This is a genomic window from Streptomyces sp. NPDC001822 (genome assembly GCF_042892135.1).
Taxonomy (GTDB): domain Bacteria; phylum Actinomycetota; class Actinomycetes; order Streptomycetales; family Streptomycetaceae; genus Streptomyces.
In genome coordinates, this window is the sequence record NZ_JBIATW010000008.1 from 57,672 (window position 1) to 115,342 (window position 57,671).

Here is a 57,671-nt window from a genome sequence, read left to right on the forward strand (position 1 = left end):
GAGGGACAGGTTCACTCGTCCAGCCGTTACGCTGGACCCGTGGCAGTCGTCGATATTTCCGAAGAGCTGAAGTCCCTCTCCTCGACCATGGGGTCGATCGAGGCCGTCCTGGACCTCGATGCGCTGAGGGCCGACATCGCCGCGCTCGAGGAGCAGGCGGCGGCCCCGTCCCTCTGGGACGACCCGGAGGCGGCACAGAAGATCACCAGCAAGCTTTCGCACCTCCAGGCCGAGGTGCGCAAGGCCGAGGCACTGCGGGGTCGCATCGACGACCTCGAAGTGCTCTTCGAGCTGGCCGAGGACGAGGGGGACGCGGACACCCTCGCGGAGGCCGAGTCGGAGCTGCAGTCGGTCCGCAAGGCGCTGGACGAGATGGAGGTCCGCACGCTCCTCTCCGGCGAGTACGACGCCCGGGAGGCCCTGGTCACCATCCGGGCCGAGGCCGGCGGCGTCGACGCCGCGGACTTCGCGGAGAAGCTCCAGCGCATGTACCTCCGCTGGGCCGAGCGGCACAACTACAAGACCGAGGTCTACGAGACGGCGTACGCCGAGGAGGCCGGCATCAAGTCGACCACCTTCGCTGTCGAGGTCCCGTACGCCTACGGCACGCTCTCCGTCGAGCAGGGCACCCACCGGCTCGTCCGCATCTCGCCCTTCGACAACCAGGGCCGTCGCCAGACCTCCTTCGCGGGCGTCGAGGTGCTGCCCGTGGTCGAGCAGACGGACCACGTGGAGATCGACGAGTCCGAGCTCCGCGTGGACGTGTACCGCTCCTCGGGCCCCGGCGGCCAGGGCGTCAACACCACGGACTCCGCGGTGCGCCTCACCCACCTGCCGACCGGCATCGTCGTCTCCTGCCAGAACGAGCGCTCGCAGATCCAGAACAAGGCGTCCGCGATGAACGTCCTCCAGGCGAAGCTCCTGGAGCGCCGCCGTCAGGAGGAGCAGGCCAAGATGAACGCCCTCAAGGGCGACGGCGGCAATTCCTGGGGCAACCAGATGCGGTCGTACGTCCTGCACCCGTACCAGATGGTCAAGGACCTGCGTACGGAGTTCGAGATGGGCAACCCCGAAGCGGTCTTCAACGGTGAGATCGACGGCTTCGTGGAGGCCGGTATCCGCTGGCGCAAGCAGAGCGAGAAGTAGCCGCATCCGTACGGTGGTTGAGCCCGGGCAGGGAATGCCCGGGCTCTTCGCGCATGCGGGGGTTGTATCCCGGAGTGAGGGAATGTCGTGGTGAATGGGTCACAGTCGTACCCCTGAATAGCAGTCAAGGGCCCCTATAACACCGCGAATACCACCGGAACCACCTTGACGTAGTCCTTGTCTCTGGACAGGGTGCTAGGGCAGCACGCGTATGTCCGGGACAGGCGTGATCGGGGGAGGGCGGGATGACCACGGTACGGCGTGGCCCCGCGGAGAGCGTGACCCCGCAGAGCCGAGGACCGCATATGGCTGCTCCATCGACGAGATCAGCTACTGGGGGTAATAACAGATGACGAAGAAGACGCGAATCCGCGTCGCGCGTATAGCCGCGGGCGCGGTCATCGCGGCGGGCGCGTCGCTCACCGCAGCGGGCGCGGCCCAGGCCGTCGGCATCGGTATCGGTGTGGACGCCGACGAGACCGGTATCAGCGCGCAGGTGAACGTGGCGGCCGACGGTGGCACCACGGACGGTGGCACCACGGACGGTGGGACGACCGACGGCGGCACCGTGGCCGGTGGTGTCGACAACGGCGGCACCAGCGACGGCGGGACCACGGACGGTGGGACGACCGACGGTGGCACCACCGACGGTGGGACCACGGACGGTGGGACGACCGACGGTGGCACCACCGACGGTGGGACCACGGACGGTGGGACGACCGACGGCGGGACCACCGATGGTGGCACCACGGACGGTGGGACGACCGACGGCGGGACCACGGACGGTGGCACCACCGACGGTGGCACCACGGACGGCGGGACGACCGACGGCGGGACGACCGACGGCGGGACGACCGACGGTGGCACCACGGACGGTGGCACCACGGACGGTGGGACGACCGACGGTGGCACCACCGACGGTGGGACCACGGACGGTGGCACCACGGACGGCGGGACCACCGGTTCCGTGACCGGTGGCTCGGACGGCGGCTCCGACGGTGGCGCCGGCACCTGCACCGTCGACCTCGACGGCGCGGCGTGCGCCGACAACACCGACACGGACAGTGTCGGCAACCAGCCGGTCGAGCAGGGCAAGGGCAAGGACGAGCTCGCCGAGACCGGTGCGGCCGAGACCACCTTCCTGCTGGTCGGTGCCGCGACGATGATCGCCGGCGGCATCGGCTTCCGCTTCCTGCCGCGCCTGGCCGGCAGCGGTCGTACGGCCGCCTGACGTCCGCACACGCACGGTGAAGGGCCCGGGAGCGCCGACACGGCCTCCCGGGCCCTTTCGTGTTGCGGACGGCCTCCAGCGGCCGTAGGCGCCCGTCAGCGGCGCTCCGGCCCGCCGGGGCCGCTTCCGGTCGTCAGACGGCCTGGTGCGCCAGCAGCGCCAGAGCGGCCACCAGGATCACCATCAGGGCGATCAGCATCGCCGGGTTGAGGCCCGCGAACAGACCTGGTTCCTGCATGCGCTCCCGGCTCGCCCGGCAGACGGGGCAACGCCCCTCGGCCACGGGCGACGCGCAGTTCGCGCACACCAGTCGGTCATAGGTCATGCGCAGTCCTCCTCCCGCGCGGCGGAGCCGCATGTACGTGCTCTCCGCACAACGCTCCGGGAAACGCAACTGTTCCCCTACCACTGTGCCAGCTCGGGACGGTTTCGGCGCGGCCCGCCGGACAAGGTCCGGCACGCCCCGTTTCGTTCCAGGCCGCTTTCCGTCACAAATCACCCATTGACGGACGCCGACTGCACGCCCGAGCCTGGTTCGCGTATGGTCACGCTCACCTACCCCCGGCCGACCGTGGTGCATTCGTGATCCGATTCGACAGCGTCTCCAAGACCTACCCGAAGCAGAGCCGTCCAGCTCTCCGGGACGTCTCACTCGACATCGAGAAGGGCGAGTTCGTCTTCCTGGTGGGCTCCTCAGGCTCCGGCAAGTCCACCTTCATGCGCCTCATCCTCCGGGAGGAGCGCGCCAGTCAGGGCATGGTCCACGTGCTCGGCAAGGACCTCGCGCGGCTGTCCAACTGGAAGGTGCCGCAGATGCGCCGCCAGCTGGGCACGGTCTTCCAGGACTTCCGGCTCCTGCCCAACAAGACCGTCGCCGAGAACGTCGCCTTCGCGCAGGAGGTCATCGGCAAGCCCCGCGGCGAGATCCGCAAGGCCGTGCCCCAGGTCCTCGACCTCGTCGGTCTCGGGGGCAAGGAGGACCGGATGCCCGGCGAGCTCTCCGGTGGTGAGCAGCAACGTGTGGCGATCGCCCGGGCCTTCGTCAACCGTCCGATGCTGCTGATCGCGGACGAGCCCACGGGCAACCTCGACCCGCAGACCTCCGTGGGCATCATGAAGCTGCTGGACCGGATCAACCGGACCGGCACGACCGTGATCATGGCGACCCACGACCAGAACATCGTCGACCAGATGCGCAAGCGCGTCATCGAGCTCGAGCAGGGCCGCCTCGTACGCGACCAGGCGCGTGGCGTCTACGGCTACCAGCACTGAGAGGGAACACCCTCCGGTCGTCGGCCCCACCGGGCACCCGCACGAGCATCGAGTACTGAAAGGACGCCATGCGCGCCCAGTTCGTCCTGTCGGAGATCGGCGTCGGTCTTCGTCGCAACCTCACGATGACCTTCGCCGTCGTGGTCTCCGTCGCCCTCTCGCTGGCCCTGTTCGGCGGCGCGCTCCTCATGCGCGAGCAGGTCAGCTCGATGAAGACCTACTGGTACGACAAGGTCAACGTCTCGATCTTCCTCTGCAACAAGAACGACGCCAAGGACGTGCCCAAGTGCGCCAAGGGCGCCGTCACGGCGGAGCAGAAGAGCGAGATCAAGGCCGATCTCGAGAAGATGGACGTCGTCGAGAAGCCCGTCCAGTTCGAGACGGTCGACGAGGCGTACAAGCACTACCAGGAGCAGTTCGGCGACTCGCCGATGGCCGGCAACATCACGCCGGACCAGATGCAGGAGTCGTTCCGGGTCAAGCTCAAGGACCCGCAGAAGTACAAGGTGGTCGCGACCGCCTTCGCCGGCCGTGACGGGGTGCAGTCCGTACAGGACCAGCGCAGCATCCTGGACAACCTCTTCGGGCTGATGAACGGCATGAACGTGGCCGCCGTCTTCCTGATGGCGCTGATGCTGGTCATCGCGCTGATGCTCATCGTGAACACCGTCCGCGTCTCGGCGTTCAGCCGGAGACGTGAGACGGGCATCATGCGGCTGGTGGGGGCTTCGGGCTTCTACATCCAGATGCCGTTCATCATGGAGGCCGCCTTCGCCGGTCTCATCGGCGGACTGCTCGCCTGCGTCATCCTGCTGGCCGCCCGCTACTTCCTGATCGACGGCGGTCTCGCGCTGCAGGAGAAGCTGAACCTGATCGAGTTCATAGGGTGGGACGCGGTGCTGACCAAGCTGCCTCTGGTCATCGCCATCGGGCTGCTGATGCCCGCCGTCGCGGCTCTCTTCGCTCTGCGCAAGTACCTCAAGGTGTGACGATCGCCCCGTACGGCATGCGGCCAACGAGCCGTGTGCCGACGGGGCGTTGTCCTAGACTCGGCCACATGCCGGGCCCTGAGCACCATGTGAAACCCCGAGGTCTCCACCGCGGGGCGGCCCTGACGTTGGTCTTCGCGAGCGTGCTGGCGACGGCCGCGGCCACCGGGTCGCTGCCCCGTGAGAGCGAGACGGGTACGGAGATAAAGGCCCGCGCGGTCTCCTCCACCGTCGGGCCCGTGGACCGCGAGGAGATCGCCGAGGCGGTCGCCGACGCCGAGGCCGACGGGAAGTCGGGCAAGGACGCGGCCGAGGAGGTCGTCAGCCGCAGCGGCGACCGCTGGGGCGCCGTGTACGACGAGCGGGAGTACGAGGACTTCGAGCGGTCCCTGGACGGTACCTACACGGGCGTGGGCGTCTCCGCCCGCCGGTCGGTCCACGGGGACGTCACCGTCACGAGCGTCCAGCCGGGCGGTCCCGCGGACCGGGCGGGCGTGCGCAAGGGCGACGTGCTGCGCACGGTCGACGGCCGCCCGGTCGGGAAGCGCCCCGTCGCCGAGGTGGTGGCGCTGCTGCGCGGGGACCGCACGGGAGCCGCCGAGGGGACCTCGGTGGTCCTCGGGCTGAGCCGCGGGGGGCGTGCCTGGAGCGCGCCGCTGCGCCGGGCCCGGCTCACCACGCACCCGGTCAGCGTGCGCAGGCTGGGCGCGAGCCCGTCCGCCGCCGTGCTGATCAAGGTCGCGGCCTTCACCAAGGGCGCGGGCACGGCGGTCCGCGACGCGGTGGACGACGCCCCTGGGGACGCCGGGATCCTGCTCGACCTCCGCGCCAATTCCGGCGGTCTGGTCACCGAGGCCGTGACCGCCTCCTCCGCCTTCCTGGACGGCGGACTCGTCGCCACCTACGACGTGCACGGGGAGCAGCGCGCGCTGTACGCCGAGCCGGGCGGGGACACCGAGCGGCCGGTCGTCGTCCTCGTGGACGGCGGGACGATGAGCGCCGCCGAACTGCTGACCGGTGCGCTGCAGGACCGGGGGCGGGCGGTGACCGTCGGGTCGCGCACCTTCGGCAAGGGCTCCGTGCAGATGCCCAGCAAGCTGCCGGGAGGTTCGGTGGCCGAGCTGACCGTCGGCCACTACCGCACCCCCGCCGGCCGGAGCGTCGAGGGGAGCGGCATCACGCCGGACGTCGGGGCGGGCCCCGAGGCCCAGGAGCGGGGCGAGACGGTATTGAGTGGCCTCGGGGGTGGGTCGTAGTGCGAAAATGACCGCACTATGGCCAAGGAAAAAGACACCGGGCGCAAGATGATCGCGCAGAACAAGAAGGCGCGGCACGACTACCACGTCCTCGACACCTACGAGTGCGGTCTCGTGCTCATGGGCACGGAGGTCAAGTCGCTGCGGATGGGCAGGGCGTCGCTGGTCGACGGCTTCGTCCAGATCGACAACCACGAGGCGTGGCTCCACAACATCCACGTCCCCGAGTACGTGCAGGGCACCTGGACCAACCACGCGGCCAAGCGCAAGCGCAAGCTGCTGCTGCACCGGGCCGAGATCGACAAGCTGGAGTCCAAGTCGCAGGAGACGGGCCACACGATCGTGCCGCTCGCCCTGTACTTCAAGGACGGCAGGGTCAAGGTCGAGATCGCGCTCGCGAAGGGCAAGAAGGAGTTCGACAAGCGCCAGACGCTGCGCGAGAAGCAGGACACGCGGGAGACGAACCGCGCGATCGCGGCGGCCCGCCGGCGGCAGCGCCAGGGGTAGCCGGGGCGGTGGCCCCGGGGGCCGCCGGAATACGGTGGCATCCGTGCGCGTTGGTCACGTACGATGGGCCGTGCACCTCAGCGAAGGTGCGCGATTTGAAAAATCAACATGGGGATGATCGGTTTCGACAGCGGATGTCGAGGCAGGGGAAGCGAGTCGAGGAAGCGACAATGATCTCGTAAACCATATGTCGCAAACAATAATCGCCACTTCTAAGCGCGATTCCTCCGCCTTCGCCCTCGCTGCCTAATTAGCAGCTAAGCGAAGACTCTGCGGAGTGTCAGCCCGGGGGTGATCCCGACCCGGATCCTGGCATCAACTAGGGATCTAAACTTCTGAGCCCGGTCACGGGGCTCTGAAGGAAATCTAACAGTGACTGGGCCTGTCGGAGGCTTGTTCGCGTGACCTCCGGGGCCGAGAAAAGCGCAGCGGACTGCACTCGGAGAAGCCCTGGTTCTGCACCGTTGGACGCGGGTTCGATTCCCGCCATCTCCACAATTCCCATGTGAACGAGGACCCCGTCGCCATTCGGTGACGGGGTCCTCGTTTTTCGTGTTTCGTGTGTTCAGACGGTCCTGCGGGTGCCGGCCACCGCGATGACCAGGGCCAGGGCCGCCGCGCACACCGGGACCGCGTAGCCCGTCGCCGTACCCGCGTGCTCCACCGTCCAGCCGCCCGTCGCCGAGCCGGCCGCTATGCCGCCCAGCAGCGCGGTGACGGCGAGCGTCATTCCCTCGTTGAGCCGATCCGGCGGCGTGAGCCGCTGGACCAGGGTCATGCCGGTGACCATGGTGGGCGCGGTGGCGGCTCCGGCCGCGAGCAGGCCGCAGGCCAGGACGGGCAGGGAGTCCGTGGCCGTCGCGGCGACGAGGGGCAGGGACATCAAGGCGGTCATGCCCGCCAGGCAGAGCAGCAGTCTGCGGCGGATCGGACCGGTGGGGCGCAGCGCGCCGTACAGCAGTCCGGCGACGCAGGAACCGCCCGCCTGGAGAGCGAGGATCGCGCCTCCCGCGTGAGCGATGGAGACGACCTCCATGGCACCGAACACCGCCCCCGTCGCGAGGAAGACGGCCATCAGGGCGGGTATCCCCGGGGTGCGCAGCGGGGAGGCGGCCCTGGCGCGGGGTGCCACCGGGGGCTCCGTCGCACGCTGCGCCGCGAAGACGAGGACGCCGGTCATCAGGAGGACCGCCCCGGTGAGCGTGCCGGCCTCCGGGAAGAGCGTCCCGCACAGGGAGGCGGCGAGCACCGGGCCGAGCATGAAGCACAGCTCGTCGACGGCCTGTTCGAAGGAGTTCGCGGTGTGCAGGGCCGCGGGATCGCCCCGGTGCAGATGCGCCCAGCGGGCCCGCGACATGCCGCCGGTGTTGGGGGTGGTCGCCGTTGCGGCGTACGCGGCGAAGAGCGTCCAGACCGGCGCGTCGTAGTGCACGCAGAGCAGCAGGGCGACGGAGCCGAGCGTGGCGAACGCGGTGGCGGGCACGGCGACCCTGGCCTGGCCGTGGCGGTCGACGAGCCGTGCCGTCCACGGGGCGACGACGGCCGTCGCGGCCAGGCCCGTCGCGGTGACCGCTCCGGCCAGGGCGTACGAACCGTGGGCCGCGGCGATCATGATGACGGCGCTGACGCTGAACATCCCCATGGGGAGCCGGGCGATGAGGTTGCCGGCGGTGAAGGCCCGAGCGCCGGGGGTGGAGAGCAGGCGGACGTAGGGGTTGCCCGCTCCGGCGGAGAAGGGGGCGGGGGCCGTCGCGGTGGACGGGGCGGCGGTTTCGTGGGGCACCCGTCCACCCTCGGGTCGGGCGGTCCGCACCGTCCAACACCTGCTCGGGGCGCATTCACGCACTTCTGTTGTAAGTTGGCCCGCGTGCCCGCCCACGACACCGACCCCCGGCTCCTGCGCGCTTTCGTCGCCGTGGCCGAGGAGTTGCACTTCACCCGTGCCGCCGCGCGTCTCTATGTGGCGCAGCAGGCCCTGAGCCGGGACATCCGCCGGCTGGAGCGCGAACTGGGCCGTGAGTTCTTCGTGCGCACCACCCGGCAGGTGTCGCTCACCGAGGACGGGGAACGTCTGCTTCCGCTCGCCCGGCGGGTGCTCGGCGCCCACGCCGGACTGACGGCCGCCTTCGCGGGCCCGGGGAACCGGCCGCTGCTCGTCGACCTGAACACCGACGGGATGACCGCGGCCCGGGTTCTGGCCCGCGCGCGGGAGCTCGCGCCGGAGTGCGAGCTGATGGCGCGCTTCGAGAGCGGGCTCACCTGGGCGGCCGGTGAAGTGCTCGCCGGCCGGCTCGACGTGTCCTTCGGCCGGGCCGCCGGGCTGAGCCCCGCGGTGCTCGCCGGACTCGGCGTACAGCCCGTGCGGTACGAGCCGATGGCCGTTCTCCTGCCCGACGATCACCCGCTCGCCGGGCGCGAGGCGGTCGCCATGAGCGATCTGGCCGGCGAAACCGTCTATGCGGGGGCGGGCAATACGCGCACGCTGGAGTGGACGGACCTCGCGGCGCTGCTCTTCGCGGAGTGGGGCGTCGTCCTCGCCCCGCCCGCGCCGCTCGCCGTGGGAGTGGCTGAATTTCAACGGGTCATGGCGAAGTCCGGCAACCCCGTACTGGCCGTGTCCGGCTTTCCGCCCCTGCCTGGAACGGTTCTGCGCCCCCTCGTGCGTCCCGTGCCGCTGTCCCCGCTCCTTATGGTGTGGCGCAAGGGCGTCGACCACCCCGGGCTGACCGCGCTGCGCGCCGCAGTGGCCGAACTGGCTGCGGCGGAAGGATGGATGGTGCGGCCACCGAAGTCATGGCTACCCGGAACCGATGCGTCACTCATGCGTCACCGTTCATGAACAACAGGTGGGATCCGGCATTTCGAAGGTCGGCGTGCGCTACATTCGGTGCTTCGGGTGCACGGTGACAAGTGATGCGCGGACGGGGTGGGGGCCCTGTTCGTTGGCAAGATTCCAGTCATTCCCGCGCACCTGCTTCATTGAGTGGGGGAAGTGGCAACACCTGTGGAAAATTGGCGTGAAGGTACCCGAACCGGGCATACGCACGAGCCGAACGACGTCACCGTCCAACTCGACGGACTGGGACGTCAGCTCTCCGAACTGCCCGTCGAACCCGGCCCGCCGGCTCCCGCTGACGGCCCGGTGTTCGTCGACGAGAGCGGCCGCCGCAGCAAGACCTACCGGCGGGTGGGCTGGGTCCTCGCCGCGGTCTGTGCCGTGTACGCGGTGACGCTGGTCGTCGCCGTCCTCGGCGGGAATTCCAGTGCTCCCTGGCTGCCGCTCTCCGGACAGGACGAGAAGCGGGCGGAGAAGGCCGAGGTCAGGCCGGCGCCGAGCGAGAAGGCCGTCTCGGCGGTCCCGGGGGCCACGCCGCCCGAAGCGTCCGCCACGGTCTCCGGCGCCCCCGGCGCGGCTCCGTCGCAGGGTGCGTCCGCCTCGGGGAGGACGGCCGCGCCCGGCGCGAGCGCCTCCGCGTCCGCGTCCGTGAAGCCGCCGCGGAACAACTCCTCTTCGGCTCCCGCCCCCGGCAACTCGGCCTCCGTGCCGCCTGCCGCTGAGACGTCCGCGCCGGCCACCGTCGCCCCGCCCGTCGAGGAGAGCCCGCCGACGTCCCCGGATCCCACGGAATCCCCGGTGCAACCACAAGAAGGCGCTCAGTAGATGACAACCCCCGCCCCGCGGGGCAGGCACAACCGGAAGAAGAAGCGGACCGTCCGGCGCAGGCTTCCCATGCGCTATCTGCTTCCGTCGCTCCTTCTCGTGGCCCTGCTCGCCATGCTCATGCTGCGCGGATACGTGCACAGCGAGATCCTCGCCGACCACCGCATCCAGGCACCGGCTCCCACCTCCCAGGTCCCCGACGACGTGCTGGAGGGCGGTCCGGTCATCGACGCCCGGACGAAGGGCGCACCCGCCCAGACGCTGCGCATACCCGACCACAAGATCGTCCTGACCTTCGACGACGGCCCCGACCCGGTCTGGACCCCGCGGGTCCTGGACGAGCTCAAGAGGCAGCACGCGCACGGCGTCTTCTTCGTCACCGGCACCATGGCCTCGCGCTACCCCGGTCTGGTCAGGCGGATGGTCGACGAGGGCCACGAGGTCGGGCTGCACACCTTCAACCACCCCGACCTCTCCTTCCAGTCCACCAGCCGCATCGACTGGGAGCTGTCCCAGAACCAGCTGGTGCTGGCGGGGGCGGCCGGAATCCGGACCTCCCTGTTCCGGCCGCCGTACTCCTCGTTCGCCGACGCCATGGACAACAAGTCCTGGCCGGTGACGCAGTACATCGGCAGCCGCGGCTACCTCACCGTCGTGAACAACACGGACAGCGAGGACTGGAAGCGCCCCGGCGTCGACGCGATCATCGAGCGCGCCACTCCCAAGCACGGCAAGGGCGCCGTCATCCTCATGCACGACTCCGGCGGCAACCGGTCCCAGACCGTCACCGCCCTGGCGAAGTTCCTCCCGCAGATGCAGGCGCGCGGCTACGACTTCACGAACCTCACGACGGCGCTCGGCGCCCCCAGCGCACACACCCCGGTCACCGGGCTCGCGCTCTGGAAGGGCAAGGCGTTCGTCGGAGCCGTCGAGATCTCCGAGAACGTCACCGGTGTCCTGGTGGTCGGGCTCGCCGTCATCGGCGTCCTGGTCATGGTCCGCTTCGGGCTGATGCTGCTGCTCTCCTTCCTGCACGCCAGGAAGGTGCGCCGCAAGGACTTCAGCTGGGGCGAGCCGTTCACCCGGCCCGTGTCGGTGCTGGTCCCCGCCTACAACGAGCGGGAGTGCATCGAGGCCACGGTGAGATCGCTGGTGGCCAGTGACTACCCGATCGAGGTCATCGTCATCGACGACGGCTCGACGGACGGTACGGCCGACCTGGTCGAGGCGATGTGGATCCCCAACGTCCGCGTCGTCCGCCAGCGCAACTCCGGCAAGCCCGCGGCGCTCAACAACGGCATCGCACACGCCCGTTACGACATCGTCGTGATGATGGACGGCGACACGGTGTTCGAGCCCTCCACGGTGCGCGAGCTCGTGCAGCCGTTCGCCGACTCCCGGGTCGGCGCCGTCGCCGGCAACGCCAAGGTCGGCAACCGCGACTCGCTGATCGGCGCCTGGCAGCACATCGAGTACGTCATGGGCTTCAACCTCGACCGCCGCATGTACGACCTCCTGGGCTGCATGCCCACCATCCCCGGCGCGGTCGGAGCCTTCCGCAGGACCGCGCTCGACCGCGTCGGCGGCATGAGCGAGGACACCCTCGCCGAGGACACCGACGTCACCATGGCCCTGCACCGCGACGGCTGGCGCGTCGTCTACGCCGAGAACGCCCGCGCGTGGACCGAGGCCCCGGAGTCCGTGCAGCAGCTGTGGTCGCAGCGCTACCGGTGGTCGTACGGCACGATGCAGGCCATCTGGAAGCACCGCCGCGCCGTCGTCGAGCGGGGCCCCTCGGGCCGCTTCGGGCGCGTGGGGCTGCCGTTCGTCTCCCTGTTCATGGTCGTCGCCCCGCTGCTCGCGCCCCTGATCGACGTCTTCCTCCTGTACGGAGTGGTCTTCGGACCCACCGGGAAGACGGTCGCGGCCTGGTTCGGGGTCCTTCTGGTGCAGGCCGTCTGCGCCGCGTACGCCTTCCGGCTCGACAAGGAACGCATGACCCACCTGATCTCCCTGCCCCTCCAGCAGGTCCTCTACCGGCAGCTGATGTACGTCGTGCTGCTCCAGTCCTGGATCACCGCTCTGACCGGAGGCCGGCTGCGCTGGCAGAAGCTGCGCCGGACCGGTGTGGTGGAAGCGCCCGGGGGCACGCAGGTGCGTCGCACGGAGTCCGACAGGGACCGGAGGCCGGTGGCATGACCCATCCGGACCGACCTCGGCAGGACGCCCACGACGACGGCTCCTGGCCGCCGCCCGACGACCGGTGGGCACCGTCGCAGCAGGTCAGCACCCACCCGGTGCACGCCGGTGCCGTGTACACCGCCCCGCTGCCCGCGCCGCCCGCTCCCCGGGCCGGCTCCGTCTCCGCCCCGGCGGTGTCACCGGAGCGGCCGCCGGAGGCTCCGGACGCCGCCGAGGGGACCGCCGCCACCCGGGCCAAGCCCGGCCGTGACCGGTACCTCGACCTGCTCAGGGCCGTCGCCCTCGTCCGCGTCGTGGTCTTCCACCTTTTCGGCTGGGCCTGGCTGACCGTCCTCTTCCCGTCCATGGGCGTGATGTTCGCCCTGGCCGGATCACTGATGGCACGCTCGCTGGCCCGGCCGGCGGCGGGCGTCGTCCGCGGCCGTCTGCGCCGGCTGCTCCCCCCGATGTGGGCGTTCTCGCTCGTCGTCGTGCCGGTGATGTTCGCGCTGAGCTGGAAGCCCGTCCGGGAGGAGGGGCTGTGGTGGTTCATCAAGCTCGGCAGCTACGTCCTCCCGCTCACCGCACCCCCGTATCCGGAGGAGAACGGCTCGGCCGGCGGCTGGCTGGAGCTGAGCTGGGCCGACCAGGCGGCGGGCCCGCTCTGGTACATCCGGGCCTACCTCCTGTTCGTGCTCGCCTCGCCCCTGCTGCTCAAGGCGTTCCGCAGGCTGCCGTGGGTCACGCTGCTCGCCCCGGTCGCCCTCACCGCCGTGATCGGCACCGGTCTCGTGACCGTGCCCGGCGCCTTCGGCGAGGGGCTGCTCGACTTCGCGGTGTTCGGCTCCTGCTGGATCCTGGGCTTCGCCCACAACGACGGTCTGCTGAAGGAGGTCCCGCGCTACATCGCGGTGTCTTCCGCGGCGATCGTGATGGGCTTCGGCCTCTGGTGGGCCTCCGGCCATCTCACCGAGGAGGGCTGGAACCTCGACGAGATCCCGCTCGCCCAGGCGACCTGGTCCCTCGGGTTCTGCGCGATCCTCCTGGTCTACGCGCCGTCGTGGCAGAAGCTCCCCGGCAGGCTCGCCGGGTACGACGGCCTGGTGACGCTGGCCAACAACAGGGCCGTGACGATCTATCTCTGGCACAACCTGCTGCTGATCCCCGCGGCGCACCTGGTGGACGAGCTCTGGGCCGTCCCGTGGTTCGGCGACACCTTCGGCACGTATCTGGAGCGGTCGTACGAGGTGCTGGTGCTGATCGCCGTCTGGCCCCTGATCGGGCTGGTGATCGTCGCCTTCGGCTGGGTCGAGGACGTCGCCGCGAAGCGCCGGCCCCGGCTGTGGCCGAGCGGGGCGGGGCGGGCCCGCAGATCCTGAGTGCCCGAGGCGGTGCGGTGGGCCCGGCCACGGGGCTCACCGCACGCCCGGTGCCCGAGTGAGAGCAAGGTTGCGCACCGGTCACCTCACGGCACCGCCCCGAAACGCGCGCTCCCTAGCGTCGGACGCACAGCACCCCGACCCTGTGGAGGCACGTGATGGCCGGTCGTTGGATCGAGAAGTGGGAGCCGGAGGACGAGACGTTCTGGCGGGAGACCGGCGAGCGGACCGCCCGCCGCAACCTGTGGTTCTCCGTGCTCTCGGAGCACATCGGGTTCTCGGTCTGGTCCCTGTGGTCCGTCATGGTCCTGTTCATGGGTCCGGAGTACGGCGTCGATCCCGCCGGTAAGTTCTTCCTGATCTCCACGGCCACCCTGGTCGGCGCGATCGTCAGGGTGCCGTACACCTTCGCGGTCGCGATCTTCGGCGGGCGCAACTGGACCGTCTTCAGCGCCCTGTCGCTCCTCGCCCCGACCGTCGCCGCCTTCCTGGTGATGGAGCCCGGCACCTCCTACACCACCTTCCTCCTGGTCGCCGCGCTCACCGGCATCGGGGGCGGCAACTTCGCCTCCTCCATGACGAACATCAACGCCTTCTTCCCGCTGCGGAAGAAGGGCTGGGCCCTCGGCCTCAACGCGGGCGGCGGCAACATCGGCGTGCCCGTCGTCCAGCTGACCGGCCTGCTGGTGATCGGCACGGCCGGTGCGGCGCACCCCCGGATCGTGCTCGGCGTGTACCTGCCGCTGATCGTCGTCGCCGCGCTCGGCGCCGCCCTGCGGATGGACAACCTCAGGCCCGTGCGCAACGACACCGGGGCCGCGCTCCAGGCCGTGCGCGAGCCGCACACCTGGATCATGTCGGTGCTCTACATCGGCACCTTCGGTTCCTTCATCGGCTACAGCTTCGCCTTCGGCCTGGTCCTGCAGACGCAGTTCGGCCGGACCCCGCTGCAGGCCGCCTCGCTCACCTTCATCGGCCCGCTGCTCGGCTCCCTGATCCGGCCCGCCGGCGGCCTGCTCGCGGACCGGTACGGCGGCGCCCGGATCACGCTCTGGAACTTCGCGGCCATGGCCGCGGCGACCGGCGTCGTCGTCTACGCCTCCGGCATCGAGTCGCTGCCGGTGTTCCTCGTCGGCTTCATCGCGCTGTTCGTCCTGACGGGGCTCGGCAACGGCTCGACCTTCAAGATGATCCCGGGCATCTTCCATGCGCAGGGAATCGCCAAGGGGCTGCGGGGCGAGGAGGCGGCGGCCCACGGCCGGCGGCTCTCCGGTGCCGCCATGGGGCTCATCGGGGCGGTCGGGGCGCTGGGCGGCCTCGCGATCAACCTGGCCTTCCGTCAGTCCTTCCAGACCTCGGGCAGCGGAACGGCCGCCTTCACCGCCTTCCTCGTCTTCTACGCGGTCTGCTTCACCCTCACGTGGGCGGTATACCTTCGGCGGACGGCGGCGGTGGCCGCGAAGCCCCAGCTCAGCTACGCCGAGGTGTGAGGATGGCCACCAGGCGTCGCACGACGTAACGGGCGGGAAATACAGGAGAACCGAGACCGTCACGCGGTGTTGACAGTCTCGGTCCTCCGCACGACCGAGCAACAGCGGGACGAGAGCCGGGTATCACGCCATGCAGGACGACGACGCACAGCACGGGCCCCTCGCGGGCTTCACGGTCGGGGTGACCGCAGCCCGTCGCGCCGAGGAGCTCGGGACGCTCCTCAGGCGCAGGGGCGCGTCGGTCCTGCACGCGCCGGCCCTGCGGATCGTGCCGCTGGCCGACGACAGCGAACTCCTGGCCGCCACCGAGCAGCTGATCGACGACGCACCCGACGTCGTCGTCGCCACCACCGCCATCGGCTTCCGGGGCTGGGTGGAGGCCGCCGACGGCTGGGGCGTCGGTGAGCGGCTGCTCGACCTGCTGCGGGGCGTCGAACTGCTCGCACGCGGCCCCAAGGTCAAGGGCGCCATCCGTGCGGCCGGGCTCACCGAGGCGTGGTCGCCGCTGTCGGAGTCGATGGCCGAGGTCCTGGACAGGCTCCTGGAGGAGGGGGTCTCCGGGCGCCGGGTCGCGCTCCAGCTGCACGGCGAACCGCTGCCCGGCTTCGTGGAGGCGCTCCGGGCGGCGGGCGCCGAGGTCGTGGGCGTGCCCGTGTACCGGTGGATGCCCCCGGAGGACATCGCCCCGCTCGACCGCATGCTCGACGTCACCGTCGCCCGCGGTCTGGACGCGCTGACCTTCACCAGCGCCCCCGCCGCCGCCTCGTACCTGAACAGGGCCGAGGCCCGCGGCATGCTCCCCGAGGTCCTGGACGCCCTGCGCCATGACGTGCTGGCGGCCTGCGTCGGACCGGTCACGGCGCTGCCCCTGCAGGCGAAGGGCGTCGACACCGTCCAGCCGGAACGCTTCCGCCTGGGGCCGCTCGTCCAGGTGCTCTGCGGCAGGCTGCCCGCCCGCGCCCGCACCCTGCCCGTCGCCGGGCACACGGTCGGGATCCGGGGCCACGCCGTGCTGGTCGACGGCGTCCTGCGCCCGGTCCCGCCGGCCGGCATGGCGCTGCTGAACAGCCTGGCCCGCAGGCCGGGCTGGGTCGTCTCGCGCGCCGACCTGCTGCGCGCGCTACCCGGCAGCGGCAGCGACGAGCACGCGGTCGAGACGGCGATGGCCCGGCTGCGTACGGCACTCGGGGTGCCGCGGCTCATCCAGACGGTCGTCAAACGCGGCTACCGGCTGGCGCTGGACCCCGCCGCCGACGGCAAGTACGACGGCTCCTGACCGCGTACTACCGTGCGGGCATGATCGATGACACCCACCCGCTGACCGACGACGTCCGGATGCGGCCCGCGGCCCTCGGTGACGCGGCCTCCTTCGCCGAGACCCTGACCCGGAGCCGTGCCTACATGCGGCGCTGGGATCCCGTCCGCCCCGACGCCTTCTACACCCCCGAGGGCCAGGAGCAGCGGCTGACCGCGCTGCTCGCGGACCGCGACGCGGGGCGCGCGATGCCCTGGGTGCTGGCCGACGGGGACGACCGCGTCGTCGGGGCGATGACGCTCGTGTCGATCGAGCGCGGGGCGTTCCGCAACGCCAGGCTCGGCTACTGGATCGACGTCGACCACGCCGGACGGGGTCTGGCCACGGCCGCCGTGTCGCGGGTCTGTGAGCTGGCGCGGGACGGGCTCGGACTGCACCGCGTCGCGGCGGGCACGGTCCTGGACAACGTCGCCTCGCAGCGCGTGCTGGACAAGTGCGGATTCGAGCTCTACGGCACCGCGCCGCGCTACCTCCACATCAACGGTGCGTGGCAGGACCACCGGATGTTCCAGCGGATCCTGCACGACGGCCCGCCGCAGGGCTGAGCACCGCCGCGCGGGAGTGCCGGTGGCCGCCCAGGAGATACCGCGGCGGCCGGGCCGGCACAGCCTCGGCCATCGGGAAGCCGGACTTCTCGGCGACGCGGCAGGACGCCTCGTTGCCCACCTCGTGGAAGAGGTCCAGGCGCCGGAGACCGTCCTCGGCGAAGGTGGCGAACGCCCAGTCGGTGAGCGCCCCCAGCGCACGCGGGGCCACGCCCCGGCCGCGCGCGGACGCCGCCGTCCAGTAGCCGGCCACGGCGGTCTCCGCGCCGGGCACGGGGCGGTTCAGCGCGAGGTTGCCGACGATCTCGCCGCCCCGGTCCGTGTCGGTCACGGCGAAGCTGAACCGGGTGCCGGCTGCCCAGCCGTCCCGCTGGACCGCCATCCAGCGCGCGGCCTCCCCGGCGTCGGGGACCTGGGTCCTGAGCCACCGCCGCATCGCGGGGTCGTCGTACGCCGACAGCAGCTGCGGCACGTCGTCCGGATGCCAGGGCCGCAGCAGCAGCGCACCGGCCGTCAGTATGACCGCGTCCTCGTTCATGCGGACACGGTACGGCGGTGCCGGGAGGGGTTACGGGCCGGGCCGGATGGGGGCACTCTGGGGACGGCTCTCCTCGACAGGTGACCCCGAGGCGGTGGCAGGCTCATGGCGGCGGGTACGGGCGTTCACGACCGGTGGTTCACATCCGGGCGCGTCTGCCTGGACCTGGTGGCGACGGGGGCGGGGTCCGGTGGCCGTGAGCGGCTCGACCGCCCCGCGCGCCTCGCCGAGTGGCTGGCGGCCTCGGGGCTCGTCCCGTACGGGACGCCGCTGGCGGCCGTGGACGAGACCTGGGTGGCCCGCTTCCGGCAGTTGCGTGCGGTCCTCGACCGTCTGATGGCGTCCCAACTCGGCGGCGAGCGGGCGGAGACGGCTCTGGACCAGGTCAATGCGCTGGCCGCGGGACCTCCTCCGGGGCTGCGCGCGGTGCGCGATCGGGACGGTGCGCTCGTCCGGGTGCTGCCCGCGGCCCCGGCGTGCGGTGAACTGCTCGCGGCGGTCGCCCGCGACGCCGTGGACCTGCTGACCGACCCGGTGGCGCGGGCGGGGCTGCGCCGGTGCGAGGGCGACGCCTGCGCGCGGCTCTACCTGGACACGTCCAGGGGGCTGCGGCGCCGCTGGTGCTCCAGTGAGGTCTGCGGGAACAGGGAGCGGGTGGCGCGGCACAGACGACGCGTGCGCGCCCTTCCGTGACACGCCGTCACGAACACGTCGTCCTCCCCCATATTCCCCTGTCCGAAAGAAAGTTGGGCCGAGTCTGAATGAACCCGGTCCCGTTCCCGTATCGATGGGGACAGAGCTCGACAGGGTCTCGACCGGGAGGTTCGTGTGCGCAAGGATGCGGCCGTGGCCGATGACCGTCCGCGCAGGGCCCGGCATCGTGGTGCACCGACCCCCTCCTCCTCCGAGGTCCCCGACGAGGAGCTGATGCGGGCGTTGTACCGCGAGCACGCCGGACCCCTGCTCGCCTATGTCCTCCGTCTCGTGGCGGGTGACCGCCAGCGGGCGGAGGACGTGGTGCAGGAAACGCTCATCCGTGCCTGGAAGAACGCCGGTTCGCTCAACCGGGCCACCGGCTCAGTCCGCCCCTGGCTGGTGACGGTCGCCCGACGCATCGTCATCGACGGCCACCGCAGCCGGCAGGCCCGGCCGCGCGAGGTCGATCCGTCGCCGCTGGAGGTCATTCCCGCGGAGGACGAGATCGACAAGGCGTTGTGGCTGATGACGCTGTCGGACGCGCTCGACGATTTGACCCCGGCACACCGGGAAGCATTGGTCGAGACCTACTTCAGGGGCCGTACGGTCAACGAGGCCGCCGAAGTGCTGGGAATCCCCAGCGGGACCGTGCGGTCCCGGGTGTTCTACGCACTCCGCTCCATGAAGCTCGCACTCGAAGAAAGGGGGATCACGGCATGAGCGACGACGGATGGCAGCCGTTCGGGCCTCCTCGGTCCGGTCCCCGCGGGCCGGCGGGCTCCTCCGGGCCTCCGCGCGCGTCCGGCCCCTTCGGCTTCCCCGAGGAGGGCGCGGGCCACGACGCCGCCGGTGCCTACGTGCTGGGAATCCTCGACGACGCCGAGACGAGCGCCTTCGAGGCCCACCTGGCCGGCTGCGCGCTGTGCGCCGCGCACCTCGACGAGTTCGCCGGGATGGAGCCCATGCTGGCCATGCTGGCCGAGGCGCCGTCGGCCGACCCGGGAGCGCGGCCCGTCCCGCACGTGCCGGTGCCTCCCGCGCCCCGGCTGCTGGACGGCCTCGTCGACGAGGTCGCGCGGAAGCGCTCCCAGCGGCGGCGGCGCGCCGGGTATCTGATCGCGGCGGCCGCGGTCCTCGTGATCGGCGGCCCGGTGATCGCCGTCACCGCGACGGCGGGCGAGGACTCCGGGAAACGGGTCGAAGCGGCGGGCCCGCATCCCACGAGCCCCGCCGAGGACGCCTTCTTCAACCACATGCCGGAGAAGAAGTCGGCCACCGACCCCGTGACGAAGGTCGACGCCACGGTCGGCATGGAGCCCAAGGCCTGGGGCACGCACACGGTCCTGGAGCTCAAGAACGTCAAGGGACCGCAGAAGTGCAGTCTGATCGCCGTGTCGAGGAACGGCGACGAGGAGGTCGTCACCTCCTGGTCCGTGCCGAAGTGGGGGTACGGCATCGAGGGCTCCTCCCACGAGAGCGCCGCGCACCCGCTCTACGTGCACGGCGGCGCCGCGATGGCCCGGGAGGACATCGACCACTTCGAGGTGCGGACCTTCGACGGGGACCGGCTGGTGGAGATCGGCGCGTGAGCGGTTTCGTCCGGATCAGGCCCGGTCCGGATGAAACGCACAAAACGCAACACGGGCGGCAGGTGCGCTCGGGGCCCCCTTTCGCGTACGGTTGACGGCTGCCCGATGCACGTCAGAAGGGGGCCTCGGTGGCCGCGCAGGATGCCGCTGTCGATTCGTTGCGGGACCGGGAAATCGGTGTCGAACAAGAACATCTGGACCGGGTCTACCACCGTCTCGAAGAGAAGATCGACGAGGCGGAATTTCTCATGCGGGACGCCAGCCGGCGGGGCCAGGTCGGCACCCCCGGGGCACTCGCCGAACGGGACGCCCAGGTCTTCCGCGCCGGAGTCCATCTCAATCGGCTGAACAGCGAGTTCGAGGACTTCCTGTTCGGGCGCATCGACCTGCTCCGCGGCAAGGACGGCGAACGCGGTCCGGACGGCGCCTTCACCTCCGTGGAGGCGGCCGACGACGCCGTGCGGGAGGACGGCACCGCCGAAATCGCGGAGACCCTCCACATCGGCCGCATAGGAGTCCTGGACTCGGACTACGCGCCGCTGGTCATCGACTGGCGCGCACCGGCCGCCGCGCCGTTCTACCGGTCGACGCCCAAGGACCCCGGCCGGGTCGTACGCCGCCGGGTCATCCGCTCCAAGGGCCGCAGGGTCCTGGGCGTGGAGGACGACCTCATGCGCCCGGAGCTGACCGCGCACCTGGGCGGCGACAAGCTGCCCGTGGTCGGCGACGGCGCCCTGATGGCCGCCCTGGGCCAGGCCCGCAGCCATACGATGCGGGACATCGTCTCGTCGATCCAGGCCGAGCAGGACATGGTCATCCGCGCTCCCGCGGCGTCCGTCACCGAGGTGTCCGGCGGGCCCGGCACCGGCAAGACGGCCGTGGCCCTGCACCGGGCCGCCTACCTGCTCTACCAGGACAGGCGGCGGTACTCGGGCGGCATCCTCGTCGTCTCGCCGACCCCGCTCCTGGTCGCCTACACCGAAGGGGTGCTGCCCTCGCTCGGCGAGGAGGGCCAGGTAGCGATCCGCGCCGTCGGGTCACTGTCCGACGAGGCCGCCGGCGTCGAGGGCGCGACCACGTACGACGAGCCCGCCGTCGCCCGGATCAAGGGCTCCTCGCGGATGCTCCACGTGCTGCGCAAGGCGGCCCGCGGGGCGCTGGAGCAGCCGGCTCCCCGCTCCGCGGCCCAGGAGGGGCAGCTGGAGTTCGGTGACGCCGCCCCGGCGGAGGCGGGGACCCCCACCCGGCTTCGGGTGGTGGCCTTCGGCGCCCGGGTCGAGCTCGACGCCGAGGAGCTCCGGCGCATCCGGCACAACGTCCTCGGCGGCACCGCCCCGGTCAACCTGCTGCGCCCGCGCGCCCGCAAACTGCTCCTGGACGCCCTGTGGAGCAAGTCGTCGGGCCGGGGCCGCTACACCGATCCCGAACTGGCGGCGGAGCTGCGGTCCACGTTCGACGACGACGTGTCGACCGAGACCCCGTTCCTCGCGTTCCTGAACGCCTGGTGGCCGGAACTCACCCCCCGCCGGGTCCTGGCCGCGATGGCCGACGAGCGGCGGCTGAACCGGTGGGCGCGCCGGATCCTCAACCAGGGTGAGGTCCGCCGTCTGGCCCGCTCGCTGAAGCGGCTGGACGAGGACGGAAAGGGCCCGCTCTCCGTCCACGACGTGGCGCTGCTGGACGAGCTGCAGACGCTGCTGGGCACCCCGGCACGCCCCAAGCGCAAGCGCGAGCTCGACCCGCTGGACCAGCTCACCGGGCTGGAGGAACTGATGCCCCGGCGCGAGGAGACCCAGCGCGAGCGCGCCGAGCGGCTGGCGGCGGAACGCACGGAGTACGCCCACGTCATCGTCGACGAGGCGCAGGACCTGACGCCGATGCAGTGGCGGATGGTCGGCCGCCGGGGGCGGCACGCCACATGGACGATCGTCGGCGATGCGGCCCAGTCGTCCTGGTCGGATCCGGACGAGGCGTCCGCGGCCCGCGACGAGGCGCTCGGCAGGCGCCCGCGGCGCCAGTTCACGCTCACCGTCAACTACCGCAACCCGGCGGAGATCGCCGAACTCGCGGCGAAGGTGCTGGCACTGGCCATGCCGGGGATGGAGTCCCCGGCCGCGGTCCGCTCCACGGGTGTCGAGCCGCGCTTCGAGACGGTGCGGGACGGCGACCTCGCCTCGACCGTCCGGGAGGAGGCGCGCAGGCTCCTCGCGGCGGTGGACGGCACCGTCGGTGTGGTCGTGGCGATGAACCGCCGTGCGGAGGCCCGTGCCTGGCTGGAGGAGCTCGGCGAACGCGTGGTCGCGCTCGGCAGCCTGGAGGCCAAGGGCCTGGAGTACGACGCCACGGTGGTCGTCTCGCCGGCGGAGATCGCCGACGAGTCGCCTGCCGGACTGAGGGTGCTCTACGTGGCCCTCACCCGTGCGACGCAGCAGCTGACCGTCGTCTCGGGGGAGCGTGACATGCCCGACGAGGACGGTGTTCCGGACCTGCTGAGGGACTGAGGCGGCCCTGTGCGGAGCGGCTCCCGAAGTCAACCCGCCGTACGGGAATCACTTTTCCGGGGTCTTTGTTAGCCTGGAGTCGGCACCGGCTCGATCCAAGCCCCCGGGCCCAACCTTCGTCGCTACGAGCGACCACTTGCCGCGAGGCGAGCATGGCGGGCCGGTGTCGTTCGACTGCTGGAAGACAGACCCGCGTCACCTGCTGGTGACGCGGGTCTGTTTGCGTTTCCGGCAGCGGCAGCGGCAGCGGCAGCGGCAGCGGCAGCGGCAGCGGCAGCGGTTGCCGGCCGGCCGGGGTTACGCGCGTCGGCCACTTCTCGTATGGTGGAAACAACTTTCCGAAATGTGGCAGTCATTACCGGCTACCGGCCAGTAGGTGCGACGATCGGAACGCGCGTACGGGGCCCGGCCCCGCCCGCGCGAGGCAACGAAGCTCAGGAAAGCGAAGGACTCGGCCATGGCAACGGCGCCCAGCGTCTCGTACTCGATGACGGTCAGGCTGGAGGTGCCCGCGAGCGGCACCGCGGTCTCCCAGCTCACCACGGCCGTGGAGTCCTCCGGCGGCTCGGTCACCGGCCTCGACGTGACCGCTTCCGGCCACGAGAAGCTGCGGATCGACGTCACGATCGCGGCTTCCTCCACCTCGCACGCGGACGAGATCGTCGAGGGCCTGCGCGGCATCGAGGGCGTCCTCCTCGGCAAGGTCTCCGACCGTACGTTCCTGATGCACCTCGGCGGCAAGATCGAGATGGCGTCCAAGCACCCCATCCGCAACCGTGACGACCTGTCGATGATCTACACCCCGGGTGTGGCGCGGGTCTGCATGGCGATCGCCGAGAACCCCGAGGACGCCCGCCGTCTGACCATCAAGCGGAACTCCGTCGCCGTCGTCACCGACGGCTCCGCCGTGCTCGGCCTCGGCAACATCGGCCCCATGGCCTCGCTGCCCGTGATGGAGGGCAAGGCCGCCCTCTTCAAGCGCTTCGCCGGCATCGACGCCTGGCCGATCTGCCTGGACACCCAGGACACCGACGAGATCGTCGCCATCGTCAAGGCGATCGCCCCCGGCTTCGCCGGGATCAACCTGGAGGACATCTCCGCCCCCCGCTGCTTCGAGATCGAGGCACGGCTGCGCGAGGCCCTCGACATCCCCGTCTTCCACGACGACCAGCACGGCACGGCGATCGTCGTCCTGGCCGCGCTGACCAACGCGCTGCGCGTGGTGGGCAAGGCGATCGGTGACGTACGGGTCGTCATGTCCGGTGCGGGTGCCGCCGGTACGGCCATCCTCAAGCTGCTCATCGCCGCGGGCGTCAAGCACACGGTCGTCGCCGACATCCACGGTGTGGTGCACGCGGGCCGCGAGGACCTGGTGGACGCCACCCCGGACTCGCCGCTGCGCTGGATCGCCGACAACACCAACCCCGAGGGCGTAACGGGCACGCTCAAGGAGGCCGTGGTCGGCTCGGACGTCTTCATCGGAGTCTCGGCCCCCAACGTGCTGGACGGCGCCGACGTCGCGGCGATGGCCGACGGCGCGATCGTGTTCGCGCTCGCGAACCCGGACCCCGAGGTGGACCCCGCCGTCGCGCGCGAGACGGCCGCGGTCGTCGCGACCGGGCGTTCCGACTTCCCGAACCAGATCAACAACGTGCTGGTCTTCCCGGGCGTGTTCCGCGGCCTGCTTGACGCCCAGTCCCGCACCGTCGACACGGGCATGATGCTGGCCGCCGCGCGGGCCCTGGCCGACGTCGTGGCCGAGGACGAGGTCAACGCCAACTACATCATCCCGTCCGTCTTCAACGACAAGGTCGCGGGCGCCGTGGCCGGCGCCGTCCGGGACGCCGCCAGGGCGGCCGGGGTGGCGGAGGCCACGACCGACCCCGCGTAGGGCCGTTGGGCCGTACGGCCCAGTCACACCCCGTCCCCGGGGGCCGTCACCGGCTCCCGGGGACGGTGCCGTACCTCACGTCCGGGCGCTCCGTACGGCGCGTCGCGGGTCGCGGCGTCCCAAACGCCCCTTTAGGGTGGGCGGGCAGCGAGCCCCACAGGCCCTGCAACCGCTGCGGACCGCTCCAACAAGTCGACGGAACGTCATCACAGGCAATCGGTGGTGCTTTTCGTGTGACGTCGAGGGGTTCCGGATTGGCGTTAGCGCCGCAGGTGGGGGCAGGATGCGTATTCGGGCGCGAGGGTCTGACATCAGACCCGGGTCCGGGGACTGTCAGAGGGCCCTGGCAGCATCGGCTTCGATCTCACGCCTCACAGGCAAGAAGAACACGGGAGTACAAACATGAACCGCAGTGAGCTGGTGGCCGCCCTGGCCGACCGTGCCGAGGTGACCCGCAAGGACGCCGACGCCGTTCTGGCCGCGCTCGCCGAGACCGTCGGCGAGATCGTCGCCAAGGGCGACGAGAAGGTCACCATCCCCGGCTTCCTGACCTTCGAGCGCACCCACCGTGCCGCTCGCACCGCTCGTAACCCGCAGACCGGCGACCCGATCAACATCCCGGCCGGCTACAGCGTGAAGGTCTCCGCGGGCTCCAAGCTCAAGGAAGCCGCCAAGGGCAAGTAAGGCCCCCAAGGCATCAAGAAGGGCGGCCGTCCCGACCGGGGCGGCCGCCCTTCGGCGTACCCGGGGCCAGTGGCCGTCGGGTTCCGCCGGAGCGGACACCGTCCCTGCGGGCCCTGGGGGCCTCCTGCGGCGCCCCGGCGGCCGCGGGCGGCCCGGGGGAGGGCCGCCGCGCTCGTCCGGCCCTGTGGCGGCCCCCAGTGGCACCGGGCCCGCGTGCGGTGCGCGGGACCGGCGGGACGGCCGCCCGGGTGCACGCAGAAGCCGTGCCCACAGAAGCCGGTGCACAGAGCGGATGCGCGCAGAAACGGGTGCACGCAGAAGTCCGCCGCCCCGGTCCCTCGCGGGGCCGGGGCGGCGGACTGTGGTGCGCGGGGCGCAATGCTGTGTGCGGCAGCACTGTGCGCGCGCCGGAGCGCGCCCGGAACGGCGTCAGACGAGCGAGCCGCCCGGCAGTTCGACCTTGGCGCCGAGCTTCTCCAGCTTGTCCATGAAGTTCTCGTAGCCGCGGTTGATCAGGTCGATGCCGTGCACCCGGGACGTGCCCTGGGCCGCCAGTGCGGCGATCAGGTACGAGAAACCGCCGCGCAGGTCGGGGATGACCAGATCCGCGCCCTGGAGTTTCGTGGGGCCGGACACGACCGCCGAATGGAGGAAGTTCCGCTGCCCGAAGCGGCAGTCGGAGCCCCCGAGGCACTCGCGGTAGAGCTGGATGTGAGCACCCATCTGGTTGAGCGCCGAGGTGAAGCCCAGCCGGGACTCGTACACCGTCTCGTGGACGATGGACAGGCCGGCGGCCTGGGTGAGGGCGACCACGAGCGGCTGCTGCCAGTCGGTCTGGAAGCCCGGGTGCACGTCCGTCTCCAGGGCGATGGCGTTCAGAGCGCCGCCGGGGTGCCAGAAGCGGATGCCCTCGTCGTCGATCTGGAAGGCGCCGCCGACCTTGCGGTAGGTGTTCAGGAACGTCATCATCGAGCGCTGCTGGGCGCCGCGCACGTAGATGTTGCCCTCGGTCGCGAGCGCGGCGGACGCCCAGGAAGCCGCTTCCAGGCGGTCCGGGATCGCGCGGTGGGTGTATCCGTCGAGCCGGTCGACACCCGTGATCCGGATGGTCCGGTCGGTGTCCATGGAGATGATCGCGCCCATCTTCTGCAGAACGCAGATGAGGTCCTCGATCTCCGGTTCGACGGCCGCGTTGGACAGCTCGGTGACGCCCTCGGCGAGCACGGCGGTCAGCAGCACCTGTTCGGTGGAGCCCACCGACGGGTACGGCAGCCGGATCTTCGTGCCGCGCAGCCGCTGCGGGGCCTCCAGGTACTGGCCGTCGGCCCGCTTCTCGATGGTCGCGCCGAACTGACGGAGCACCTCGAAGTGGAAGTCGATCGGCCGGCCGCCGATGTCGCAGCCGCCGAGGCCCGGGATGAAGGCGTGCCCCAGCCGGTGCAGCAGCGGGCCGCAGAAGAGGATCGGGATGCGCGACGAGCCCGCGTGCGCGTCGATGTCGGCGACGTTCGCGCTCTCGACGTGCGACGGGTCGAGGATGAGTTCGCCCGGTTCGTCGCCGGGGCGGACGGTCACGCCGTGCAGCTGCAGCAGCCCTCGGACCACCCGCACGTCGCGGATGTCGGGCACGTTGCGCAGCCGGCTGGGCCCGCTGCCGAGCAGCGCGGCGACCATTGCCTTCGGCACCAGGTTCTTGGCGCCTCGGACGCGGATCTCGCCCTCCAGCGGGGTGCCGCCGTGGACAAGCAGGACATCGTCTGTGCCGGTCATGTATCTCGCGTTCCGGAGTGGTCGGGCAAGGGGCAAACAAAAGGGTAATGGCCGCAGACCCCCCTTCAGTAAGGCCCCGGGGGGCTCGACCCCGTCAGGAATCCGCCACACCACGTTCTGCTGCCCCCTCCTCGCGGAGGGTCACCGTCCGGCTCCCGTGTCCGGGCATCCCACGATCGTGCGCTCCCCGTGCGCCCGTGCGGCGCTCGTGCGCCCTGAGCTGCGGACGGACTGCCGCCGCCGCCGGGAGTGCCGCACGGTCCCCGCCGGGCGCGAAGATGCGGGATCATCTGAGCCATGACGGAGGTGTCCTCGCTCACAGGCCGGCTGCTCGTGGCGGCTCCCGCCCTGGCGGACCCGAATTTCGACCGCGCGGTGGTGCTGCTCCTCGACCACGACGAGGAGGGCTCGCTCGGCGTGGTCCTCAACCGGCCGACCCCGGTGGGTGTCGGCGACATCCTCGCGCCCTGGGCCGGCCTGGCCGGTGAGCCGGACGTGGTCTTCCAGGGCGGCCCGGTCTCGCTCGACTCCGCGCTGGGCGTCGCGGTCATCCCCGGGGACGAGGGTCCCGTCGGCTGGCGGCGGGTGCACGGGGCGATCGGCCTGGTGGACCTGGAGACGCCCCCGGAGCTGCTCGCGGCGGCGCTCGGCTCCCTGCGGATCTTCGCCGGATACGCCGGCTGGGGACCCGGCCAGCTGGAGCGGGAACTGAAGGACGGCGCCTGGTACGTCGTCGAGTCGGAGCCCGGTGACGTCTCCTCGCCGCGCCCGGAGAGCCTCTGGCGGGCTGTGCTCCGCCGCCAGCGAAGCGAACTGGCCATGATCGCGACGTATCCGGACGACCCTTCGCTCAACTGATGCCCGGAGCTTTCAGTACGCTTGGCAGTTATGAGCACTCTTGAGCCCGAGCGCGGGGCAGGTACGGGGACCCTCGTGGAGCCGACACCTCAGGTGTCGAACGGCGACGGTGACCACGAGCGCTACGCGCATTACGTCCAGAAGGACAAGATCATGGCGAGCGCCCTGGAGGGCACTCCCGTGGTGGCACTGTGCGGCAAGGTCTGGGTCCCGGGGCGCGACCCCAAGAAGTACCCGGTCTGTCCGATGTGCAAGGAGATCTACGAGTCCATGGGCGCCGGTGGCGACAAGGACAAGGGCGGCAAGGACAACAGCGGCAAGAAGTAGTCCGCGGCCCTCAGGCCTCCTTCCGGACGTCCGTCCGGATCCTCTCCGGGCCCCCGCCCGGTTCCCTCCGGATTTCAGCCCGGTCCCCGGACCGGTCACGGCCCCCGGGGCACGCGTCGCCGCGTGCCCCCGGGGGCCGTCCGCATGTCCAGGGCCCGCGGGGGGCGGGGGGTATCGCTTTCCCCCGGACCGGACCCGACCGGACCGCGGGCGCGCGTCGCGTGGGCCGCGTCGGCTGGTCACAGAGTGGTGGAGACCACTTGTCGGCGTACCGCCACGCCCTTAGTCTCCTGCCAGTTGTGCAGAACGAAACGCGCGTTGCACAGGATGCAACGCATGACCGGTTGGGGTCCCGGATGAAGTTCTCTGCCCGAATCGCCGCTCCCGCAGCGGCTCTTGTGCTTGCGGGAGTCACCGCCACCGGCTGCGCGCCACAGACCTCCGACACCGGCGCCAAGGGGGACGAGAAGTCCGGGACCCTGCGCGTCTGGCTCTTCCAGGAGGTCGGCAACAAGCCCAAGGAGAAGGTCGTCGACGCCGCGGTGGCGGGCTTCGAGAAGTCCCACGCGGGGGCCGAGGTCGAGATCGAGTACATACCCGTCGACACCCGGGCCCAGCGCATCAAGGCGGCCTTCAACGACCCGAAGAGCGCGCCCGACCTCATCGAGTACGGCAACACCGACACCGCCGGCTACGTGAAGGACGGCGGACTCGCCGACGTCAGCAGCGAGTTCGCGGCCTGGGACGAGGCCGAGGACACCGACCCGACCGCCAAGCAGTCCGTGACGGTGGACGGCAGGATCTACGGAGCGCCCCTCTTCGTCGGCGTACGCGCCCTGTACTACCGCACCGACGTCCTCGCCGGCCTCGGGATCGAACCGCCGAAGTCGCAGGACGAACTGATCGCCACCGCGAAGAAGATCCACAAGGCGGAGCCCGGCCTGTACGGCCTCGTGGTCGGCGGCGCGTACACCTACGGCGCCATGCCCTTCATCTGGGCGCAGGGCGGCGAACTGGCCGAGGAGACGGGGGTGACCTACAAGTCCTCCATCAACAGCGAGAAGGCCCGGAAGGGCATCGAGGCCTACACCTCGCTCTTCGGCGACGACAACTGCCCGGCGGCCAAGTGCGCGGCCATGGGCGGCAACGCCACGGTCACCGCGTTCGCGGCCGGCAAGGCGGCCATGGCGATCGGCGGCGACTTCAGCCACGCCGCCGTAGAGGCCGGCGCCGTGAAGGGCAAGTACGCCGTCGTGCCGCTCCCCGGCGTGAAGGAGGGCTCGATCGCCCCCGCCTTCGCTGGCGGCAACAACATCGGTGTGCTCAGGAGCAGTTCGCACCGCACACTCGCCGTCGACCTGATGAAGGCACTGACCGGCAAGAAGACGCAGGCCGAGATGTTCGACGCGATGGGCTTCCTGCCGACCTACTCGGACGTGCGGGACACCGTCGCGCAGAAGGAGCCCTTCGTCGGGCCCTTCGTCAACTCGCTCGAATCGGGTGCCAAGTTCGTGCCGGCCTCCCCGGCCTGGGGCCGGATCGACGCCTCCCTGGTCCTGCCGACCATGTTCCAGGAGATCGTCAGCGGCCGTAAGGACGTGGCCGCCGCCTCGGACGACGCGGCGAAGAAGATGGACGCGGCGTTCGCCGAAGCGGGCTGACGATGACCGCGAACACCACGGTGCGCAAGGCCACCACGGTGCCCGGGGCGGGCACGGCACCCGTCCGCGCGCCCGGGAACCGCCCCGGGTCGTCCGCGCGGCGACCCGGCTGGACCCCGTGGCTGTACCTGCTGCCCGCCCTCGTCCTGCTCGGCGGCCTGCTCGTCTACCCGATCTACCAGCTGGGCCTGATCTCCTTCCTCGAGTACACCCAGGCCCAGGTCAGCGGCGGCGAACCGACCACCTTCCAGGGCTTCGGCAACTACGCGACGCTCTTCCGGGACAGCCAGTTCTGGCAGGTGCTCCTCGCGACCGTGCTCTTCGCGGCCGCCTGTGTCCTCGCCACCCTGCTCGCCGGCTGCGCCCTGGCGGTCCTGCTGACCCGCGTCCGCGCCCTGCCCCGGCTCGCGCTCATGCTGGCCGCCCTGGGGGCGTGGGCCACGCCCGCGATCACCGGCTCGACCGTCTGGGTCTTCCTCTTCGACCCGGACTTCGGACCGGTCAACAGGGTGCTGGGGCTCGGTGACTTCTCCTGGACCTACGGGCGCTACAGCGCCTTCGCGCTGGTGCTCCTCGAAGTCCTCTGGTGCTCGTTCCCCTTCGTGATGGTCACCGTGTACGCCGGCATCCGCGCCATCCCCGGCGAGGTGCTGGAGGCCGCCGCGCTGGACGGCGCCTCCCAGTGGCGGACCTGGCGGTCGGTCACGGCGCCGATGCTCCGGCCGATCCTCCTCGTCGTCACCATCCAGTCGGTCATCTGGGACTTCAAGGTCTTCACGCAGATCTACGTCATGACCAACGGAGGCGGTATCGCGGGCCAGAACCTGGTACTCAACGTCTACGCCTACCAGAAGGCGTTCGCCTCCTCCCAGTACAGCCTCGGATCGGCGATCGGCGTCGTGATGCTGGTGATCCTGCTGGCCGTGACACTCGTCCACCTGCGCCTCGTGCGTCGCCAAGGGGAGGAACTGTGAGCGCACGCACACTTCTGCGCGTCCGCCGGCCCGGAAGGCTCGCGGCGGAGACCGCGGCCCTGCTCATCGCCGCGGCCGTCGCCTTCCCGCTGTACTGGATGGTGCTGTCCGCCTTCAAACCGGCCGGGGAGATCCAGTCCACGCAGGCGCGCCCCTGGACCCTCGCGCCGTCCCTCGACTCGTTCCGCAGGGTCTTCGAACAGCAGGATTTCGGCCGCTACTTCCTCAACAGCCTGCTCGTGGCCGGCACGGTCGTCGTGCTCTCCGCACTGACCGCGTTCCTCGCCGCGACGGCGGTGACCCGGTTCCGCTTCCGGTTCCGCACCACCCTGCTGATCATGTTTCTCGTGGCGCAGATGGTGCCGGTCGAGGCACTGACCATTCCGCTGTTCTTCCTGATGCGGGACTTCGGGCAGCTGAACACCCTGGGATCACTGATCCTGCCGCATCTGGCCTTCTCGCTGCCCTTCGCGATCTGGATGCTGCGCGGCTTCGTGAAGGCCGTCCCGGAGGCCCTGGAGGAGGCCGCCGCCATCGACGGGGCGAGCCGCACCCGCTTCCTGTGGCAGATCCTCTTCCCGCTGGTCTTCCCCGGCCTCGTGGCGACCAGCGTCTTCTCGTTCATCTCGACCTGGAACGACTTCCTGTTCGCGAAATCGTTCATCATCAGCGACACCTCCCAGTCGACGCTGCCCATGGCGCTGCTGGTCTTCTTCAAACCCGACGAGAACGACTGGGGAGGGATCATGGCCGCTTCCACGGTGATGACCATTCCCGTGCTGGTCTTCTTCGTCCTCGTACAGCGACGCCTCGTCTCCGGACTCGGCGGAGCGGTGAAGGACTGACATGGACAATCTGATTCCGGCGCCGGTGCGCACACGCGGCGGCGACAGCGGCGCATTCGTCCTCGACGGCGCCACGACACTGACCGCGGGACCCGGTACCGAGAACACCGAACGCTGGCTGCGCGGCACCCTCGGGGCCGCCTTCGGCCTTCCCCTCGCCCCCGCGGCCAAGGGCGCGCCGAGCAGCGTGAACACCGTCGAGCTGCAGGTCGATCCCGCACTGGGACCCGAGGACTACCGGCTCGGCGTGGACGCCGTCCGGGGCGTCAGGATCACCGGTGGCGGCGCCGCCGGGGTCTTCTGGGGGGCGCAGACCCTGCGCCAGCTCCTCGGCCCCGAGGCATTCCGGCGGGCCCCGGTGAGTCCCGGTGCTGCAAGGCGCATTCCCCTCACCGAGATCGAGGACGGCCCGCGCTTCGGGTGGCGCGGTCTGATGCTCGACGTGGCCCGCCACTTCATGCCGAAGGACGGCGTGCTGCGCATGCTCGACCTGCTGGCCGCCCACAAACTCAACGTCTTCCATTTCCACCTCACCGACGACCAGGGCTGGCGGATCGAGATCAAGCGCCACCCCCGGCTCACGGAGGCCGGCGCGTGGCGGGCCCGCACCAAATACGGGCACCGCGCGTCCGAGCTGTGGGACGAGACACCGCACGGCGGTTACTACACGCAGGACGACATCCGGGAAATCGTCGCGTACGCCGCCGAGCGGCATATCCGCGTCGTCCCCGAAATCGACATCCCCGGCCACTCGCAGGCAGCCATCAGCGCGTATCCGGAGCTCGGCAACACCGATGTCGTCGACACGTCCGTCCTTTCCGTCTGGGACACCTGGGGCATCAACCCGAACGTACTCGCCCCCACCGACAACACCCTGCGCTTCTTCGAGGGCGTCTTCGAGGAAGTGCTCGACCTGTTCCCGGCCGAGACCTCGCCGTTCATCCACGTCGGCGGCGACGAATGCCTCAAGGACCAGTGGAAGGAGTCACCGGCCGCGCAGGCCCGCATGACCGGACTCGGCCTGACGGACGAGGACGGGCTGCAGTCCTGGTTCATCCGCCACTTCGACCGCTGGCTCGGCGAGAGGGGCCGCCGCCTCATCGGCTGGGACGAGATCCTGGAGGGCGGGCTCGCCGACGGCGCGGCAGTGTCGTCGTGGCGCGGTTACGCGGGCGGCGTCACCGCCGCCGAAGCCGGCCACGACGTCGTGATGTGCCCCGAGCAGCAGGTCTACCTGGACCACCGTCAGGACGGCGGTGCCGACGAGCCGATGCCCATCGGCTTCGTGCGGACCCTGGAGGACGTCTACCGCTTCGAACCGGTCCCTCCGGGCCTCTCCGACGAGGCCGCGGGACACATCCTGGGTGCCCAGGCCAACGTCTGGACCGAGGTCATGCAGGACGCGGCCCGCGTCGACTACCAGGTGTTTCCCCGGCTCGCGGCCTTCGCCGAGGTCGTCTGGTCGCCCCTCCCGGCCCCCGGCGAAAGGGACTTCGCCGGCTTCGACCGCCGTATGCGCGCCCACTACGCCCGGCTCGACGCCCTGGGCGTCGGCTACCGGCCGCCCGCCGGCCCGCTGCCGTGGCAACGCCGGCCCGGTGTCCTCGGTCGCCCGATCGAGGGACCGCCCCCGACCGTGTGACCGCTGTCCCGCCCTCCGGCCAGGGGAACCGCATAAGTCGTACGAACTCGCTGAAGAGTAGCAATTCGTGCGCGGGGCAGAACACCTGCCAAACGGGATTTATCCCCTGGCCGGGGACGGAAACGCCCTTCGCGGACCCTCGCGTCGGACCGCCCGGAAGATGTGCCAGAGTTGCCACGTCCCGGCCGTGAGCACGTACCGTACGGCGGACAGGCGGGACTGCCGGGACACCGGGAAGGGGCAGCTGGGTTGACCACGCACGCACCGCAGGCGATGCGGTCGGTAACGCTGCCGGCCTCGCTCGACGAGGCCGTGGCGGCTCTCGGCGCCATGCCCGCCGCCGTCCCCGTGGCAGGCGGCACGGACCTCATGGCCGCCGTCAACAAGGGACAGCTGCGGCCCTCGGGACTCGTCGGCCTGGGCCGCATCAGCGAGCTGCGCGGCTGGCACTACCAGGACGGCCACGCCCTCCTCGGGGCCGGCCTCACCCACGCACGCATGGGGCGGCCCGACTTCGCCGCCCTCATCCCCGCACTGGCGGCCTCGGCGCGCGCCGCGGGCCCGCCCCAGATCCGTAACGCCGGAACCCTCGGCGGCAACATCGCCACCGCGGCCCCGACCGGCGACGCGCTGCCGGTCCTGGCGGCCCTGGAGGCCGAACTGGTCATCGCGGGCCCCGACGGCTCCCGCCGTGAGATCCCCGTCTCGCACCTGCTGGCGGGCCGCGAGATGCTCGAACCCGCCGAGCTGATCGGCTTCGTCCGCGTGCCGCTGCTGCACGCCCCCCAGGTGTTCCTGAAGGCGACCGGCCGCACCGGCCCGGGCCGCGCCACCGCCTCCGTCGCGATCGTCCTGGACCCCGCCCGGCGCGGCGTGCGCTGCGCGGTCGGCGCGATCGCCCCGATGCCGCTGCGGCCCCTGGAGGCCGAGCGCTGGATCGCCTCCCTGATCGACTGGGACGGCGAACGCGGCCTCGCCCCCGACGCGCTGGCCGCCTTCGGCGAGTACGTGGCCGCGGCCTGCATCCCCGACCAGGAACCACCGGAAGACGGGGGAGAGGCGCCCGCGCTGTCGCCCGCCGTCCTGCACCTGCGGCGCACCGTCGCCGCGCTCGCCCGACGCGCGCTGGGGAGGGCACTGTCGTGAGCAATGAGGAGAACCCCGGGCAGCCGCAGGGCCTGCCCGACCCCTACGCCGGCTGGGAGCCGACCCCGCAGGGCGGTGAGTACGACGCGGAGGCCACCGCCTTCGTCCACCTGCCCCCGGAGGACTTCCCCGACCTCGGGGGCGACCCGCTGGCCGCGCCCGGGCACAGCTACGTGCCGCCCATGATCCTGCCGCTGACCCCGGCCGCCGGGCTCGACCCCGCGGCGACGGGCAGCTGGGTCCTGCAGACGCAGAGCCAGCAGGAACGCGCCGCCGAGCACGCCGCCGGCCAGGAGGCCGCGGCGGACGATGCGCGGTGGCCCGACCCGAACCAGCAGCAGGAGCAGTACCAGCAGCCGTACCCGGACACGTCGCAGTACGCGCAGACGTCGTCCACGACGGCCCACTGGAACTACACCGAGGCCGTGCACCCCGCCGAGCCCGAGCCGTCCCCCGAGCCCGCCGGGCACACGGGCCAGTGGACGATCCCGGTCGCGGGCGGCGACATCCCGGAGGAGTCCGGCGAGTTCTCCGCCTCCGCGGTGGCGTCGCAGTGGTACGCGGACACGCCCCCCGCCACCCTGCCCGGCGGGGCCCCCGCACCGTGGGCGACGCAGGAACCGGCGCACGAGGTGCCCGAGCCCGCGGCCGCCGGCGAGCACGCCCCCGCAGCCCCGCAGGACGCCGCCGATGCGCCGCAGGAGGCCGGGGCGACGGGACACCCCGCCGAGCCCGCAGAGGACGCCGTCCCGGCCCCGGAGGGCCCGTCGGAGGACGCGGAGACCATCGGTGGGCCCGCGGAGGCCGTGGAGATCGCCGAGGCCTTCGAAGCCGTCGAGATCGCCGAGGCCTTCCAGGCCGTCGAGGAGCCCGAGCCGGTGGCCCCCGCCCCGGACACCGAGGCCGCCGAACTCGCCCCCGAGCCCGTCCCCGAGCCCATCGGCGTGCCCGCCCCCGAGCACGCCGACGAACCGGCCGCCGCGCCCGTGGACGCGCCGAGCGAGCACCCCTCCGCCTCGTACGTCCTCCACGTGAACGGAGCCGACCGACCGGTCGCCGACGCCTGGATCGGGGAGTCGCTGCTCTACGTCCTGCGCGAGCGTCTCGGCCTCGCCGGCGCCAAGGACGGCTGCTCGCAGGGCGAATGCGGCGCCTGCAACGTCCAGGTCGACGGCCGTCTCGTCGCCTCCTGCCTGGTCCCCGCCGCCACGACCGCGGGCAGCGAGGTACGCACCGTCGAAGGCCTCGCGGTGGACGGCGAACCGTCCGACGTACAGCGCGCCCTCGCCGCGTGCGGAGCCGTCCAGTGCGGCTTCTGCATCCCGGGCATGGCCATGACCGTCCACGACCTCCTGGAGGGCAACCACGCCCCCAGCGAGCTGGAGACGCGCCAGGCCCTGTGCGGCAACCTCTGCCGCTGCTCCGGCTACCGGGGCGTGCTCGACGCCGTACGCGAGGTCGTCGCGGGCCGCGAAGCGGTGTCGGAGGCGGCGACGGGCACGCTGGACGACCTCGAACCGCGCATCCCGCACCAGGCCGCCCCCGGTGAGGGCGGCGTCCAGCACGAGGGAGACGTCCGGTGAACTCCGTGCCGTCCCCCGCACGACCGCTCACCCCCACCACCAGCCGCCGCAGCGGAGCGAACGACAAGGAGGCGGCGTGACCAGCGACGCAGCCACCGCGACCAGCACGCGTACCGCCCCGCAGCCCGAGGGCGCCGCACCGGACCAGGAACTGCCCGCGCACGGCCTGGGCGCCTCGCTGCCGCCCGCCGACGCCCGCGCCAAGACCGAGGGGACGTTCCCCTACGCGGCCGACCTCTGGGCCGAGGGGCTGCTCTGGGCCGCGATGCTGCGCTCCCCGCACCCGCACGCCCGCATCCTGTCGATCGACACCTCGGCCGCCGCCCGGATGCCCGGCGTCCGCGCCGTCGTCACGCACGAGGACATCCCCGGGGACGGCGCGTACGGCCGCGGGGTCGTCGACCGGCCGGTGTTCGCCTCGGAGCTCGTACGCCACCACGGCGAGGCCATCGCCGCCGTCGCCGCCGACCACCCGGACACCGCACGGCTGGCCGCCGCCGCCATCACCGTCGAGTACGAAGTGCTCGAACCGGTCACCGACCCCGAGAAGGCCTTCGCCGCCGAAGCGCTGCACCCCGACGGTAACCTCATCCGCCACATCCCGCTGCGCTACGGCGACCCGGACACCGTGGGCGAGGTCATCGTCGAGGGCCTGTACCGCATCGGGCGCCAGGACCCCGCCCCGATCGGCGCGGAGGCCGGACTCGCCGTCCCCCGTCCCGACGGCGGCGTCGAGCTCTACACGGCGTCCACCGACCCGCACACCGACCGGGACCTCGCCGCCGCCTGCTTCGGCCTGGATCCCGAGCGCGTCAAGGTCGTCGTCACGGGCGTCCCGGGCGCCACCGGCGACCGCGAGGACCCCGGTTTCCAGATCCCGCTCGGCCTGCTCGCCCTGCGCACCGGCTGCCCCGTCAAACTGGCCGCCACCCGCGAGGAGTCCTTCCTCGGCCACGCCCACCGGCACCCGACCCTGCTGCGCTACCGCCACCACGCGGACAACGAGGGCCGGCTGGTCAAGGTCGAGGCCCAGATCCTCCTCGACGCGGGAGCGTACGCCGACGCCTCGTCCGAATCCCTGGCCGCCGCCGTGGCCTTCGCCTGCGGCCCCTACGTCGTCCCGCACGCCTTCATCGAGGGCTGGGCGGTCCGCACGAACAACCCGCCCTCCGGCCATGTGCGCGGAGAGGGCGCCATGCAGGTCTGCGCGGCGTACGAGGGCCAGATGGACAAGCTGGCGGCGAAGCTGGGCATCGACCCGGTCGAACTCCGCCTGCGCAACGCCCTCTCCACCGGCGACATCCTGCCCACCAGCCAGACCGTCACGTGCCCCGCGCCGGTCGCCGAACTCCTCCGGGAGCTGCGCGACTTCCCGCTCCCGACGCTCCCGAAGGACGCCCCCGAGGACGACTGGCTGCTCCCGGGAGGCCCGGAGGGCGCCGGTGAGCCCGGCGCCGTACGCCGAGGGGTCGGCTACGCGCTCGGCATGGTCCACATGCTCGGTGCCGAGGGCGCGGACGAGGTCTCCACGGCCACGGTCCGGGTCCACGACGGCGTCGCCACGGTGATCTGCGCGGCCGTCGAGACCGGCCAGGGCTTCACCACGCTCGCCCGGCAGATCGTCCAGGAGACCCTGGGCATCGAGGAGGTCCACGTCGCGGCGGTCGACACCGACCAGCCCCCGGCCGGGCCGGCGACGCACGGCCGCCACACCTGGGTCTCCGGCGGCGCGGTCGAACGCGCCGCCAAGATGGTCCGCACGCAGCTCCTCCAGCCGCTGGCCCACAAGTTCGGCATGTCGACGGAGCTCCTCCAGATCGCCGACGGCAAGATCACCTCGTACGACGGTGTGCTGTCCACGACGGTCACGGAAGCGATGGACGGCAAGGAACTCTGGGCCACCGCCCAGTGCCGCCCCCACCCCACCGAACCCCTCGACGAGTCGGGCCAGGGCGACGCGTTCGTGGGCCTGGCCTTCTGCGCGGTGCGCGCGGTGGTCGACGTCGACATCGAGCTCGGCTCGGTCCGGGTGGTGGAGATGGCCGTCGCCCAGGACGTCGGCCGGGTCCTCAACCCGTCCCAGCTCGCGGTCCGCATCGAGGCGGGCATCACCCAGGGCATCGGCGCCGCGCTCACGGAGAACCTCCGCTCGGCGCGCGGCCTGATCCGCCACCCGGACCTCACCGGATACGCGCTTCCGACCTCGCTGGACGCACCGGACATTCGCATCGTGAAACTGGTGGAGGAGCGCGACGTGGTCGCCCCCTTCGGCGCCAAGGCGGCCTCCGCCGTACCGGTGGTGACCTCCCCGGCGGCCGTGGCGTCCGCAGTGCGTGCCGCCACGGGCCGTCCCGTCAACCGCCTCCCGATCCGGCCCCAGGCCGCGGTGGCCGCCGCGAAGTCCTGACCTGTGATTCACGTTGCACCTGCAACCCGGGGGTGCGATGTGTCACCGGTGCTGACTACAGTGATCCCTGAAGTCGTGGCCGGCCGGATACGGGGAGGGTGCTGTGCTGCCGAGTGATGGAGTGAGCGCGGGACTGATGGCGGTGCCGGGCCTGGGAGTCACCACGGCGGCCGCCGCAGTCGAACTGGCCACGGAACTGACGTCGTTCACCAAATTCCGCAACCGCGTCGACGAGATACTGGCGGACCTCAAGAAGTCACCGGCCGGAGCGACGCAGCTCGGCGAAGACCCCATGGTGCGGACCCAGTTCGGTGGCGGCGCCAACCAATGGGCGGAAGCCGCGAGTCTCTTCGCGTCGTACCAGACGGTCATCACCGAGCTGGAGACGTTGTCCAAGGCGCTCTCCAACTCCATAGAGGGCATGAGCATCGCGGTCCTCGCCGCGCACAACGGCTACGAGAACCTGGACATCGACATCCGGCGCCGCATGCTCGCGATCTCGGACGACGCGAAGAAGCACTACGGCGGCGAGTACGACCCGACGAAGCCGGCGAAGCAGAGCGGGGACACGGGGCCGGAGAAGCCTGCGCCGAAGCCGACCACCGGGTCGATCTGATGACGACGACGTTCACTGGCATTGCGCGGGGATAGACGGGGGCTGGGATGGACCACAGGGAAGCAGGACAGGGCACACCGTTCGACAGCATGACGCACGAGACCATGCTGGCCTGGCTGGACAAGGCCAACAGCGGTGCGATCCAGAGCGCGTCGGACCGGCTGCTCAGCGCCGCCACGGAGATCCGGAAGATCGCGGAGGACCTGAAGGTCCGCCCGCAGACGGTCGAGTGGAAGGGCGAGGGCGCCACGGCCTTCCGCACCTGGGGCGCGGACCTGGCCAACGCGACGCTGCGCCTCGGCGACTACAGCGAGGGCGCGTCGAAGTGGCTGGCGCAGGCCTCCGACGCACTCGCCTCGGCGCAGGTGGCCATCCCGCGCACCGACGCGGGCGCCCAGGCGAACCTGGAGGCGGCGAAGGCCGCGCACAACGACCCGGACGCCTCGGCGGTCGAGAAGAAGTCCCTGGAGACGCTGCTCGCCGCCAAGGAGTCCAACCGCCAGGAGGCGGCTGCGGAGATGCGGAGGCTGGCGCAGTCGTACCAGTTCTCGGCCTCGCAGATGGACGGCCTGGAGCGGCCGGTGTTCCCGCCGCCGCCGGGGGAGTTCGTTCCGGATCGCAAGGAAACCATCGCTGATGGAGGGACATGGGGGGCTACGGGAAGTGGCTCCGGAAACAGCTCGGGCTCGAGTGGTCCTACTTATGTCTCCACTGCATCGGCATACGACATCGAAGGGGCTTCAAGCGCTTCGAACCCTCACGTCATCAAGGAGCCGCCACGCGCGGACGCGACTGTGGGTATGGAGATCGATGGGGTAGGGACTCTCCCATCGCCTTCTTCTGCCAATACGGTGACGCCACCGGCCCTGCAGGCGACGGGCAAGGCAGATGCCGCGCTTCCACTCGGACCAATGACCACCCCGCCTGCCTTCGGGAGCAGTTCGTACCCGCTCCAGGGCTCGGTCGCGGGGGGAAGACCGGTATCCGGTACTCGCCCACCGTCACTGCCCGGCTCCGGCGGACTGGCTGTCGGTCCAGCGGGCAGGCCGCCGCGGGATGGCGGCATCATCGGAGGACGTCCCGTTGCACAGTCAACCGGAAGGTCGACCGGAGGGCTCCCTCGCGGCACGGTTGTTGGCAGCGAGGGCGCGCATGCCGGTCGCGCACCCATGGGCCAGGGCGGCGGCATGAGCGGCGCCGGAGGTAACCAGGGCGGCATTGTCGGCGGCCGCCGATTGGCTGGCGAGACCGGTGGAGTGGTGGGTGGGCGGCCTCAACAGCCCGGCCGCACGGGCGGGCGCCCGTTCACGCCCGGAGGCACGGGCTTGGTACGAAATACCGGGTCGTCGGAAGGTGGTCGTGGCGTCGGTGCTGCTGGGCGTGGCGTCTCGGGAAAGCGACCTGGTGAATCGCGTCGGGACGAATCTGAGCGACCGGATTACCTTGTTGAGGATGAGGAAACCTGGCGGCAGGTTGGTCGACGCACCGTTCCACCAGTCATTGACTGATCAGTCAGCACCCTGCAGAGGATCCAGATGTATCACAGCGCTACTACCGGAGTGGCCCGTTGTCGAGCCGCCGTCCCTGCACTGCTCGGGGCGCTGCTGGTGGCCATCCTTCCCACGACTGCACACGCGGATTCCGTTCGTTCGAACCAGTGGCACCTGACAGCCATGAAGGCTGAGGAAATGTGGCGGAAGAGCACCGGGAAGGGTGTCACGGTCGCCGTAATTGATTCTGGAGTTGACAGATCGAACCCAGACCTGCAGGGGCAAGTCCTCAAGGGTAGGGACTTTGCCCTCAGCGAAGAGGGTGATGAGCATACCGATCTGGGTACCCATGGCACGGGCATGGCTGCCTTGATTGCCGGAACCGGTGACAGCCGCGGTGGTGACGGCGCCTTCGGGCTAGCTCCTGGTGCAAAGATTCTGCCCATCAGAGTCCCTGACAAGGCCCCCAACCTTGCGGCCGACATCAAGCAGTTCAACACCAATGTGCCTCTCGCAATCCGATACGCCGCTGATCAAGGGGCGAAGGTCATTAATATTTCGTTGGCCATGAGCGAAGGATCGGAGCAGTTGACCGATGCCGTGAAGTACGCATTGGACAAGGGTTCTCTCGTATTCGCCGGTATGGGCAACGACGCCGAGAACGTCAACGGGGTAAAGTATCCGGCTGCGACTCCCGGAGCCGTGGGTGTCGGCGCCATCGGCCAGAATCTGAGGAGGACCGACGAGTCGCAGTTCGGCCCTCAGGTGGATTTGTCCGCCCCAGGGGAAGACATGATTCACGCTTGCCCGAGCGAAACCGGTTTGTGTAAGTCTCATGGCACGAGCGACGCCACAGCCATTGCCTCCGCCTCCGCCGCTCTCATCTGGTCCAAGTACCCGGAATGGACCAACAATCAGGTCCTGCGAGTCATGCTCAACACCGCAGGTGGACCGACGACCGGTGAGGAGCGGGCAGACGACATCGGTTACGGCATCGTCCGACCCCGCATCGCCCTGAAAACCCCGGGCGACCCCGGCCCCGCCGACGAGTACCCGCTGCCCGATCTGGCTGCCGCCGCGTCTCCGTCCCCCGTGCCGTCTGCGGAGGCGTCGAAGGCCGCCGCAGGGTCGGAAAGCAGCGGCAAGCCCACCGCCGCAGCCCCGGCGGCCGATGACGAGGGCAGCAGCACGGGCCTCTGGATCGGCCTGGGTATCGGAGCCGCAGCCCTCGTCGCTGCCGGGGTGGCTGTGGCAGTCGTCCGCTCCCGCCGCCGCAGCGCGGCTCTGGTGGCAGCCCCGGCCGCCCCTCCGTATGGCCCTCCGCCCGGTACGCCTGGTACTCCCGGCACTCCGGCTTCCTACGGCGGCCCGCCGACGCAGGGGCCCGGCGTCTGAAGCCACGCGCGGCGCGGGCGGAGCGCCGGCCCCTCCTGATCACCCTTCCCCGGGCTCCTCGTCGAACACGAAGTAGAGGGCGAGAGTGAACGGTTCGGGCTCGCCGTCCGCGTAGTTCCACGACACGTCCACCACGGACAGCTGGTGCTCGTGCTCGTTCATCCACTGCTGGGCCTCACCGAAGACCTCGGCGGCGCTGCGGGCCGAGAACAGCAGTCTGGCGACGGGGTGGACCTGTGCGTCAGCGTCGGAGTCGTCGAAACTCGCCGGAACGGGGAGGCGGAAATCATGATTCATGACCCGCATTCTCTTCTCCTGGGTGCGACTCAGGTGCGGGTTCGGCCATTACCGGTCCGCGCCGCGCCCGCGTCTAGGTCCGGACTCGCTCAAGGAAGCCGCATCAACTCGCGGAGTGCGCCGACATGGGCCGCGACATCGCGTACGAGGGCGGGGTGGGGCGGCCTCAGGCTCCGTGCCGGGCGCCGGGATTCGAGCGCCCGGGCGCCTTCGCCTTCTTGGTCCCGCTTCCTCTCGATGCGGGTGAACTGTGCAACCGGCCCAGCCCGCCGCGGCGGAATCGGACCCGCTAGCGTGAGGGCGTCAGTGAAGCCGGAGTTCGTGACTCCGGTGGCCCATAGCGATAGGTACGGGGAATTTCGTGACGTTCGACGCAGAATGGGCGGCCCTTCGCGCGGAGTCGACCCAGCGGGTCGACATGCGGCTCAACAGCATCCCGGCGGACGGCGGCAGTGGCGGCGGTGGGCCGAGCGGCGCCGATCTCGCGGTCAACCAGGACAACCTCGGGGCCATCGGGCATGACGCGTACGGCCTGCGAACCCGGCTCTCCAAGGACGGGGACCACGCGCGCCCGTCCACCTTCGACGCGGCCATCGCGCTCACCAACGGCAATTTCACCAGTGGCTCCGCGCTGCTCAAGGTGCACGACCGCTGGAACACGCATATGAAGACACTGCTCGACGCGTGTGCCCAGATCTCCAACCACCTGGATTACTCCAAGGCCGCCCACGCGAAGGACGACGTTCAGATCGGCGGCGATCTGATTTCCGTCTCCAAGCTCAACGATTACCTGAAGTAGATCCTAGAAGCAGCGTCCGGGGGAGCACAGCAATGCCGAAATACGAGGACATCGTCGATGCCCCGGTCGCCAAGCTGAAGGCGGCGGCCGACGACTGGTCCGACATGGCCACGAAGCTGGACCGGCTTGCCGACGACGCCAACGACGGCATGAAGATCAAGGCTGACAAGGCGGAGTGGGAGGGCGCCAACGCCGGCGTCACCAGGGCCTTCATCGGCAAGACGGCCAAGGAGTTCAAGGACGCCGCTGCCGAGGCCAAGGGCGTCAAGCAGATCCTTGAGGAAGCCCACGCGGCCATCAAGAAGGCCAAGGACGACCTGATCGATATCCGGGACCACGAGGGACCCGCGGCCGGCATGCACGTCGACGCCAAGGGCAAGGTCACCGCACGTCACCCGGTGGAGGACATCCCTGTCGCTCAGCGCCACCACGACCCCGACTACCCGGAGCTGCTGCGTCAGCAGAACACGAACATCGCCGCGTGGCAGAAGAAGATCGACGCCATCGTGGAGGCTTGCGAGGACACCGACGTCACCTTCCGGAACACCCTCGAAGCGAATGTGACCGAGGGAAAGGACTTCAACGCCCCCACGTACACGAAGATGGACCAGGAGGAGGCCGCCCGGGCCGCCACCCACGCCGCTGCTCTGGCCGCAAAGGGCCGCGACATCACGCACACCGAACTCCAGACGCTCAACGAACTGCTGCACGAGAATGGCAAGTCCCCGGAGTTCGCCAAGCGTTTCTACGAGAAGCTCGGCCCGGAGAAGTCACTTGCGTTCTTCGGGCAGCTCTCCACGGACACGTACAACGGGGTCAACCCTGACAAGGAACGCCTCAAGGACGTCCAGGCGCTCCAGAAGAACCTGGGCCTCAATCTGGCCACCGCCTCCCACGACAAGGCCTTCGCCGCCGAATGGGGCCCCGAGCTGCGGAAGCTCGGCACGGAGCGCATCCCGTTGGGCAAGTATGAGAGCGGACCATTCGGTTACCAGTTGCTCGGCGGAATCATGCGATACGGGAACTACGACCCCAAGTTCCTCAATCCCATCGCTGAGCACGTGGTCCAGTTGCGACAGAAGGATCATGACTTCTTCTACGATTCCAAGGGATTGCCGGGCGGCCCCAAGAATCCCTTGAACCCGTCGGGAGTCAACGGTTCGGGCTACGACCCGGTGACCAGCATGATGGAAGCCTTGGGGCACAGTCCGGATGCCGCGAAGGAGTTCTTCTCCGCAGATCCCACCGCGTACAACGAGGACGGCACCGTGAAGGGGGGCGCTGCTGACCTCGGGAAGAGCAAGGACGGGAAGGCGATCACGAGCTACCTGGACTTCTTCCAGAATGAGGCCTATGACCCGTTCTATGACATCACGGGTCACGATCCGGATGACATGAAGAAGTCCATGGCGTACACGCCTGATGCGCTCGGGAAGGCTCTGGAGGCGGCGACCACCGGACATGCTTGGGACGATCCTTCGCCCACGCTGAGGCGCGATGAAGTGACGGCCGGGATCATGAAGGACGTCATCGACAGCTACGGTACGGACTCAGACCTGCTGGGACGGCACGAGGCGCTGAAGGACAACCTCGGCCGTATGGGGGCTGCGTACATCGACGACCTCAATTACTCCACGTACAACTTTGGCTCCGCCGGCGACGAACTCGGACGGAAGTCGCTGTTCGCGAACAGCAGCGACGGTTCCGAGCGGACCGACTTCGGTGAATCTGCGAGCCGCAGCTTCATGGGCGCGGTAGCTGCCGACGAGGAGGGATGGAAGTCGTTGTCGTCGGCGCAACAGGTATACGAAGCAAGCGGTTTGAAGGCGTTCGGATCCGAGCGTGAAGATTCTGCCCTGATCTTCGGGTCAAATGGCGCGAAGGTGCATGGAATTCTCGATGAGTCGCGTATCGAAGGTATACATCAAAAGTTCAAGGATGATGAGGATGCCAAAAATCTCGAAATGGAGAAGAATGCCGAGTGGAGAAAATTCGGAGTGAGTTCCGGGGCGGGTGCAGTGGTGGGTGTCGGTACCGCGGTGGTTCTGGGTCCCGCTGCGGGTGTAGTAGCTGCCACGGTGGTCCCCCTCGTGATGGACACGGCGACGGCGGCAATTGACACCGGATATGCCGGTGAGACCATGGATTACCTGAAGGAGCGCGAATTTGACAATAACGACGATGCCCTGAAGGGTATCGAAAAATTCAAGGCGGTGGGGGAGCGAGGTGCTGTCACTCCTCTGCTCAATTATGCGGATGATGTGGGCATGTCTGAAATTGAGAAGCAGCGGCTCGCCCTGGATATCGAAACCCATTACGGGAACGGAAAAACTGCTGCAGGAGATCGAGGGAGGGTCAATTAGTGATGTCGCGTCACTCGAACCGGCTGGCGGCCGTCGGGGTTCTGGTCATTGGCGGCCTTCTTGCGGGATGCTCCGGGGGTGAGGATCGCGCAGAATCACCGGAGCTGGGGAGGTGCAAGTCGTTGCTTGGCGCCGGGAACGTGGACGCGGCCGTCGCGACGACGGGCGCAAGCGATGTCGAGGTGAGCGGGACGCGCCGCGCTGATGCGCTGGCGGACGGTCTCGTGCGGGAGGCCAAGCGGTGGCAGAAGTCGGATCTGCTGCACAACTCCTACACCGGTTGCCGCATAGATGCGTTCGAGGGAGATGAGATCAGTGGCACGGTAGACGTGTCGGTCAAGTGGTCCGTGATCTCCCTTGGGTTGCTGGATGATCCCAAGAGCCGCCTGACGTGGCGGCAGATGAGCGATTCGGTGTACGTGGCGCCGGCCCCTGGTCCGGCCAGAATGCAGTTGATCGCGGCATGCCCAGTACCCGGAGCGATTGCGGCGCAGCCGACCGGTCTCCCTCTCCAGTTCGAGGTGAGGGGCGCGAGTCTCGGAGCCGAGCTGCGGTGGAAGTTGCTGCGGACGTTCGCTCAGTCGGTCACGGAAACGATGGGGTGCACCACGCCCCCCGTCATCCCCTCCGCACTGCCATCGGCTTCGTGAATCCAAGGACTGCCCTGCCCCGAGCACATGCTGGACCGCGCCGGCCTGCGGGTAATGATGTCGGTCTCTCTCCACGCTCTCGTACCGGTTGAAGGGCACCGGCTCATTCCCGTGGTTCCCTTCCCACGGCCATGGCAAAGCGGTGCCCCGTGGATCCGACGCTGGGCTCGGTGAGCGCGTCCAGGGTGTGGGCCCGGAGTCCTGATCGTCCGTGACGAGCTCCCGAGCGCCCAGGTGCTGGACGACTGGAAAAGCCCCTTGGGCGTCGCGGGACGGACGGGCGGTGGGCGACAAGCGCGCTTTGACGGATGCGGTGCGGCCGACGGTCATCCGACGACGAGATGGAACGCTATGAGCGAAGTGGGTGTGGACGAGTGAGGCGATGGCTGACCGCCGCCGGACTGGTAGTGGCCGTGGGTGCCGGAAGTGTGGCATGTACGTCGGAGAAGAAGGAGAGCCCTTTCGTCGGGGCGGCAGATGTGTGCGGCGATGTCTTCGCCGGGCCTTTGGCCGAGATGGTCGAGAAGGCTACGGGGGACAAGGTCTTCTTCCGGAAGAGCCCGAAGGGCATGGAGAGGGTCGTCGCTGCACTCAAGGAGGGCTATGCGTCCGGTCGTCCGTGGGCTGAAGGGGACACGCTGTGTCTCTTGCGTCCGAAGGACTCGGATCAGACGGACAAGGGTGGAGTGACGTTCACCATGTATGCCCCGCAGGACGTCGAGGACGAAGGTCTTCCGGCCGGTCACGAGCTGTACACCATGGGTGTGCAGTCCTCGGTCGGCCGTGGTAATGCGGCGCTCTACTTCGAATGCGTCAGTCCGCGACTGAAGGGCTCGGACACAACTCCACTGCGTATCCACGGCAGCTTCGGCCGAGGTGAGAGCGACGCCCCGGACACGCGGGAGTACCGCGACCTGAACATGACCATCCTGCATGCCGTTTCCCTGAAACTGGTCAAGGAACTCGACTGCGCGGACAACGGCGGGCTGCCGGAGTCTCCCGTACTCACGCCGAAGTAGAACCTCTTTCGCCGGACCGGCCCACCTGGTGCCGGTCCGGTGGTCCTCCGGACATGCGCACACGGAAACGGAAACGGCCGCCCCCAAGTCCTGGAGGCGGCCGTTTCCTTTCTTCGGGATCTCCCGCTGGAGGCCGTGACCGGATTCGAACCGGTGTAACTCGAGTTGCAGTCGAGCCCCTGAACCTCTCGGGCACACGGCCGTGCGTTTCTTGATCTGCTGTCGACCGTACGGGCCGGGCGGGGCCGCCTCAAGGGTGTCGCGGGGGCCGCAACGCGACTGCCACACCGCGTTCACGTTCGGCCGGTCGCCGCGGTGACCGGCACCGGACCGGGCGCCTCCGAGGGCCCTGACCGACACGACCCGGACCCTCCGGGGCCTGAGGCGTACGTCGAAGGGACCAGCCCGATACCCGCCCTCCGACAGGGGTCATCCGGCGTATCGCCTTTTACGCTGAGGCTCATGACCGCCCTGGAACCCCGTGACGCCGAGGTCACCGCGACCCGCGTGGAGACCACCGCGCCGACCGGGGGGTCCGCCCCGGAGGAGGGCGTGCTCGGGCGTACGTACCGGGCGCTGAGCATCGGCATCGTGTCCGTCGTCCTGCTCATCGCCTTCGAGGCGACCGCCGTCGGTACGGCGATGCCGGTGGCGGCCCGGGAGCTGGACGGCATCCCGCTCTACGCGTTCGCGTTCTCCGCGTACTTCACCACCAGCCTCTTCGCGATGGTGCTCTCCGGGCAGTGGGCCGACCGCCGTGGTCCGCTCGCCCCGCTCGCCACCGGCATCGGCGCCTTCGGGGCCGGGCTGCTGCTCTCCGGTACGGCGGGGACCATGTGGATGTTCGTCCTTGGCCGGGCCGTGCAGGGAGTCGGCGGCGGGCTGGTGATCGTGGCGCTGTACGTCGTCATCGGGCGGGCCTACCCCGAGCGGATCCGGCCCAGCATCATGGCCGGATTCTCGGCGGCCTGGATCGTCCCGTCCGTCGTCGGGCCGCTCGCTTCGGGGACCGTGACCGAGCACCTCGGGTGGCGCTGGGTCTTCGTCGGCATCCCGGTGCTCATCCTCCTGCCGCTGGGTCTCGCACTGCCCGCGATACGACGGATGGCGGGCGGGCCGGCCGACACGCGGGCGGCGGCGGCGAAACCGTACGACCGGCGGCGCATCCGGCTCGCGCTGGGGATCTCGCTGGGCGCCGGGCTGCTGCAGTTCGCCGGGCAGGAACTCCGCTGGGCGTCGCTGGTTCCGGCCGTCGCCGGCGCGGCGCTGCTCGTCCCCGCCGTACGCGGGCTGCTGCCCCGGGGGACCGTGCGGGCCGCGCGTGGTCTGCCCGCGGTGATCCTGCTGCGGGGGATCTCGGCGGGGTCGTTCATCGTCGCCGAGTCCTTCGTCCCGCTGATGCTCGTGACCCAGCGCGGGCTGTCCCCGACGCTGGCCGGGCTCTCGCTCGCGGCGGGCGGTCTGACCTGGGCCCTCGGCTCGTACGTGCTGGCCCGGCCCCGGCTGGAGCCGCACGGCGGCGCGCTGATGGTGGGGGGCATGGTGCTGGTCGCCCTGTCCATCGTGGCCGCGCCGAGCGTGCTGATCGAGTCGGTGCCGGTGTGGACCCTGGCGGTGGTCTGGGGCGTCGGCTGCTTCGGCATGGGCATCGTGATCGCGTCGACGAGCGTGCTGCTGCTCAAGCTGTCGGCCCCGGAGGAGGCGGGGGCCAATTCGGCGGCGCTCCAGATCTCCGACGGTCTCGCCAACGTCCTGTTGCTCGCCGCGGGGGGCGCGGCGTTCGCCGCGCTCGGCGGCGGCGCGGTGGGAGCGGCGGCGCACGGCGCCGTGGACGGCGGAACGGCAGCGGCGCACCCCGGCGCCTTCACCATCGTCTTCCTGCCGATGGCGGCGGTGGCGCTGGTGGGGGTGTGGGTGGCGAGCCGGGTACGGGAGAGGGCGTGAGGCCCCGTGGGTGACGAGGGACGGACTCCGTGGGCCGGGGAGGCGCCGGGTCCGCCGCAGGGGCGCCGTCTGTGAAGAGCGTCTCAGCGCCACCCGACGGCGGCTCGTCCGTAGGGGGTTCCGAGGCGCCCGCCGGTAGGGTGGCCCGGTTGTCGTATCGCGTACGTGCCCGTCCCGGTCCGTGCGGACAGCGCCCCACGTACCCGAGTGCCCCGAACCGGAGACCGTGACTACTACCGCCTCCCACCACCTCTCACCCGCCTTTCCCGGCCGTGCCCCCTGGGGTACCGCCGGGAAGCTGCGAGCCTGGCAGCAGGGTGCGATGGAGAAGTACATCCAGGACCAGCCGCGCGACTTCCTCGCCGTCGCGACGCCGGGCGCGGGGAAGACCACCTTCGCGCTGACCCTCGCCTCGTGGCTGCTGCACCACCACGTGGTGCAGCAGATCACCGTCGTGGCGCCCACCGAACACCTGAAGAAGCAGTGGGCGGAGGCCGCGGCCCGCATAGGCATCAAGCTCGACCCCGAATACAGCGCGGGGCCCGTGAGCAAGGAGTACCACGGGGTCGCGATCACGTACGCCGGTGTCGGGGTGCGCCCCATGCTGCACCGCAACCGGTGCGAGCAGCGCAAGACGCTCGTGATCCTCGACGAGATCCACCACGCCGGTGACTCGAAGTCCTGGGGCGAGGCGTGCCAGGAGGCCTTCGACCCGGCGACCCGTCGGCTCGCCCTCACGGGTACGCCGTTCCGGTCCGACACGAACCCGATTCCGTTCGTGGCCTACGAGGAGGGCAACGACGGCATCCGGCGCTCCTCGGCCGACTACACGTACGGCTACGGCAACGCGCTCTCCGACGGGGTCGTGCGCCCCGTGATCTTCCTCAGCTACAGCGGCAACATGCGCTGGCGCACCAAGGCCGGTGACGAGATCGCGGCCCGGCTCGGTGAGCCGATGACCAAGGACGCCATCGGGCAGGCCTGGCGCACGGCACTCGCGCCGACCGGCGACTGGATCCCCAACGTGCTGGCCGCCGCCGACAAGCGGCTCACCGAGGTGCGCAAGGGCATCCCGGACGCCGGCGGCCTGGTCATCGCGACGGACCAGGAGTCGGCGCGCGCCTACGCCAAGATCCTCAAGTCGGTCACCGGCGAGAAGCCGACCGTGGTCCTCTCCGACGAGAAGGCCGCGTCGAAGAACATCGACAGGTTCAGCCAGGACGGGTCGCGCTGGATGGTCGCGGTCCGGATGGTGTCGGAGGGCGTCGACGTGCCGCGCCTCGCCGTCGGGGTGTACGCGACGACCATCTCCACCCCGCTGTTCTTCGCCCAGGCCGTCGGCCGTTTCGTGCGGTCGAGGCGGCGCGGCGAGACCGCCTCGGTGTTCCTGCCGACGATCCCCATGCTGCTCGACTTCGCGAACGAGATGGAGGTCGAGCGCGACCACGTGCTCGACAAGCCGAAGAAGGGCGGCGACGAGGAGAACCCCTTCGCCGAGGAGGACCAGCTCCTCGCCGACGCGGAGAAGCTGGAGGACGAGGAGACCGAGGACCAGCTGCCCTTCGAGGCGCTGGAGTCCGACGCCGTCTTCGACCGGGTGCTGTACGACGGCGCCGAGTTCGGCATGCAGGCGCACCCGGGCAGCGAGGAGGAGCAGGACTACCTCGGCATCCCGGGCCTCCTGGAGCCCGACCAGGTGCAACTGCTGCTCCAGAAGCGGCAGACGCGGCAGATCGCCCACAGCCGTCAGAAGCCGGCTGCGGAGGCCGACCTCCTGGAGAAGGCCGCGGAGGACCGGCCCGTCGTCACGCACAAGAAGCTGCTGGAGCTGCGCAAGCAGCTGAACACGATGGTGTCGGCGTACACCCACCAGAGCGGCAAACCGCACGGTGTGATCCACACCGAGCTGCGGAGGGTCTGCGGCGGGCCGCCGAGCGCGGAGGCCACCGCCGGGCAGATCCAGGACCGGATCAAGAAGGTCCAGGAGTGGGCCACCCGGATGCGCTGACCGGGAGGCCGTCGGGGACCTGAGGGCCCGGCGCGGGGGAGGCCCCGCGCCGGGCCCGTTCCGTGCCGTGAGCGGGTCCGCGAGCCCCGCTCCCCTGTGGTGCGCGCGACCTGTCCGCACGAGGTCCGCCGTCGCGCAGGGCAGGCGCACGGCGCACTCCCGTGGTGCGCCGGGGCGCGCGTGGCGCTGCCGGCGCCGGGCGTGTGCCGGATGCGGAAAAAAATTGTGGCACGTATTTCACAGTGAGTTAACACACGTTCACACGTGTTGCACGGAGCGTCGCCGCGAAGTCACCCGACCTGGACGCGCGTAGATGTTCGCGTTCCGGACGGTTTCCCGCTGACCGGCGGTTATGCCGCCGCGTTCGGGAGGTGGACCGGATTCTGGACGAGGTCTTCCGCTGAGCGGACCCGCTCGCTAATCTCCCCGAAACATGAACGCCCCGTGGCAGTGTGGCCGCGGAGCGCAGCCGGTGCCATGGCCAGTCGGCGGCCTCTCGGTGCGTCGCCGCGGGACCGGCGTCGGCATCTCCGGAGAACCGCCCCGCTCACCACGAGGGAGAGGGCGTCGTGACCGCGGAGACTTCTCAGACGCTCGACCGGGGACTGCGTGTCCTCAAACTGCTCGCCGATACCGACCACGGCCTCACCGTCACCGAGTTGTCCAACAAACTCGGCGTGAACCGCACCGTGGTCTACCGACTGCTCGCCACCCTGGAACAGCACGCCCTCGTCCGGCGCGACCTGGGCGGCCGGGCCAGGGTGGGGCTCGGCGTACTCCGTCTGGGCCGGCAGGTGCACCCGCTCGTCCGGGAGGCGGCACTGCCCGCGCTGCGTTCCCTGGCCGAGGACATAGGGGCCACCGCCCACCTCACTCTGGTCGACGGGGCGGACGCCCTCGCGGTCGCCGTGGTCGAACCGACCTGGACCGACTACCACGTGGCCTACCGGGCCGGGTTCCGGCACTCCCTGGACCGGGGCGCAGCGGGCCGTGCCATCCTCACCGCCCGGCAGAAGACCGTCGACCACCCCGGCTACACCCTCACCCAGGGCGAGCTGGAGGCCGGAGCCTGCGGGGCTGCCGCACCCCTGGTCGGGGTCTCCGGCGTGGAGGGCAGCGTGGGTGTCGTGATGCTCGCGGACGCCGTACCGGAACGGGTCGGGCCGAGGGTGCTCGACGCCGCCCGGGAGGTCGCGGACGCCCTTCGGTGAGTGCTGCCGCCCCGGTGGCACCGGGGCGGACGGAGCCGAAGGCGCGTGGCGTTAGATTGGGCGGGTGGCCATTCGTCTCTCACGCCCCCGCGCCCTCGCTCTCTGCGCGCTGCCCGTGCTCGCCCTGTTCGGCACAGCCGCCTTCGCGCCGCTGCCGTTCACCGTGGCGCAGCCCGGCACCACGGCGAACGTCCTCGGGGACAGCAAGGGGGAGCCGGTCATCACGATCACCGGCGCGCCCACCCGCACCACCGACGGTCAGCTGCGGATGACGACGATCCTCGCCACCTCGCCCACGGCCGACATCGGCGTGGCAAGCGTGGTCGACAGCTGGTTCCGCGCGGACCGCGCGGTCATGCCGCGCGACTCGGTCTATCCGACCGGCGGCTCCGAGAAGGAGATCGAGCGGCACAACCTCCAGGACATGGAGAAGTCGCAGAACTCCGCTGTCGACGCGGCCCTGAACTACCTGCGCAGGTCACCCGGTTCGGTGGACATCACCCTGCATCTGGAGGACGTCGGCGGGCCCAGCGCCGGTCTGTTCTTCGCGCTGGGAATCGTCGACAAGCTCGACGGCGACGGCTCGGGCGGCGACCTGACCGGCGGCCGCACCGTCGCCGGCACGGGGACCATCGAGCCCGACGGCACCGTCGGCGCGGTCGGCGGGGTCTCCCTGAAGACGCAGGCCGCCCGGCGTGACGGCGCGACCGTCTTCCTCGTGCCGAAGGCGGAGTGCACGCAGGCGAAGGCCGAGCTCCCCGAGGGCCTGCGGCTGATCCCCGTCACGACACTGAAGAACGCGGTGTCCTCCCTGCGGGCCCTGGAGCGGGAGGGCAAGGTTCCGAGCTGCTGACCTGCGGCCCGGGGCTCTCCATGGAGCGCCAGGCGGGGAAGACCAGCGGACTCAGCGTCGCGAGGAAGTAGACCCCGCCCATCACCAGCAGTGCCCCCGTCGCACCCGCGCTCTCCACCAGCAGACCCGCCGCGAGGCCGCCGACCGGCATCGCGAGCTCGGAGCCCGCCGTGAGCGCGCCGGACACCCGGCTCCGCAGCTCCTCCGGGACGCGCTCGTACGTCATCGTCGTCAGGATCGGGTTCAGCATGCCCCCGGCGACACCGCCCAGGGCCATCGTGACCGCCAGCGGCAGCGTCGTCCCGGTGAGGCCCGCGACCACGAACCGCGGCGCCCCGCACAGCATCACGCACACCGTGAACACCGTCCGCCGCGAGAAGCGGTGGCCGACCGCGCCGTACAGCAGCGCGCCCGTCAGTCCGCCCGCCCCGAACAGTGCCGTGAGCAGCCCGATGTCGGTCGCGCCGCCCAGCTCGGCCTCGGCGTGCACGGGCAGCAGGACGGCGTGCCAGCCCTGGTCCGTGCCGTTCATGAACATCACCATGAGCACGACGGCGAGCAGGAGCCGGTTGCCCAGCACATAGGTGTACCCCTCCCGCAGTTCGCCGCCGTAGGCGCGCAGCGAGACGGGGGCCGCGGCCTTGCGGGGCTCGGCCGCGCGGACCCCGCGTACACCGGCCGCCACCAGCAGGGCGGACAGCGCGAAGGTGGCCGCGTCCAGCAGGAGTACGGACTCGGCGCCGACGGCGGCGATCAGCACGCCCGCGAGCGCCGCGCCGACCATCCGGGCGCCGCGCGACACCGCGTCGAAGAGGCTCGCGGCACGGGCGAGCGTGGTGCCCGCGTGTTCGGCGAGGTCGGGCACGAGGACGTAGCGCGCGGTGTTGCCGGGGGTGTGGGCCAGCCCGTTCAGCGCCATCAGGGCGCACAGCATCCAGAATTCGAGCAGGCCCGCGCGGTGCAGCAGCGGGACGGCGGCGACGGCCGCGCCGCAGACCGCGTCGGATGCCACGGCCACGCGACGCCGGCCCAGCCGGTCGATGACGGGCCCGCCCACCAGTGCGGCGACGACGATGGGCAGGGTCGCGCAGAACGCCACCACACCGGCCCGGCCGGCGCTGCCGGTCGTCTCCAGGACGAACCAGGGCACGCCGATCAGGGTGAGTGACGTGCCCGCCGTCGAAATCGAGTTGGCCGCCAGGACGGCCGCGAGCGGTGTACGGCTCCGCAGGACCGGTCCCCCCTCGTCCACGGTCAGACCGCCCGCACGGTACGGGCCGGGGCCGGCGAGGCCTGGGTCAGCCTGAGGCCCAGCTCGATCATCGTCCAGCCCATCCGGTGGCGCAGGCCGGGACGTGCCGGGCGGAACACGGCGGCCGTCGCGTGGAGTTCGGCGGCGCGCAGGTCGTGCAGCACCAGGTGGATGTCGCAGTGCATGACCGTGGTCCCCTCAGTCGGTGGAGCGCGGGAACATGTGCAGGTGGGTGCGGATGACACCCGCCCCCTCGGCGTCGTCGGGGACGCGGCCCCGGTAGCTGCTCATCACTTCGTGCAGCTTCCCGGCGAGCTCCAGGGCGAGCTCCGGGGTGAGTCGGAACTTGAAGTCGCTGATGTCCATGGCCCGCTGCCACTCCTCGGGCCACTCGTGCATGGTCCCGAGCCAGGTGTTCAGCTCCTGGGCGTGCGTGGTCGCGACCTCGTGGAGCACCACGCCTATGGCGCCCCGCACTTCGGGGTCCGCGTGGTGGGTGAAGTCGGCGGCGGCCCCGAACACGGTCCCCGTGTGGGCGGCCTTCCACCACCGCTCGCGCCCCTTGCCGCGCCCCGGATCGTCCTTGACGAAGCCGTACGCCGCGAGCTGCCGCAGGTGGTAGCTGGTGGCGCCGCTCGACTCGCCGAGACGGTCGGCGAGTCCGGACGCGGTGGCCGGCCCGGATTCCCGGAGGGCGTTCAGCAGCCGGATGCGCAGCGGGTGGGCGAGGCCGCGCAGGGTGCGGGCGTCGACGTGGTGGAGATCGGGGTCGTCCGCGTACGGGGACGTGCGGTCTGCCGGTTCACTCGGGGCCATGCTGGAACGGTAGGGCTGCAAAGACTGCTTTGCAACGGTTTTTTTGCAACGAGTTCTTTGGAAGTCGGCCCCGCGCGGTCCGAAGGTGCCCGGAGGGAGGGCCCGCACGCCGAAGCCGGGACCCCCTCCGCGAGCTGCGGTGAAGGCCCCGGCTTCGGCGGGGGCGGCGGGGTGTCCCGCTCAGCCCTCCCGCTCAGCCCTCCTTGATGAATCCTTCCTTCAGCAGCCATTCCTTGGCCACCTCGTGCGGGTCCTCACCGTCCACGTCCACCTTGGAGTTGAGCTCCTGCGCGAGTTCGGTCGTCAGCTTCCTCGTCACCGGCGCCAGCATCCGCGCGATCTCCGGATACTTGTCGAGGGTCGCCGTGTGGATGGCGGGTGCGGCGTTGTAGTTCGGGAAGAACTGCAGGTCGTCCTCCGTCACGTCCAGGTTCATCGCCTTGATCCGGCCGTCCGTGGTGTACACCTCGCCCAGCAGGCAGGAGTCGGACTTGTTCACCTGGGTGTAGATGATCCCGGCGTCCATCTTCTTGATGTTGGCGGCCGGCAGCTTCATCCCGTACTTCTTCTGCATCCCGGGCAGTCCGTCGTCGCGCGAGGCGAACTCGTTCTCCACGCAGAGCGTGACGGCCTTCGGGTCCTTCTTCGCGAGCGCGGCCACGTCCGAGAGGGTCTTCAAGTGGTACTTCGCGTTGTTCTTCTTGCTGATCGCCAGGGCGTACGTGTTGTCCAGGGTCGCCGGCGGGAGCCACGTCACCCCGTTGCCGATGTCCTCGTCACGGACCGCCTTCCACTGCTTCTGCGGGTCGGCGATCGGTTCGGCGTGACCCAGATAGGTGATCCACGCCGTGCCCGTGTAGTCGTACAGCGCGTCCGCCTCACCCTTGACGACCGCCTCGCGCGCGCTGATCGACCCCGGGAGGTTCGTGCGGTCCAGCACCTCGGCGCCGGCCGCCTTGAAGATCAGGCCGATGACGTTGCCGAGGATGATGTTCTCGCTGAAGTTCTTCGAGGTCACCGTGAGGGACGCGCCCTTGAGGGGCTGCCCCTTGCCGACCGACCCCGGTACCACCTCGTCCACCAGTGGCGATCCGCTCTTCAGCCCGCACCCCGTGAGCACGAGGGCGAGCGCGGCCACCGATGCGAGGCCCGTTCGTATCCTCACGCTTCCTCCAGTCCGCGCGGCGTCAGCCACAGTTCGACCAGCGAGGCCAGCCAGTCCACCAGCAGCGCCAGGACCACCGTCAGCACGGAACCCAGCACCAGCACCGGCATGCGCTGCGTCTGGATCCCGGAGGTGATCAGGTCGCCCAGCCCGCCGCCGCCCCCGAAGGTGGCGAGGGTCGCCGTGCCCACGTTGAGGACCAGCGCCGTCCGCACACCCGCCAGGATGAGCGGGACGGCGAGCGGCAGTTCGACCCGGGTGAGCGTGCCCATCGCCGACATGCCGATGCCCCGGGAGGCCTCGACGAGGGTCGGTTCGATCGAGTTCAGACCCGCCACCGTGTTGGAGAGCACCGGCAGTACGGCGTAGATGACCATGCCGACGATCGCGGTCGACGGCCCGATGCCCAGCCAGATCACCAGCAGCGCCAGCAGCCCGATCGCGGGGGTGGCCTGACCGATGTTGGCGAGGGCCGTGACGCCGGGGGCGGCCTTCTTCAGACCGCGCCGCGTCAGGGCGATGCCGAGCGGGATCGCGATGATCAGCACCCAGAAGGTGGAGATCGCGGTCAGCCTGACGTGCTGCCACCAGCGCACTTCGACGATGTCGCCGGCGATCGAGTTCTCGGCGACGGAGTCGAGCTCGACGTTGGAGATCCACAGGTACGTGGCGACCAGGACGACGGCGAGCACCGCCGGCACCACCACGAGCTTCTGCCAGGTGATCCGTCGTGCGGGTGCGGACTGCGGCGGTGGCGGCTCCGCCTCCTCGTCACGGAACGCGTGGCCCTTGACGTCGTGTTCTCCGGGTGGCCGGGACCCCTTGGGAGGAGCCTGATGACTGGGGGTCACAGCCCGCCGTCACCTCCCTCCAGCTCCTGCTCCGTCCGGTGGACGCGCAGCACCTCCAGGTCGTGTTCGTGCTCCATCGCGGTGAGCCGGTCGGCCTCCAGGAGTTCCTGCACGGAGTTCATCAGGGTGTGCATGTCGACGACGCCGATGAACTCACCGCGCCGCCCCGTCACGGCCACCCGCCCGCCGCTGTCGGTCAGCACGGCCTCCAGCGCGTCGTGCAGGGTCGCGTCCCGGGTCACCGTGTCGTGCACCAGCTGCCCGGCCCGGGCGAGCGACCCCTTGGCCCGCATCAGGTCGCCGCGCCGCAGCCACTTGTAGGGGCGGTTGCGGCGGTCCAGCATCAGCAGTTCGTTGTGACCGCCGTCCCGCAGCTTGTTGAAGATCGACTGGAGCGGGTCCTCGACCGTCACCGTCGGGAAGTCGGCGATGCCCACGTCCCGCACCCGGGTCAGGTTGAGCCGCTTGAGCGCGGCGCCCGCACCGACGAATCCCGAGACGAAGTCGTCCGTCGGGTTGGTGAGGATGGCTTCGGGAGTGTCGAACTGCGCGATGTGCGAACGCTCCCGCAGCACCGCGATCCGGTCGCCGAGCTTGATGGCCTCGTCGAAGTCGTGGGTGACGAAGACGATCGTCTTGTGCAGCTCGTGCTGGAGCCGGATCAGCTCGTCCTGGAGGTGGTCCCGGGTGATCGGGTCGACCGCCCCGAAGGGCTCGTCCATCAGCAGGACGGGCGGGTCGGCGGCCAGGGCCCGCGCCACCCCCACGCGCTGCTGCTGCCCCCCGGAGAGCTGGCGGGGATAGCGCCCGTGGAACTCCCGCGGGTCGAGCCCGACCAGGTCGAGCATCTCCTCGACC

50 protein-coding genes, 1 tRNA gene and 1 other RNA gene (1 of these 52 only partly in view) are annotated in these 57,671 nt (G+C 70.5%); 39 read left to right on the forward strand and 13 right to left on the reverse strand.

Going from position 1 to position 57,671, the window contains the following annotated elements; translation table 11 throughout:
• The first annotated feature begins 39 nt into the window (after positions 1-39).
• Both prfB and ACFYY2_RS19725 read left to right on the forward strand, forming a co-directional pair.
• Positions 40-1,146, forward strand: a complete 1,107-nt coding sequence (gene prfB, locus ACFYY2_RS19720) for a peptide chain release factor 2 (protein WP_388744453.1) — start codon at positions 40-42, stop codon at positions 1,144-1,146.
• A gap of 349 nt (positions 1,147-1,495) precedes the next feature.
• Positions 1,496-2,377, forward strand: a complete 882-nt coding sequence (locus tag ACFYY2_RS19725) for an LPXTG cell wall anchor domain-containing protein (protein WP_388744457.1) — start codon at positions 1,496-1,498, stop codon at positions 2,375-2,377.
• 133 nt (positions 2,378-2,510) lie between these two features.
• On the opposite strand, the gene ACFYY2_RS19730 is transcribed toward ACFYY2_RS19725, so the two are convergent.
• Entirely contained in the window at positions 2,511-2,702 is a 192-nt protein-coding gene (locus ACFYY2_RS19730; protein ID WP_388744460.1) for a hypothetical protein, read from the reverse strand.
• A 257-nt stretch (positions 2,703-2,959) separates the two neighbouring features.
• Here ACFYY2_RS19730 and ftsE point away from each other — a divergent pair, with 257 nt between their 5' ends.
• The 5 genes from ftsE (at position 2,960) to ssrA (ending at position 6,899) form a co-directional block, all read left to right on the forward strand.
• Entirely contained in the window at positions 2,960-3,649 is a 690-nt protein-coding gene (gene ftsE, locus ACFYY2_RS19735; RefSeq protein WP_327118012.1) for a cell division ATP-binding protein FtsE, read from the forward strand.
• Between the two features lie 68 nt (positions 3,650-3,717).
• Complete coding sequence (ftsX, locus tag ACFYY2_RS19740; RefSeq protein WP_388744463.1) at positions 3,718-4,638, forward strand: permease-like cell division protein FtsX; 921 nt, start codon at positions 3,718-3,720, stop codon at positions 4,636-4,638.
• 68 nt (positions 4,639-4,706) lie between these two features.
• The gene (locus ACFYY2_RS19745) at positions 4,707-5,894 is read left to right on the forward strand and encodes a S41 family peptidase (protein ID WP_388744466.1); all 1,188 of its coding nucleotides are present in this window, start codon (positions 4,707-4,709) and stop codon (positions 5,892-5,894) included.
• A gap of 18 nt (positions 5,895-5,912) precedes the next feature.
• Positions 5,913-6,401, forward strand: a complete 489-nt coding sequence (gene smpB / locus ACFYY2_RS19750) for an SsrA-binding protein SmpB (RefSeq protein WP_327118018.1) — start codon at positions 5,913-5,915, stop codon at positions 6,399-6,401.
• A 110-nt stretch (positions 6,402-6,511) separates the two neighbouring features.
• Positions 6,512-6,899, forward strand: a transfer-messenger RNA (tmRNA) gene (gene ssrA / locus ACFYY2_RS19755).
• Positions 6,900-6,966: 67 nt separating this feature from the next.
• Here ssrA and ACFYY2_RS19760 read toward each other — a convergent pair.
• Positions 6,967-8,184: an MFS transporter gene (locus ACFYY2_RS19760; RefSeq protein ID WP_388744470.1), complete on the reverse strand. Its 1,218-nt coding sequence runs from the start codon at positions 8,182-8,184 to the stop codon at positions 6,967-6,969.
• Positions 8,185-8,268: 84 nt separating this feature from the next.
• Between ACFYY2_RS19760 and ACFYY2_RS19765 the strand changes: the two genes are divergently transcribed.
• Positions 8,269-9,240, forward strand: a complete 972-nt coding sequence (locus tag ACFYY2_RS19765; protein ID WP_388744473.1) for a LysR family transcriptional regulator — start codon at positions 8,269-8,271, stop codon at positions 9,238-9,240.
• 338 nt (positions 9,241-9,578) lie between these two features.
• Here the strand turns inward: ACFYY2_RS19765 and ACFYY2_RS19770 are convergent, their stop codons facing one another.
• Positions 9,579-10,025: a hypothetical protein gene (locus tag ACFYY2_RS19770; RefSeq protein WP_388744475.1), complete on the reverse strand. Its 447-nt coding sequence runs from the start codon at positions 10,023-10,025 to the stop codon at positions 9,579-9,581.
• Positions 10,026-10,062: 37 nt separating this feature from the next.
• On the opposite strand from ACFYY2_RS19770, the gene ACFYY2_RS19775 reads away from it, so the two are divergent.
• The 5 genes from ACFYY2_RS19775 to ACFYY2_RS19795 all read left to right on the forward strand — a co-directional run bounded on the left by ACFYY2_RS19775 (position 10,063) and on the right by ACFYY2_RS19795 (position 16,972).
• Entirely contained in the window at positions 10,063-12,261 is a 2,199-nt protein-coding gene (locus ACFYY2_RS19775) for a glycosyltransferase (RefSeq protein ID WP_388744477.1), read from the forward strand.
• Positions 12,258-13,622 (forward strand): acyltransferase, encoded by a 1,365-nt coding sequence (locus tag ACFYY2_RS19780; RefSeq protein ID WP_388744480.1) that lies wholly within the window; start codon positions 12,258-12,260, stop codon positions 13,620-13,622. Before ACFYY2_RS19775 ends, ACFYY2_RS19780 begins: the two co-directional genes overlap by 4 nt.
• 158 nt (positions 13,623-13,780) lie before the next feature.
• The gene (locus ACFYY2_RS19785) at positions 13,781-15,112 is read left to right on the forward strand and encodes a nitrate/nitrite transporter (RefSeq protein WP_388744484.1); all 1,332 of its coding nucleotides are present in this window, start codon (positions 13,781-13,783) and stop codon (positions 15,110-15,112) included.
• Positions 15,113-15,242: 130 nt separating this feature from the next.
• Positions 15,243-16,388 (forward strand): uroporphyrinogen-III synthase, encoded by a 1,146-nt coding sequence (locus ACFYY2_RS19790; RefSeq protein ID WP_388744487.1) that lies wholly within the window; start codon positions 15,243-15,245, stop codon positions 16,386-16,388.
• A 20-nt stretch (positions 16,389-16,408) separates the two neighbouring features.
• The gene (locus ACFYY2_RS19795) at positions 16,409-16,972 is read left to right on the forward strand and encodes a GNAT family N-acetyltransferase (RefSeq protein ID WP_388744490.1); all 564 of its coding nucleotides are present in this window, start codon (positions 16,409-16,411) and stop codon (positions 16,970-16,972) included.
• On the opposite strand, the gene ACFYY2_RS19800 is transcribed toward ACFYY2_RS19795, so the two are convergent.
• The gene (locus ACFYY2_RS19800; RefSeq protein WP_388744494.1) at positions 16,905-17,510 is read right to left on the reverse strand and encodes a GNAT family N-acetyltransferase; all 606 of its coding nucleotides are present in this window, start codon (positions 17,508-17,510) and stop codon (positions 16,905-16,907) included. The two genes, ACFYY2_RS19795 and ACFYY2_RS19800, sit on opposite strands and share 68 nt — an antisense overlap.
• Positions 17,511-17,615: 105 nt before the next feature.
• Here ACFYY2_RS19800 and ACFYY2_RS19805 point away from each other — a divergent pair, with 105 nt between their 5' ends.
• The 6 genes from ACFYY2_RS19805 to ACFYY2_RS19830 all read left to right on the forward strand — a co-directional run bounded on the left by ACFYY2_RS19805 (position 17,616) and on the right by ACFYY2_RS19830 (position 24,871).
• Entirely contained in the window at positions 17,616-18,203 is a 588-nt protein-coding gene (locus tag ACFYY2_RS19805) for a CGNR zinc finger domain-containing protein (RefSeq protein WP_388744497.1), read from the forward strand.
• 135 nt (positions 18,204-18,338) lie between these two features.
• On the forward strand, positions 18,339-18,926 hold the full coding sequence (locus ACFYY2_RS19810; RefSeq protein WP_388744499.1) for a sigma-70 family RNA polymerase sigma factor: 588 nt from the start codon (positions 18,339-18,341) through the stop codon (positions 18,924-18,926).
• Complete coding sequence (locus tag ACFYY2_RS19815) at positions 18,923-19,795, forward strand: anti-sigma factor family protein (protein WP_388744502.1); 873 nt, start codon at positions 18,923-18,925, stop codon at positions 19,793-19,795. Before ACFYY2_RS19810 ends, ACFYY2_RS19815 begins: the two co-directional genes overlap by 4 nt.
• Before the next feature lie 128 nt (positions 19,796-19,923).
• Positions 19,924-22,296 (forward strand): HelD family protein, encoded by a 2,373-nt coding sequence (locus ACFYY2_RS19820; protein WP_388744504.1) that lies wholly within the window; start codon positions 19,924-19,926, stop codon positions 22,294-22,296.
• 457 nt (positions 22,297-22,753) lie between these two features.
• On the forward strand, positions 22,754-24,187 hold the full coding sequence (locus ACFYY2_RS19825; RefSeq protein ID WP_388744507.1) for an NAD-dependent malic enzyme: 1,434 nt from the start codon (positions 22,754-22,756) through the stop codon (positions 24,185-24,187).
• Positions 24,188-24,589: 402 nt separating this feature from the next.
• Positions 24,590-24,871 (forward strand): HU family DNA-binding protein, encoded by a 282-nt coding sequence (locus tag ACFYY2_RS19830; protein ID WP_003968811.1) that lies wholly within the window; start codon positions 24,590-24,592, stop codon positions 24,869-24,871.
• A 429-nt stretch (positions 24,872-25,300) separates the two neighbouring features.
• Here the strand turns inward: ACFYY2_RS19830 and murA are convergent, their stop codons facing one another.
• Positions 25,301-26,641, reverse strand: coding sequence for a UDP-N-acetylglucosamine 1-carboxyvinyltransferase (gene murA / locus ACFYY2_RS19835; protein ID WP_388744509.1), 1,341 nt, complete (start codon positions 26,639-26,641; stop codon positions 25,301-25,303).
• Between the two features lie 297 nt (positions 26,642-26,938).
• Here murA and ACFYY2_RS19840 point away from each other — a divergent pair, with 297 nt between their 5' ends.
• From ACFYY2_RS19840 to mycP, 12 genes are all read left to right on the forward strand, one after another.
• Positions 26,939-27,499, forward strand: coding sequence for a YqgE/AlgH family protein (locus ACFYY2_RS19840; protein WP_388744512.1), 561 nt, complete (start codon positions 26,939-26,941; stop codon positions 27,497-27,499).
• Positions 27,500-27,529: 30 nt separating this feature from the next.
• On the forward strand, positions 27,530-27,826 hold the full coding sequence (locus tag ACFYY2_RS19845; protein WP_384056128.1) for a DUF3039 domain-containing protein: 297 nt from the start codon (positions 27,530-27,532) through the stop codon (positions 27,824-27,826).
• A 356-nt stretch (positions 27,827-28,182) separates the two neighbouring features.
• Positions 28,183-29,487 (forward strand): extracellular solute-binding protein, encoded by a 1,305-nt coding sequence (locus ACFYY2_RS19850; RefSeq protein WP_388744515.1) that lies wholly within the window; start codon positions 28,183-28,185, stop codon positions 29,485-29,487.
• 2 nt (positions 29,488-29,489) lie between these two features.
• Entirely contained in the window at positions 29,490-30,461 is a 972-nt protein-coding gene (locus ACFYY2_RS19855) for a carbohydrate ABC transporter permease (protein WP_388744518.1), read from the forward strand.
• The gene (locus tag ACFYY2_RS19860; RefSeq protein ID WP_388744521.1) at positions 30,458-31,306 is read left to right on the forward strand and encodes a carbohydrate ABC transporter permease; all 849 of its coding nucleotides are present in this window, start codon (positions 30,458-30,460) and stop codon (positions 31,304-31,306) included. The genes ACFYY2_RS19855 and ACFYY2_RS19860 overlap by 4 nt, the downstream gene beginning before the upstream one ends.
• A 1-nt stretch (position 31,307) precedes the next feature.
• Entirely contained in the window at positions 31,308-32,948 is a 1,641-nt protein-coding gene (locus ACFYY2_RS19865; RefSeq protein WP_388744523.1) for a beta-N-acetylhexosaminidase, read from the forward strand.
• Between the two features lie 249 nt (positions 32,949-33,197).
• On the forward strand, positions 33,198-34,094 hold the full coding sequence (locus ACFYY2_RS19870) for an FAD binding domain-containing protein (RefSeq protein WP_388744525.1): 897 nt from the start codon (positions 33,198-33,200) through the stop codon (positions 34,092-34,094).
• A complete protein-coding gene (locus ACFYY2_RS19875) occupies positions 34,091-35,677 on the forward strand; it encodes a 2Fe-2S iron-sulfur cluster-binding protein (protein ID WP_388744528.1) in 1,587 nt (528 codons plus the stop codon). The genes ACFYY2_RS19870 and ACFYY2_RS19875 overlap by 4 nt, the downstream gene beginning before the upstream one ends.
• A 76-nt stretch (positions 35,678-35,753) precedes the next feature.
• The gene (locus ACFYY2_RS19880; protein WP_388744530.1) at positions 35,754-38,084 is read left to right on the forward strand and encodes a xanthine dehydrogenase family protein molybdopterin-binding subunit; all 2,331 of its coding nucleotides are present in this window, start codon (positions 35,754-35,756) and stop codon (positions 38,082-38,084) included.
• 103 nt (positions 38,085-38,187) lie between these two features.
• Positions 38,188-38,700, forward strand: a complete 513-nt coding sequence (locus ACFYY2_RS19885) for a hypothetical protein (protein ID WP_388744532.1) — start codon at positions 38,188-38,190, stop codon at positions 38,698-38,700.
• An 89-nt stretch (positions 38,701-38,789) separates the two neighbouring features.
• Positions 38,790-40,208: a hypothetical protein gene (locus tag ACFYY2_RS19890; RefSeq protein ID WP_388744534.1), complete on the forward strand. Its 1,419-nt coding sequence runs from the start codon at positions 38,790-38,792 to the stop codon at positions 40,206-40,208.
• 27 nt (positions 40,209-40,235) lie between these two features.
• Positions 40,236-41,585: a type VII secretion-associated serine protease mycosin gene (gene mycP, locus ACFYY2_RS19895; RefSeq protein ID WP_388744537.1), complete on the forward strand. Its 1,350-nt coding sequence runs from the start codon at positions 40,236-40,238 to the stop codon at positions 41,583-41,585.
• Between the two features lie 39 nt (positions 41,586-41,624).
• Here the strand turns inward: mycP and ACFYY2_RS19900 are convergent, their stop codons facing one another.
• Positions 41,625-41,882, reverse strand: a complete 258-nt coding sequence (locus tag ACFYY2_RS19900) for a hypothetical protein (protein WP_388744540.1) — start codon at positions 41,880-41,882, stop codon at positions 41,625-41,627.
• Positions 41,883-42,243: 361 nt separating this feature from the next.
• Here ACFYY2_RS19900 and ACFYY2_RS19905 point away from each other — a divergent pair, with 361 nt between their 5' ends.
• From ACFYY2_RS19905 to ACFYY2_RS19920, 4 genes are all read left to right on the forward strand, one after another.
• Positions 42,244-42,681, forward strand: a complete 438-nt coding sequence (locus ACFYY2_RS19905; protein WP_388744543.1) for a hypothetical protein — start codon at positions 42,244-42,246, stop codon at positions 42,679-42,681.
• A gap of 32 nt (positions 42,682-42,713) precedes the next feature.
• Positions 42,714-45,044, forward strand: a complete 2,331-nt coding sequence (locus ACFYY2_RS19910) for a hypothetical protein (RefSeq protein ID WP_388744546.1) — start codon at positions 42,714-42,716, stop codon at positions 45,042-45,044.
• Between the two features lie 2 nt (positions 45,045-45,046).
• On the forward strand, positions 45,047-45,694 hold the full coding sequence (locus ACFYY2_RS19915; RefSeq protein WP_388744549.1) for a hypothetical protein: 648 nt from the start codon (positions 45,047-45,049) through the stop codon (positions 45,692-45,694).
• Positions 45,695-46,068: 374 nt separating this feature from the next.
• Positions 46,069-46,713, forward strand: coding sequence for a hypothetical protein (locus tag ACFYY2_RS19920; RefSeq protein WP_388744552.1), 645 nt, complete (start codon positions 46,069-46,071; stop codon positions 46,711-46,713).
• 127 nt (positions 46,714-46,840) lie between these two features.
• Here the strand turns inward: ACFYY2_RS19920 and ACFYY2_RS19925 are convergent.
• Positions 46,841-46,915, reverse strand: a tRNA-Cys gene (locus tag ACFYY2_RS19925).
• 260 nt (positions 46,916-47,175) lie between these two features.
• Here ACFYY2_RS19925 and ACFYY2_RS19930 point away from each other — a divergent pair.
• From ACFYY2_RS19930 to ACFYY2_RS19945, 4 genes are all read left to right on the forward strand, one after another.
• Positions 47,176-48,657, forward strand: coding sequence for an MFS transporter (locus ACFYY2_RS19930; protein WP_388744554.1), 1,482 nt, complete (start codon positions 47,176-47,178; stop codon positions 48,655-48,657).
• 226 nt (positions 48,658-48,883) lie between these two features.
• On the forward strand, positions 48,884-50,665 hold the full coding sequence (locus ACFYY2_RS19935; protein ID WP_388744557.1) for a DEAD/DEAH box helicase: 1,782 nt from the start codon (positions 48,884-48,886) through the stop codon (positions 50,663-50,665).
• A gap of 569 nt (positions 50,666-51,234) precedes the next feature.
• Positions 51,235-51,876 carry an IclR family transcriptional regulator gene (locus tag ACFYY2_RS19940; protein WP_267075409.1) on the forward strand — a complete coding sequence of 214 codons (642 nt, stop codon included), beginning with the start codon at positions 51,235-51,237 and terminating at the stop codon, positions 51,874-51,876.
• A 64-nt stretch (positions 51,877-51,940) separates the two neighbouring features.
• Complete coding sequence (locus ACFYY2_RS19945) at positions 51,941-52,729, forward strand: S16 family serine protease (protein ID WP_388744560.1); 789 nt, start codon at positions 51,941-51,943, stop codon at positions 52,727-52,729.
• Here the strand turns inward: ACFYY2_RS19945 and ACFYY2_RS19950 are convergent.
• The 6 genes from ACFYY2_RS19950 to ACFYY2_RS19975 all read right to left on the reverse strand — a co-directional run.
• Entirely contained in the window at positions 52,659-53,960 is a 1,302-nt protein-coding gene (locus ACFYY2_RS19950) for an MFS transporter (RefSeq protein ID WP_388745076.1), read from the reverse strand. The two genes, ACFYY2_RS19945 and ACFYY2_RS19950, sit on opposite strands and share 71 nt — an antisense overlap.
• Positions 53,961-53,983: 23 nt before the next feature.
• Positions 53,984-54,166, reverse strand: a complete 183-nt coding sequence (locus tag ACFYY2_RS19955) for a hypothetical protein (protein ID WP_388744563.1) — start codon at positions 54,164-54,166, stop codon at positions 53,984-53,986.
• 13 nt (positions 54,167-54,179) lie between these two features.
• A complete protein-coding gene (locus tag ACFYY2_RS19960) occupies positions 54,180-54,797 on the reverse strand; it encodes an ArsR/SmtB family transcription factor (RefSeq protein ID WP_388744565.1) in 618 nt (205 codons plus the stop codon).
• 193 nt (positions 54,798-54,990) lie between these two features.
• Positions 54,991-55,962 carry a glycine betaine ABC transporter substrate-binding protein gene (locus ACFYY2_RS19965; protein WP_388744567.1) on the reverse strand — a complete coding sequence of 324 codons (972 nt, stop codon included), beginning with the start codon at positions 55,960-55,962 and terminating at the stop codon, positions 54,991-54,993.
• Positions 55,959-56,813: an ABC transporter permease gene (locus ACFYY2_RS19970; RefSeq protein WP_388744570.1), complete on the reverse strand. Its 855-nt coding sequence runs from the start codon at positions 56,811-56,813 to the stop codon at positions 55,959-55,961. Before ACFYY2_RS19970 ends, ACFYY2_RS19965 begins: the two co-directional genes overlap by 4 nt.
• Positions 56,810-57,671, reverse strand: partial view of an ABC transporter ATP-binding protein gene (locus ACFYY2_RS19975; RefSeq protein ID WP_388744573.1) — the 3' portion only. 407 nt of this gene lie beyond the right edge of the window; 862 of the gene's 1,269 nt are visible here — the last part of the coding sequence; its start codon lies beyond the right edge, outside the window; the stop codon is at positions 56,810-56,812. Before ACFYY2_RS19975 ends, ACFYY2_RS19970 begins: the two co-directional genes overlap by 4 nt.

Excerpts from the sequence above, each read along its gene's own strand:
- ACFYY2_RS19725 (WP_388744457.1), top strand. The coding sequence starts at position 1,496 with ATGACGAAGAAGACGCGAATCCGCGTCGCGCGTATAGCCGCGGGCGCG.
- ACFYY2_RS19730 (WP_388744460.1), bottom strand. The coding sequence starts at position 2,702 with ATGACCTATGACCGACTGGTGTGCGCGAACTGCGCGTCGCCCGTGGCC.
- ftsX (WP_388744463.1), top strand. The coding sequence starts at position 3,718 with ATGCGCGCCCAGTTCGTCCTGTCGGAGATCGGCGTCGGTCTTCGTCGC.
- ACFYY2_RS19745 (WP_388744466.1), top strand. The coding sequence starts at position 4,707 with ATGCCGGGCCCTGAGCACCATGTGAAACCCCGAGGTCTCCACCGCGGG.
- smpB (WP_327118018.1), top strand. The coding sequence starts at position 5,913 with ATGGCCAAGGAAAAAGACACCGGGCGCAAGATGATCGCGCAGAACAAG.
- ACFYY2_RS19775 (WP_388744477.1), top strand. The coding sequence starts at position 10,063 with ATGACAACCCCCGCCCCGCGGGGCAGGCACAACCGGAAGAAGAAGCGG.
- ACFYY2_RS19780 (WP_388744480.1), top strand. The coding sequence starts at position 12,258 with ATGACCCATCCGGACCGACCTCGGCAGGACGCCCACGACGACGGCTCC.
- ACFYY2_RS19785 (WP_388744484.1), top strand. The coding sequence starts at position 13,781 with ATGGCCGGTCGTTGGATCGAGAAGTGGGAGCCGGAGGACGAGACGTTC.
- ACFYY2_RS19790 (WP_388744487.1), top strand. The coding sequence starts at position 15,243 with ATGCAGGACGACGACGCACAGCACGGGCCCCTCGCGGGCTTCACGGTC.
- ACFYY2_RS19795 (WP_388744490.1), top strand. The coding sequence starts at position 16,409 with ATGATCGATGACACCCACCCGCTGACCGACGACGTCCGGATGCGGCCC.
- ACFYY2_RS19800 (WP_388744494.1), bottom strand. The coding sequence starts at position 17,510 with ATGAACGAGGACGCGGTCATACTGACGGCCGGTGCGCTGCTGCTGCGG.
- ACFYY2_RS19805 (WP_388744497.1), top strand. The coding sequence starts at position 17,616 with ATGGCGGCGGGTACGGGCGTTCACGACCGGTGGTTCACATCCGGGCGC.
- ACFYY2_RS19815 (WP_388744502.1), top strand. The coding sequence starts at position 18,923 with ATGAGCGACGACGGATGGCAGCCGTTCGGGCCTCCTCGGTCCGGTCCC.
- ACFYY2_RS19825 (WP_388744507.1), top strand. The coding sequence starts at position 22,754 with ATGGCAACGGCGCCCAGCGTCTCGTACTCGATGACGGTCAGGCTGGAG.
- ACFYY2_RS19830 (WP_003968811.1), top strand. The coding sequence starts at position 24,590 with ATGAACCGCAGTGAGCTGGTGGCCGCCCTGGCCGACCGTGCCGAGGTG.
- murA (WP_388744509.1), bottom strand. The coding sequence starts at position 26,641 with ATGACCGGCACAGACGATGTCCTGCTTGTCCACGGCGGCACCCCGCTG.
- ACFYY2_RS19840 (WP_388744512.1), top strand. The coding sequence starts at position 26,939 with ATGACGGAGGTGTCCTCGCTCACAGGCCGGCTGCTCGTGGCGGCTCCC.
- ACFYY2_RS19845 (WP_384056128.1), top strand. The coding sequence starts at position 27,530 with ATGAGCACTCTTGAGCCCGAGCGCGGGGCAGGTACGGGGACCCTCGTG.
- ACFYY2_RS19850 (WP_388744515.1), top strand. The coding sequence starts at position 28,183 with ATGAAGTTCTCTGCCCGAATCGCCGCTCCCGCAGCGGCTCTTGTGCTT.
- ACFYY2_RS19855 (WP_388744518.1), top strand. The coding sequence starts at position 29,490 with ATGACCGCGAACACCACGGTGCGCAAGGCCACCACGGTGCCCGGGGCG.
- ACFYY2_RS19865 (WP_388744523.1), top strand. The coding sequence starts at position 31,308 with ATGGACAATCTGATTCCGGCGCCGGTGCGCACACGCGGCGGCGACAGC.
- ACFYY2_RS19890 (WP_388744534.1), top strand. The coding sequence starts at position 38,790 with ATGACGCACGAGACCATGCTGGCCTGGCTGGACAAGGCCAACAGCGGT.
- mycP (WP_388744537.1), top strand. The coding sequence starts at position 40,236 with ATGTATCACAGCGCTACTACCGGAGTGGCCCGTTGTCGAGCCGCCGTC.
- ACFYY2_RS19900 (WP_388744540.1), bottom strand. The coding sequence starts at position 41,882 with ATGAATCATGATTTCCGCCTCCCCGTTCCGGCGAGTTTCGACGACTCC.
- ACFYY2_RS19910 (WP_388744546.1), top strand. The coding sequence starts at position 42,714 with ATGCCGAAATACGAGGACATCGTCGATGCCCCGGTCGCCAAGCTGAAG.
- ACFYY2_RS19915 (WP_388744549.1), top strand. The coding sequence starts at position 45,047 with ATGTCGCGTCACTCGAACCGGCTGGCGGCCGTCGGGGTTCTGGTCATT.
- ACFYY2_RS19930 (WP_388744554.1), top strand. The coding sequence starts at position 47,176 with ATGACCGCCCTGGAACCCCGTGACGCCGAGGTCACCGCGACCCGCGTG.
- ACFYY2_RS19955 (WP_388744563.1), bottom strand. The coding sequence starts at position 54,166 with ATGCACTGCGACATCCACCTGGTGCTGCACGACCTGCGCGCCGCCGAA.
- ACFYY2_RS19960 (WP_388744565.1), bottom strand. The coding sequence starts at position 54,797 with ATGGCCCCGAGTGAACCGGCAGACCGCACGTCCCCGTACGCGGACGAC.